Raw genomic sequence first — 57671 nt, forward strand, 5'->3', positions numbered from 1 at the left:
GAGCTGGCGCCGGCGCGTTTGCCGGAACACGACACGGTCTATGCCATGACCGTACACAAAAGTCAGGGCTCGGAGTTCGACGAGGTTTGGCTGGTGTTGCCCGACAACGGCGCCAATTTACCGGATCGCGCCCTGGTTTATACCGCCGTGACGCGTGCTCGCCAGACCTTTCAGTTGGTCGGTTCGCGTGATTTATTGCATGCCGCCATTGGCAAGACACTGATTCGTCATTCCGGGTTGGGGCGACGAATGCGATCAACATGGTCAATGCGCGATAAATCATCTTAATATGTTGTGTTTTCTTCCCTGAAACAGCTGGAGCGACAATGCAATTGCAGCGAGTCCTCGACTACCTGGCGCGCGTAACGCGGGCGGATCTCGCGACATTCAGCCCGTTGTACTTCGGCGCTACGCGCCTGGGGTGGGTCAATGCCGAGTGGCGCCAGCGGCTTTTGGCGGCCGACGATCGCTTGTTCGCGGCCGATGGCCCGCGCCTCTACTGCCAAGGCGGCAGCGATTACCAGACACTCAGCGCACAACTGGCGGCTGCCGCGCGACGTTGGCACGCCGCCGGTTGGCTCAATGGTTGGCGCGATGAAAATTTCCAGGCGAGCTTGGCCGATGGGACGCCGTTGTTCGAGTTGGAGCGCGCGGCGTTCCGACCGCTGGGGTTGACCAGCCACGCCGTGCATCTGAACGGCCTAAGCCGCATGCCGGATGGCGAGGTGCGCATGTGGCTTGGCCGCCGCAGCCCGCACAAAGCCGTCGATCCGAACCGTATGGACAACATGGTCGGCGGCGGTGTCGCGGCCGGCGAGACGATCGAGGTGGCGCGAGAGCGCGAGGGCTGGGAAGAGGCCGGCCTCAGTGCCGAGCTGCTACGCGACGTCCGGCAAGTCGCCCTGTTGTTGGCGGAGCGGCCGGTACAACGCGGGCTGCACCGCGAATGGCTGCATGTGTTCGACATCTGGCTGCCGCCGGACGTGGTGCCCAATAATCAAGATGGCGAGGTGGCCGAGCACTGTTGCGTGCCCCTGGCCGAGGTCGAGTCGTTGCTGGTGGCGGAACGCTTCATGATCGATGCCGCGCTGGCGGCGGCCGACTGCTTGGCCAGACTGGGCTATTGGGGCGACGACAGCCGGCTGGTCCATGAGGCGCTGCAGCCTGCGTCGAGCGGCATGTTGATCGACTGAGCGCCGTCGGGGGGGGCTGACACAATTCAGTTCAAGCAAATCGTCGCAGTGTTGCTATGGTTGGGGAGAGGTTCGGTCGGCGATCTACGCGTTTCCCCGGAATTGCGGAAACCTTTTTGACAGATTACTTTGTTAAGCTAAACGCATAATTTCTGTCTTTTCACAGCATTGCCTTGAGGTTTCCGCAGTGTATCGTTTGAAATTGATATCCAATACGTTCGGCATCGATGACAAAAGCCCGATCTATCCCACGGTGGAGTCTGCTCGCAACGCAGCGCAAGTGATGCTCAGGCTGTATCGCGGCAAGGTGAAAGTCGAGATCTATCAGGTGATCGATCTGCGAACGCATCAGAAGCGCGTGATCGAGTCCATCGGTTCCCCGGAGTAACCCTGTTTCCCGCGGCTTTGGCAGGCATTCCCTATCTATGCCATTTTTTGCTGTCCTGGGCGGGTTTCTTTTCGAATTTAAATCGATCGTTGTCGGCATCTTGCTGATCGGACTGGCGCATCCGATGTGGCTCATAAGCCTCGTCAAGGCCCGAATGGCACCGAGTATGTCCCCTTTCTGCTGGCACTCTTCACACCGGCGTTGGCCCGAAAACCGACTACGGTTCTCTATGACAGGCAGGGTCGTTGCCCCTCGACTAGAATCGGGAGTGCGAGTTTTCTGATTTTTCTATTGTTCCATCGTGGCGGCGCTTATATTGCGAATTTGAGCAAAAGTGCAAAGAATCGCCTATGTCCCGACGATTGCGTGAAGCGAGCAGGGGCGCTTTGCGATACGCGGTCAGACGAACAGGGTGCATCGGAGATCTTGGAGAGGGGGGGCGGGCGGAAAACCTTGCCCTGTAAGGCTTGGGTAGGACTGGCGCACCCGACAGGGATCGAACCTGTGACCTTCGGCTTCGGAAACCGACACTCTATCCAACTGAGCTACGGGTGCGCTGAATTTGAAGCAGGGCGGATAATAACGCAAAGCGAGGCCACAAGTCCAGTAGGGGTTTTGCCTTGCGGAAATGCTTCTCGTATAATCGGCAATTATTAAATGTCATTATTTTTTCAGGCGAGGCGCGAATGAGCAATGAAAACGGAATGGCACCGGGGCAGATCGTCAAAGTCCTGGTCGGCATCGTGGTATTCCTTGTCGTGGCAATCACTCTGCTGGCTAAGCTTGCCACCAGCGGCTTCAATATCGATGCCGAGGTCATGACCAACGAATCCGTTTCCGCACGCCTGAAACCGGCTGGCGAATCGGTGGCCAGCGATGGTCAACCGGGCAGCCGCAGCGGCGAGCAGGTGTTCCAGGCCGTTTGTATCAGCTGTCATGGCGCCGGTCTGCTCGGCTCGCCGAAGTTCGGCGACGCGGCGGCCTGGGGACCGCGTATCGCCAAGGGGTACGACACGCTGCTGCAACATGCTTTGGGTGGTTTCAATGCCATGCCGGCCAAGGGCGGCAACACCACGCTGACCGATAGCGAAGTGGCACGTGCGGTGGCTTATATGGCCAACAAGGCCGGCGCCAAGTTTGCCGAACCGAAATCCGATGCCAGTGGGGCGAGCGCCGCAGGTAGCGCACCCGCCAGTGCCGCGGTCGATCCGGAAGTGACCGGCAAGAAGATCTACGAGTCGGTTTGCGTCGCCTGCCACCAGGCTGGCGTATCCGGCGCACCGAAGTTCGGCGACAAGGCGGCTTGGGCCGTGCGTCTGAAGCCGGGGCTGGATGAAGTGCAGAAGATCGCCACCAAGGGCCTGAACGCCATGCCGCCGAAGGGTGGTTTTTCCGGCAGCGATGCCGAGTTCCGTTCGGCCATCGAATATATGGCGAACCATTCGAAGTGAGCGATTTAGCGCCTGGTAGCGACGACCTGTCTTAAAGGACAGGTGCTGTGATAGCAGGCTTTGCGGCATCATTGGGACGTCTGACTGGCCTGGATGACGCGCAAAGACCGCTGTTTCGCTCCCTGGTTTTGTGCCGAGTCCGGCATGGGTGATTCCCTATGAATTTACCCTACCCAGAGATGTTCCTCATTCTTGTATTGGCGCCCTTCACGGGCGCCATTTTTTTGCCGGCACCGTGGCTGGCGGCAAGAAAATGCCGCTAGAAAACGCCTGCGGCTTCGATTCTATGGTTCGTATTGCCATCTGGCCAGTATTCCGTCCGAGTTTCCTGACTTAAATTAAGTATGTTCTAATTTTTTAATAATTGAGCGTTGCGTAGGATTATGCTGTCGGCGTCGATTCCACCAGGGAGTTTGCAAGTCATGATGTTGAAGAAAATTGCATTGGCGGTTCTGGGGCTGTCTTGTGCCTCCGCTTTCGCGTGCACCACCATCGTCGTCGGCAAGAGCGTCTCGGCCGACGGTTCGGTTCTGGTTGGCCGCAACGTGGATGCCGGCGCGGGTAACCACCCGATCCATTTCATCAAGCACGACGCCGTGGCCAAGGGCTTCTTGTTCAAGTCGGTACAGTCGCAGTTCACTTATCAGCTGCCGGATCATCTGATGAGCTATACCGGTTTGCCCGATTTCGACGGTAAGAGCCAGTCTTACGAAGAAGCCGGTTTCAACTCGGCTGGTGTGACGATGTCCGCTACCGAAACCATCCAGAGCAGCGATGCCGCCCTGAAGGCCGATCCGTATCTGGACAAGACCGGTATCACCGAAAGCGAAGTCACCTCCATCCTCCTGCCGCAAATCAAGTCGGCGCGTCAGGGGGTCGAATTGCTGGGTAAGATCATCGATACCCAGGGTTCTGGCGAAGGCTTCGGCATCGTGTTTGCGGATAAGAACGAAGCTTGGTATTTGGAAAACGGTGCCGGCCACCAATGGGTCGCCGTGCGCATTCCGGACAATATGTATTTTGTCTCGGCCAACCAAGGTCGTCTGCGCGAAGTGGATCTGAACGACACGGCTAACGTCATGGCATCCAAGGGTCTGGTCGACTATGCCGTGAAGAACGGTCTGGCTCAGCCGCGTACCGACGGCAAGTTCGATTTCTTCTCGGCTTATACCGAAAACGGCCCGAGCAACGTCTACTACAACTACTATCGTGTGTGGACCGTGCAGGGTATGTACAACCCGAGCCTGAAGAACGACAGCTACAAGGACGGCAAGGCGCCGGTCTTCCTGAAGCCCGAGCATGCGCTGACGGTGACCGATGTCGAAACCGCCCTGCAGAATCATTACCAAGGGACGGAAAACGAGCCGTACTTCACGCAAAACCCGAAGGCCAAGTATCGCCCGATCTCGGTGTTCCGCGCGCAAGAGTCGCATGTGCTGGCACTGCGTGCCACGCTGCCGGCGCCGATCGCCAACGTCGAGTACTTGGAGTTGGGGATGACCGCGCTGGGGATTTACGTGCCGTTCTATCAAGGCGCCAAGATTCCGGCGTCCTATCAGGACAACACCGACAAGGCCGACAGTACTTCGGCTTGGTGGAAGTTCCATAAGCTGCAGACCTTGGTGATGCAGGACTTCCCGAAATATGCGCCGGCGGTCAAGGATGGCTACGCCAAGCTCAATGCCGATATCCAGGCACAGCAAGCAGCGTTCGAGAAAGAGTATGTGAAGGTCTATGCTCAAAGCCCGAAGAAGGCCGAGAAGTTGTTGGACGCCTTTACCGCGCACACGGTTAGCCAAGTGGATGCGCTGACCGAGCAGATGACCAACGATGTGTTCACTCAAATGGCCATCGAAACCAACAAGAAGTATCTGTTCCACGGTTCCTGATCGACCGGGTTTGTTGGTAAGTGAAAAGGCCGCTCTATACCGAGCGGCCTTTTTTAATTTATGTCGATCCGTCTTTGCCGGTTTTGGCGCCTAGCATGGCGCTGAGGTTGGCCAGTCGCGCTTTACCCTCCGTGCGGCTGACCAGCGGTTCGGCACCCGGCCGGCCGAAGTGCTTGACGTCCTGTTGGTCGATTTCTGAGATGAAGCGCGACGGGTCGACGAACAGCCACTCGCCGGCGCGGCGGCGCTTGACGCAATAGCTGAGCGTCAGGCTGCGCTGGGCGCGGGTGATGCCGACATACATCAGCCGGCGCTCCTCTTCGATCATGCCGTTGTCCACCGACTCCTGGTGCGGCAGGATACCTTCCTCCACGCCGACCAGGAATACATGCGGATACTCCAGTCCCTTGGAGGCATGCAGTGTCGACATCTTCACCGCGTCGACCTCGCTCTCGTCCCGGCCTTCCAGCATGGTGATCAGCGCGATGGTCTGGGTCAGGTCGATCAAGGTCTTGCCGTCTTGTTCGCCTTTCTTGCCAAGCCAGGCGACCAGTTCCAGTACGTTTTTCCACTTGGTTTCCGCCGGGCGCGGCTCTTCGCTATCGTATAACCAGGCCTCGTAACCGATGGTCTGCAGCATCTCCAGCGTGAGCGCCCCCGCCGGCTCCCGGGTGGCCCGGTACTGCAAGTGGTTGATCAGGCGACAAAAATCCAGTAGCGGTTCGAGCTGAGCCGGTTGAACCTGGTGTTGAAAACCTTCTTCGTGCGCCGCGGCGAACAGGCTTTTCTGACGCTGTCCGGCGTAGGCGCCGAGTTTTTCCAGTGTGCCGGCGCCCACACCGCGCCGTGGCGTGGTCAGAGCGCGGATCAGTGCCGGATCGTCATCCGGATTGCTGATCAGGCGCATATAGGCAATGACGTCCTTGATTTCCGGTTTGTCGAAGAAAGACTGCCCGCCGGACATCTGGTAAGGGATGCGCTGGTTGCGCAGCGCCTGTTCGAAGATGCGCGCCTGGTAGTTGCCGCGATACAGAATGGCGTAGTCCTTGAAGTCGGTTCGGTGTTCGAACTTGTGCGCCAAGAGGCGCTGCACCACGATTTCGGCCTCGTGTTCCTCATCCTTGCATTGCACTACGTGGATTGGCTCGCCCAGCCCCAGTTCGCTCCACAGCTGCTTTTCGAACAATTTTGGATTGTTGGCGATCACACTGTTGGCGGCGCGCAGAATACGCGCGGTCGAGCGGTAGTTCTGCTCCAGCTTGATGATCTTGAGTTTGGGAAAATCGTGCTGCAGTAGGCGCAGGTTTTCCATGTTGGCGCCGCGCCAGGCGTAGATCGACTGATCGTCGTCGCCGACCGCGGTGAACATGCCGCGCACGCCGGTCAATAGCTTGACCATCTGGTATTGGCAGGTATTGGTATCCTGGTACTCGTCGATCAGCAAGTAGCGCAGCTTATTCTGCCAGCGCTCGAGAACCTCCGGATGACTGCGCAACAGCTGTACCGGCAGGCGGATCAGATCGTCGAAGTCCATGGCCTGATAGGCACTCAGCGTGTCCTGGTAGGCTTGATAGGTGCGGGCGCACACGGCGTCGAATTCGGTCTCGGCCGCGTCCAGTACTTCCTGCGGATTTTTGAAGTCGTTCTTCCACAGCGAGATCTGCGTTTGTACCTTGCGAACCTCTTCCTTATGCGTCGTCAGCAGAATGTCGGAAATGATCTTGCCGGCGTCGAAGGCGTCGAGGATCGAGAACTGCGGTTTGTAACCGAGGTGCGGTGCCTCCTGGCGCAGCATGTGCATGCCGAGCGAGTGGAAGGTGGAGACGGTGAGCCCGCGGATCTCGCCCGGATTCATCAGCTTGCCGATGCGTTCGAGCATCTCGCGCGCCGCCTTGTTGGTAAAGGTGATGGCGGCGATATTGCGTGCGCTGATGCCGGCGTGGCGGATCAGATGCGCTATCTTGAACGTGATGACGCGGGTTTTGCCGCTGCCGGCGCCGGCCAGCACCAGCAGGGGGCCGTCCAAGTGATGAATCGCATCGCGTTGCGGCGTGTTCAGTTGAGTCAGGGACATGATTACTCGGGTCGGGGCGGGCCATGGGCCGGATGGTTTGCCTGCGGGGCCGGCGTGCGGTTTGTCGCGTTCTAAATAAATCGGTAATGCAGAGCGTCCATTGTAGCATGCGGTATCATGTCACTTCGTGCGGATCGCGGCGACGCGTCCGACAGAGAAAGGAATCTGACCATGGCCAGCTACGCAATCGGTGACATCCAGGGCTGCTACGCCCCCTTCCAACAGCTTCTGCGCAACATCGAATTCAACCCCGGTAAAGATACGTTATGGTTGACCGGCGACCTGGTCAATCGCGGCCCCGAGTCGCTTGAAGTGCTGCGCTGGGTGTATGCCCACCAGGATTGTGTGCAGATCGTACTGGGCAATCACGACTTGCATTTGCTGGCGGTGGCCGAAGGGTTCGGCAAGGTGCATGCCAGCGATACCTTGCTGGATGTTTTGCACGCCGCCGACGGCAAGGTGCTGCTCGACTGGCTGCGTTGTCAGCCGCTGATGATCGCCGGCGGCGGCTATGCGATGGTCCATGCCGGCCTGATGCCGGAGTGGACCATCGACCGGGCGCTAGGCTTGGCGGAGGAGGTGGAGAACGAGTTGGCCGGCCCGGGGTATCGGGACTTCCTGGCGCGCCTGTACGGCAACAAGCCCACGCGTTGGAGCGAAGAGCTGCGCGGCGTTGAACGGCTTCGCCTGATCGTCAACGCCATGACGCGCATGCGTCTTTTGACGCGCGACGGCGAGATGGACCTGTCTTTCAAGGGGGAGTTGGCCGATGCGCCGCCAAACCTGGTTCCATGGTTCACCCTGGAGCGGCGCCGCAGCCAGGGCACGCCGATCATCTGCGGCCACTGGTCGGCGCTTGGGTTGTTCGTCACCGACGAGATCCTGGCGATCGATACCGGGTGCCTGTGGGGCGGGAGCCTTACGGCGCTTCGACTTGAGGATCGGCAGTTGTTTTCGCTTGAGTGTCCGGCGTATCAGGCGATTGCTTGAGATTGACTGCAATGTCGTGACGCGCGGCCTCGGAGAGCTCGAAGCGGGTGAGCAGCGGTTCGCGGCCGCTGACGAGCGGCTGGCCGTAATGTATTTCGACGATGATCTTGCGTAGCTTCAATAGCCGCGTGAGGCTTTGCCAGAAGGTCGTTTCGCCGGCGTAGGACGGTGCGGCGGTCAGGTTGCCGTGCTCGTCCAGGTAGCGCAGGGTGATCGGCAGCACCGTGCTGTTCGCCAGTATCGCCGATTCGAATAGCGACGATTTAAACGGCAGCAGATGGTGTCCGGTGGTGGTCGTCCCTTCCGGAAATACGCACAGGCAGTCGCCCTGTTTCAACGATTCGGCCATGATCTGGTTGACCCGGCCGGCATCGCGCCGGTTGCCGCGGTCGATGAACAGGGTGCCGCCGCGAGCGATCATCCAGCCGACTACCGGCCAGCTGCGAATTTCCTTCTTGGCGACGAAGCGCGGCGGCGTGAAGGCTGCCAGCGCGATGATGTCGAGCCAGGAAACGTGGTTGGAAACCAGCAAGGTATTGCCGGGAAAGACCTCCGGCAGTTGACCGGTGACCCGTGCTTCCAGCGCCAGCGACGACAAGAACTGCTTGCACCAGCGGCTGATCGCGGCGATCTGTTGTTCGCGCGACAGGCGCGGATAGCGGAAAGTCAGAATGGTGAAACCGATCAAGAAACGCCAGCACATGCAAAAGAGGCGCAGCAAGCGGGTCGGGGCGGCGGTGAGGGGCAGATGGGTCTTCAAGGCGGTATGGTCTGCAATTTTCGACGAACGATCCGTCACTCTAGCATGGTTGGCATTGTGGGCAATAGTAAGAACTTCTTTGCCCTTGGCGGATATGACATATGGGCGTTGCACAGCGCGGGCAGGGCTGTTCGGCCCGATCATAGACTTGGTAGCTCTGTTGGAAGTAGCCGGGTTTTCCTTCTGCGCCGACAAAATCGCGCAGTGTGCTGCCGCCGGCGGCAATGGCACGTTCGAGCGTTTCCTTGATGATGCGCGCCAGCAGATCGCATTCGGCGCGCGACAGCGCACCCGCCTCGCGGGCCGGATGAATGCCGGCGCCGAACAGCGCTTCGTTGGCGTAGATGTTGCCGACGCCGACCACGACGTGGTTATTCATCAGCATCAACTTGATGGCGCTACGCTTGCCGCGGGTGGCCGCGAACAGTGCCGCGCCGTCGAAGGCGGCATCGAGCGGCTCCGGGCCGAGATCCTTCAGTAAGGGATGGAATTCGAGCGGCCCGATGTACCACAGAATGGCGCCGAAACGGCGCGGGTCGCGATAACGCAGTAGCCGGCTGTCGAGCACGAAGTCGAGGTGGTCGTGCTTGCCGGCAGGCTCCGTCGGCTCGACGATGCGCAAGCTGCCCGACATGCCCAGATGGATCAGTAGGCAACCAATGTCGAAATGGAGTATCAGATACTTGGCGCGGCGCTCGATGGTGCGCACGGTCAGCCCGCGCAGCGTGTCGGCAAGATGTGGCGGCACCGGCCAGCGCAGCCGCCCTTCGCGCACCACCACATCGCGGATGGTCTGGCTTCGCAACCAAGGCTCGACACCTCGGCGAGTGGTTTCGACTTCCGGTAACTCTGGCATAGCGCGAATCGTTCCTAAAATAGGTCTAATAATGAAAGAATCATCGTAACGCATGTTATTCTACCCATTCGCCCGATCTTAATTCCATGCTGATGAACTCGTTAAAACGCACCCTGCCATTGCTCGTGCTTGCAATGCTCTCCGCTTGTGCTGCGACACAGTCGCCAGCGCCGGTTCGCGCTCCCGTTGCCGCGTCCGATGCCGCAAACGCCTCGCCGGCCGCCGACGATGCGCGTTATCCGAAAATCGCGCTGACGCCGGAGTTGCTGTTCGGCGTGCTGGCCAGTGAGATCGCCGCGCAGCGCGGTGCGATCGGCTCCGCGGCGGTGACCGAACTGACGCTGGCGAAGCAGACGCGCGATCCGCGTCTGGCGGAAAGGGCGGCACAGTTCGCCCTGGTCGCCGGCAATCTGGCCTCCGCCGAAGATGCTTTAAATTTGTGGCTGACAATCGATCCCGACTCGGTTCGCGCGCGCGAGCAATTGGGCGCGGTGGCCCTGCGTACCGGCAAACTGCAAGAAAGTCAGCGCCTGATCGGCGAATTGCTGGCCAAGGAGCCGGAGATGGCCGTGCCGGTCTTTGTCCAGTTGGCGAGGTCGGCAGCGGAGTCGGCTGACAAGACGGGCTTTTACGCGATGGTCGATAGCTTGGCCGCGTCCTACCCCGACTTGCCTGAGGCCCGTTTCGCGCTCTTGGCCGCCGCCGCCGAAGTCGACCGCCAGGATGTGATCGATCGGCAGTTCGATCGCCTGGCCGTGCTGGCGCCCAAATGGGACTTGCCGGTGGCTTGGCAGGCCGAACGGTTGCGCAAGGCGCAGCCCGAAGCGGCTATCGCTTTCCTGAAAAAGGAGTTGGCACGTCGTCCCGATGCTTCGCTGGAGCTGAAGATGGCGTACCCGCGCCTGTTGGTGGCGCAGAAACATTTCCCCGAGGCGCGTCAGGCCTTCGAAGCCTTGTTGGCGAAGGCGCCGCGCCAGCCCGAGCTGCTGTACGCCACTGGCTTGTTGTCCTTCCAGTTGGGCGATTTGCCGGCGGCGCGCCGCGATCTGGAGACTGCGCTGGCCGAGCACTATCCCGACACCGATTTCCTCGAATACTCGCTGGGGCAGATCGCCGAGGCGCAAGACGATCTTAAAACCGCCGCCAACTGGTATCGGCAAATTGGCGAGGGCAATCAATACACGCCGGCACAAGTGCGGCTTGCCTTCATCGAGGCGCGTGGCGGCGAGGCGGAGTCCGCCATCGCCCGGCTTAGCCGGCTGGGTAGTACACCGGAAGAGAAGGTGCAACTGACTCTGGCCCAGGCCGAGATCGCTCGCGGCGCCAAACGCGACGATCTGGCCTATGCCCTGCTGACCCGGGCGCTGCACACTCAGCCGAAACAGCCGGATCTGTTGTACGAGCGCGCGCTGGTCGCCGATATGCGCAAGGACACGGCGGGCGCAGAGCGCGATTTGCGCCAGGTGCTCAAGCTGGAGCCGGACAATCAAGAGGCGCTCAATGCCCTCGGTTATATCCTGACTGTCCGTACCACGCGCTACCAGGAGGCATTCGGCCTGATCGAGCGCGCCCTGAAGATCGAGCCCGATAATGCGATGATCATCGATAGTATGGGTTGGGTGCTGTTCAAGCTGGGACACGGCGAGGAGTCGATCAAATATCTGCAGCGGGCTTATGCGCTGTTGCCCGATCAGGAAGTGGCGGCACATTACGGTGAGGTGCTGTGGTCGTTGGGACGGCAGGGCGAGGCCCGAGCGCTGTGGGAGAAGGCGCGCCAGGCGACGCAGGAGCATCCTGAATTGGACGAGACCATGCATCGACTGATGGTGCCGTGATGCGTCGAGCGTTGCTGCTTGGCTTCGGCTTGTTGCTAGCCGGTTGCGCTAGCCAAGAGACGTTACTGCGTCCCGCCGCGCCGCAGACCGCCAGTGTCGATGCGCCGTTCTCCGCCTCGGGCAGGTTGTCGGTGAATATGGCTGGACGGGGCAATACCGCCAATTTCGAATGGACGCACACCGCGGCCAGCGATGAGCTGTCGATCAATACGCCGGTCGGTACGACCGTGGCGCGTCTGTCGCGCGACGCGAGCGGAGTGACGCTGGATGCCGACGGTAAAATCTGGCAAGCCCCCGACGTGGAGAGCTTGACTAGGGCTCGGCTGGGGTGGCCGTTGCCGCTGGATAATCTGATCTGGTGGATTCGCGGCCGGGCGGCCCCCGGGGTACCCGCCGAATACGATGCCGACGGTAGCCTGCTGCAGCAAGGGTGGCGTATCCGTTTTCTCGGCGAAACCGGTAGTCAGAGTCCTTATCCCAAACGTGTCGATCTGGCGCGAGACGATCTGACGATCCGTCTGGTGACCTATCGCTGGCAATAATTTTCCGATCGTGCTCGACATGGCTTCCATCGATTATCAATTTTTCCCGGCCCCGGCCAAGCTCAATCTGATGCTCAAGGTGGTCGGTCGCCGCCCCGACGGCTACCACCTGTTGGAAACCGTGTTCCGCTTTGTCGACTTCGGCGATACCGTGGCCATCGCGCCACGCGACGATGGGCGCGTTGTGCTGCACGATCCGATCCCCGGTATCGAACCGGCGCATGACTTGACCGTGCGCGCGGCGCGCCTGCTGCAGCAGGAAACCGCTTGTCCGCTAGGCGCGGATCTGTGCGTGACCAAGCGAATTCCCATGGGCGGCGGGTTGGGGGGCGGCAGTTCCGACGCCGCCACCGTGCTCTTGGCGCTCAATCGCTTGTGGGAAACCGGTCTGTCGCGGGAGCGGCTGATGATACTGGCAGGGCGGCTTGGCGCCGATGTGCCGGTATTCGTTTTCGGACGTAACGCTTTCGCGCGCGGGATCGGCGACGAATTGGAAGCCGTGGCGCTGCCGCAAAAATGGTACGTGGTGTTGCGCCCCGAGGCCCATGTTCCGACCGCTGAAATTTTTTCATCGCCGCTGTTGACAAGGGATTCCGAGCCTAGCATAATGCCAATCCTCGAAACGACGCAGCAAGTAGGAAACGACCTGCAGAGCGTTGTGTGCAAGCTGTATCCGGCGGTAAAAGAAGCGCTGGACGAACTGGGAAAGTTCGGTTCGTCGTTAATGACTGGCTCTGGAAGTTGTGTTTTCCTGGAGTGCGACAGTGAAGACGAGGCAGCAAGAATTTTTCGGGTTGTGTCGGCAAGGTATGACGGCTTCGTGGCCAAGGGGTTGGATCGCCACCCGTTATACGACGCAAACTGAACAGATTACTGGGGAGTCGCCAAGTGGTAAGGCACCGGATTTTGATTCCGGCATTCGTAGGTTCGATCCCTACCTCCCCAGCCACAGTTTCTCTATGGTAGAGAACCAGAATAAAAGCGTGTAAGTTTCCTTACACGCTTTTTCTTTATTCCAGTTGGGGCGACGACATGGCGGCATACGACAGTTTGATGGTTTTCACCGGTACGGCAAATCCGGAACTCGCACAAAATGTGGTCAAGCACCTGGATATCTCGCTCGGACGGGCAGATGTCGGCCGTTTCAGCGACGGCGAGGTCGCGCTGGAGTTGCTGGAGAATGTGCGTGGCCGCGACGTGTTCATCCTGCAGTCCACCTGTGCCCCAACCAACGACAATCTGATGGAAATTCTGGCGATGGCCGATGCGTTGCGCCGCGCTTCCGCCGGCCGTATCACCGCCGCCATCCCGTATTTCGGTTATGCCCGCCAGGATCGCCGCCCGCGTTCCGCCCGCGTGCCGATTTCCGCTAAGCTGGTCGCCAATATGCTGACCTCGGCCGGGATCGACCGCATTTTGACCGTCGATCTGCACGCCGACCAGATCCAGGGCTTCTTCGATATGCCGGTGGACAACGTGTACGCCACGCCTGTGCTGTTGAAGGACATGCGCGCCCAGCGCATCGAGGACTTGATCGTGGTTAGCCCCGACGTCGGCGGCGTAGTACGCGCCCGCGCCATGGCCAAGGCGCTCAATACCGACCTGGCCATCATCGACAAGCGCCGCCCCAAGGCCAACGTGGCGGAAGTGATGAACATCATTGGCGACGTATCCGGCCGCACCTGCCTGATCGTCGACGACATGATCGATACCGCCAATACCCTGTGCAAAGCGGCCTCCGCGCTGAAGGAGCGCGGCGCCGAACGCGTACTGGCGTATGCCACCCATCCGGTGTTCTCCGGCCAGGCGGTCGACCGCCTGATCCATTCGGACATCGACCAGGTGGTGATTACCGATACCATTCCGCTGACCGCCCAGGCGCGTCAGTGCGAAAAGATCCGCGTGGTCTCCATTGCCGGCCTGCTGGCCGAGACGCTGCGCAGGATCAACAACGAAGAGTCGGTTTCCTACCTCTTCAACGAAGAACTGGTTTCGTCGGGCGCCTGCCTGCCGTAACACGGTCGGCCCTTTGGCCACCGAAGATTTCCGGGTAACCGGAAAACATGTCTGTCACTGGTCGCGGTGGCGGACATGCCTTTAACTTGAATGGAGTACTGCAATGTCTTACGAATTGATCGCTGCTAAGCGTGAAGAGATGGGTACGGGTGCGAGCCGCCGCCTGCGTCACGCTGGCAAGCTGCCGGGCGTGGTTTATGGTGGTGAAACGACCGCCGAGTCCGTTGTGCTCGAGCACAACCCGGTTTACTACGCACTGAAGGAAGAAGCCTTCCACAGCGGCATCCTGACCCTGGTCATCGATGGCAAGAAGGAAGCTGTTCTGCTGCGTGACTTCCAAATGCACCCGTACAAGCAGCAAGTCCTGCACATCGACTTCCAGCGCGTCGACCTGACCGCCCCGATGCATGTGCGCGTGCCGCTGCACTTCGTCAACGCCGATGCTTCGCCGGCCGTGAAGGTACAAGGCGCCAAGATCACCCACGTGCTGAACGACGTGGACGTTCGCGCTCTGCCGAACCAGATCCCGCACTTCATCGAAGTCGACCTGTCCGCGATCGAAGCCGGTGCTTCGGTTCACCTGAGCGACTTGAAGGTTCCGGCTGGCGTGGAAATCACCCAACTGGCTCGTGGCGACAACTCCACCGTTGCCCAGGCCGTCGTGCCGCGTGGCGTGGCTGAAGCCGCTGCCGCCGCCGAAGAAGGCCAGGCTGCCGCCGAGTAATTTTCGGCAACGGTCCAAGCCCGCTGCGCGCCCTTGCTGGCCGCCGCGGGCTTTTTACTGTGCAGGGAATGAGTCGTCGAACGAAGACACCGCCATGACAGCGATCAAACTGGTTGTCGGTCTGGGGAACCCCGGGCCCGAATATCAACGAACCCGCCATAACGCCGGCTTTTGGCTGGTGGACGAGTTGGCGTGGGATTACAAGCAGTCGTTTCGCCCCGAGGGCAAGTTCTTCGGCGAAACCGCGCGCGCGAGCCTGGCGGGCGGCGCCGATCTATGGCTGTTGAAGCCCTCGACCTTCATGAATCTTTCGGGCCAGGCGGTCGTTGCGCTGGCCCGGTTCTATAAAATTCTGCCCAATGAAATCCTGGTGGTGCATGATGAGCTCGACCTGCCGCCGGGGAGCGCCCGCTTTAAGCAAGGCGGCGGCCATGGCGGGCACAACGGCCTGCGCGACATCATCGCCAAACTCGGCACACAGGATTTCTGGCGCCTACGTCTGGGCATCGGCCACCCGGGCGATCGCAACGAAGTCGTCAACTTCGTGTTGAAGAAGCCTAGAAGCGAAGAGCAGGGCGCGATCGATCAGGCGATCGTGGCCGCGCTCGGCGTATTGCCGCAGGCCATTGCCGGCGACATGGCCGGCGCGATGAAGACGCTGCATACCGCAGCCAAATGAATCCCGCGGGCGGCGTGACCGATACGGACTGCCCGGTAACCAAAGGAATGCACTCATGAGCCTCAAGTGCGGCATCGTCGGTTTGCCCAACGTCGGTAAATCCACCCTGTTCAACGCTTTGACCAAGGCCGGCATCGAAGCCGCCAACTATCCGTTCTGCACCATCGAGCCCAACGTCGGCATCGTGGAAGTACCGGATACGCGCATGGATCAGCTGGCGGCCATCGTCAACCCGCAACGTATGCAGCCGGCCATCGTCGAATTCGTCGACATCGCCGGCCTGGTGGCCGGCGCCTCGCGCGGCGAAGGTTTGGGCAACCAATTCCTGGCCAACATCCGCGAGACCGACGCCATCGTCAACGTGGTGCGCTGCTTCGACGACGAAAACGTCGTGCACGTGGCCGGCCGCGTCGATCCGATCTCCGATATCGAAACCATCGGTACCGAACTGGCGCTGGCCGACCTGGCCACCGTGGAGAAGGCCATCCAGCGCGACGGCAAGAAAGCCAAGTCGGGCGACAAGGAGGCCATCAAGGCCGTCGCCGTGCTGGAAAAACTGCGCGGCCACCTCGACCAGGGCAAACCGGCCCGTAGCCTGGGGCTCGACAGCGAAGAGATCGAACTGATCAAGCCTTACTGCCTGTTGACCATCAAGCCCGCCATGTATGTCGCCAACGTGGCCGACGACGGTTTCAGCAATAATCCGCACCTCGATGCACTGCAAAAGCTGGCCGATGCCGAAGGCGCGCCGGTGGTGGCTTTGTGCGCGGCCATCGAATCCGAGATTGCCGACCTGGACGACGCCGACAAGGTCGAGTTCCTGGCCGACATGGGGCTGGAAGAGCCGGGCTTGAACCGCTTGATCCGCGCCGGCTATAAATTGCTGGGGCTGCAGACCTACTTCACCGCCGGGGTGAAGGAAGTGCGTGCCTGGACTGTCGCCGTCGGTGCTACCGCACCGCAAGCCGCCGGTGTCATTCACACCGACTTCGAGCGCGGCTTTATCCGCGCCCAGGTGATCAGCTTCGACGACTTCGTGGCGCTCGGCGGCGAGGCCAAGGCTAAGGAAGCCGGCAAAATGCGCGTCGAAGGCAAGGACTACATCGTCAAGGACGGCGATGTGATGCACTTCCTGTTCAACGTCTAAGCTTTTCCGATTGCCTAGAGGCCCTCTTCGGAGGGCCTTTTCTATGTCTATCCGTCGCCCTCCCTGCTTTCATCGAACCGCTAGCCAGTACACCGGTAGCGCGATCAGCTCTCTTGCCATCGAGTAGAGATCGCGCGCCTCGAAGTAGTTGGCATGCGCTGTGCGGACTGTTTCGATACCGGCGCGGTGCAGTGCGTAGCGGCTGCGGGTGATGTGGAAGAACTGCGTGATGACCAGCGCACTCTTGAAGCCTTGCGCCTTCATGATGGCTGCGCTATTCCGGGCGGTGGCCTCGGTGGTGTCTCCATGCTCGTCTAAAAGGATGACGGTGCGTGGAACCGACTGCCGGTCGGTCAGGTACGATGCCATGACGAGCGATTCACTGAAACCTTCTTCTCCCGTGCCGCCGCTGACGATAATGCGCTTGAACATGCCCTGCCGGTATAGCTCGGCGGCCTTGTCGAGCCGTGCACGCAGGCGATCGGAAGGCGTGCCATCCGGCATCACCTTTGAGCCGAGAACCACACCGACATCGCTCTCTTGAACATCGTCATGCAAGCCGTCAATCGCGATGCCGCCGATGCCAATCAGCGAGAGAGCGATGACGAGGAAGATGAGTCGTTTCATGGGTTTATTTGCGGTAGCCTGCTTGAGGCTATTTTAGCAGCCCATCAGAGGGGGTGAAGCGAGCGCAGCGGCTCTTGATGTTTTTGTCCGCTGCCGCCTCGGATCGTCATACCGGCCTTCCACGCCGGCTGGCCGACAGCGTTTCGCCGAACATCTTTTTATAAGCTTGCCCCAAATGGCTTAAATGCCAGAAACCATGCCTGGCGGCCAGATCCTGGATATCGAGCGCCGAGAGTGCCGGCGTGCGCAGGTCGCGCCGTAATGCCTGCAGCCGCACGGCGTGGATGAAGGTCAGCGGCGAGACGCCCAGTATCTCGCCTATGCAGTTTTGCAGCGTGCGCCGCGTTAGGAAAAGCCGTGCCGCCAAGGCGTCGACTGTGACGGCGGGTCGCAATGGATCGACGATCAACGCGCGTGCTTGGGCGACCAGTGGCGCATGGCGTCGGCCGCGCGGCGGCACATCCGGTCGCTGCCGGGCTGGGCGCAGCAGCGTCAATAGGGTCTGCAGCAAGCCTTCAGCCACCGTGTCGAGTAAATCGGCGCGCCACGGGTCTTGACGCAAGCTCAGTAGAAGCTGGCGCAGGGCATGGCTCAGTTGCCAGTAGGCTGACTCCGTCAAGGGCAAGACGCCGGGACGCAGGCAGCCGGCCGGCAGCGCCGCCCCGAAACGCCGCGCCGCGAACTCGGCCAACCAAGCCTGGTCGAGTACCAGGCCGAAGATGCCGTAACAATCGGGCGTGCGAAGCGTGAAATCGTGGTTGGCCGGGCAGATCAGCAGATGGTGTGCGATCGCGCCATGGCCGTTGAAGCTCGGCCCGGCGCTGCCCGGCGACGACGATAGCCCGAACCAGATGGCGCCAGGCCAGGGCTGGCATTGTTGCCAGGTGGCATGGCTGGTGTATTCATGAAATATCTGCAGGTGGTCGTGGCGAACCTCGTCGAGCCGGCCGCGAAACGCGCCCTCGCTCAATTGCAGATAATCCTGCTGCCAAGCGCTGATGCTGTGCGCCTGCTCGTCCACGTCGCTGACCTGCCACTCCCGGTAGCGCGCCTGTCCCTGTGCCGTCGCCATATCATCCTCATGCGGCGTATCGCCCTGCCAAATGCTCATGCACATTGCATGCCAAGCGGCATGCGCGGTTTTGGCGGCGGTCTGTGAGAACGGTGCACCAAGATGATTCAGCGGTACCGCGCGAGTGCGTTATTGCGGTGCAAAACATTTTCCGGTTTTCGATAACGTTAGGGCTTGGCTACCGCCTATGCTGCCGACATGAATCACAGCACAAGGGAGCAAACCATGAGTACGACAGGTAAGGAACTCGCTCAACGTCTCGGCCCCTGGCAACTATGGGGCATCGCAGTCGGCTTGGTCATTTCCGGCGAATATTTCGGCTGGAGCTACGGCTGGGCCAGCGCCGGCACGTTAGGCTTCATGGTGACCGCGCTATTGGTCGCTGTCATGTATACCGCGTTCATTTTCAGCTTCACCGAGCTGACCACATTGATTCCGCATGCCGGTGGGCCATTCGCCTACGCGCGCCGCGCCTTCGGCCCGCTGGGCGGCTTCATCGCCGGCCTGGCGACGCTGTGCGAGTTTGTCTTCGCGCCACCCGCCATCGCACTGGCGATCGGCGCTTATCTGAATGTGCAATTTCCCGGGCTGTCCGCCAAATGGGTGGCGGTCGGCTGCTATGGGGTATTCATGACGCTCAATGTGGTCGGTGTCGGCATCGCCGCCACGTTCGAGTTATTCGTCACGGTCTTGGCGATCGTCGAGCTGCTGGTATTCATGGGCGTGGTGGCGCCGGGTTTCCAGTGGCAGCATTTCGCCCAGGCCGGTTGGGCGGGGCAAGACCGTTTTCAACTCGGCTCGGTTTCCGGTATGTTCGCGGCGATCCCTTTTGCTATCTGGTTTTTCCTCGCCATCGAGGGGGCGGCCATGGCGGCGGAAGAAGCCAAGGATCCGCGGCGGACGATCCCGGTCGCCTATATCGCGGGCATTCTGACGCTGGTTGCGTTGGCGCTGGGGGTGATGGTGTTTGCCGGCGGGGTGGGCGATTGGCGCTCGCTGGCCAATATCAACGATCCGCTGCCCCAGGCGATGAAGCGCATCGTCGGCGGCAACAGCGGCTGGTTGCACATGTTGGTCTGGCTTGGCCTGTTCGGTCTGATCGCCTCGTTTCACGGCATTATCATGGGCTACTCCCGCCAGATATTTGCGCTGGCGCGCGCAGGTTTCCTGCCGCCATTCCTGGCGGCGGTGCATCCGCGCTTCAAGACGCCGCATCGCGCCATTCTCGCCGGTGGCGTCGTCGGTATCGCCGCGATTTTCAGCGATAACCTGATCGTGATCGCCGGCCAGCCGCTGACCGCCAATATCGTCACGCTGTCGGTGTTCGGCGCCATCGTGATGTATATCGTGTCCATGCTGGCCCTGTTTAAACTGCGTCGCGCCGAGCCACTGCTGGCACGGCCGTTCAGCGCGCCGGGTTATCCGCTGGTGCCTGCTTTGGCACTGGCTTTGTCCTCGGTCTGTCTGGCGGCGATGGTGTACTACAATCAGCTTCTGGCCGCGATCTTTGCCGCCATGCTGGCCGCCGGCTTCATCTACTACCGCCTGACCTCGCATCACCGCGCCGCGGCAGAGAGCGATGTCATGCTGGAAGGGCAATTGATCCCCCTCGATACCAAGTGATCCACCCCGGAGGACGGGCGTCGTTCGGCGCCCGCTTGCACCATGGCCTACACCTCGATGCTGGGAACGCGCCGTTACCGCTTTCCCGATCTTAAAACCCTGATGGCGCGCGCCACGCCGGCACGCGCCGGCGACCGGCTGGCGGGTCTGGCGGCCGATAGCGCCGAAGAGCGCGTGGTCGCACGCATGCGGCTTGCCGAGGTGCCGCTGACCGAGTTCCTCGGTCAGGCGTTGATCCCCTACGAGGCCGACGAGGTCACCCGGCTGATCGTCGATACGCACGACCGAGCGGCGTTTGCGCCGATCGCGCATTTGACGGTCGGCGATTTCCGCGAGTGGTTGCTGTCGGACGAGACCGATAGTGCGATGCTGGCGCGTGTGGCGCGCGGTGTGACGCCGGAAATGGCGGCGGCGGTGAGTAAGCTGATGCGCAATCAGGATCTGATCCTGGTCGCCGCTAAATGCCATGTGGTCACGCGCTTTCGCAATACCATCGGACTACCGGGGCATTTGGCCGTGCGGCTGCAGCCCAACCACCCGACCGACGACGCACTTGGCATCGCCGCCTCAATGCTCGACGGCTTGCTTTACGGCGCCGGCGACGCGGTGATCGGCGTCAATCCGGCGAGCGACAGCCTGGCGGTGATCCACGATTTGTTGCGGCTCATGGACGATGTGCGCGCCCGCTTCGACATCCCGACCCAGACCTGTGTGCTGACGCACGTGACCAACACGTTGGCGCTGATCGAGCGTGGCGCGCCGGTCGATCTGGTGTTTCAGTCGATCGCCGGCACCGAGGCGGCCAATCGCGGTTTCGGTATCGACCTGGGGATGCTGGCAGAGGCGCGCGAGGCGGCACAAGCCTTGCGGCGCGGAACGGTCGGCGACAATGTGATGTATTTCGAAACCGGCCAGGGCAGCGCGTTATCGGCCAACGCGCATCACGGCGTCGATCAACAGACCTGCGAAGCGCGCGCCTATGCGGTGGCACGGCATTTTCAGCCACTGCTGGTCAATACCGTGGTCGGTTTCATCGGCCCGGAATATCTGTATGACGGCAAGGAGATCATCCGCGCCGGGCTGGAAGACCACTTTTGCGGCAAGTTGCTGGGGCTGCCGATGGGCTGCGACATTTGCTACACCAATCATGCCGAGGCCGATCAGGACGATATGGACAATTTGCTGACCTTGCTTGCCACGGCCGGCATCAATTTCATCATCGGCGTGCCCGGCGCCGACGATGTCATGCTCAACTACCAGAGCACTTCTTTTCATGACGCGCTCTATGTGCGGCAATTGTTGGGATTGAAGCGCGCGCCGGAGTTCGAGGCCTGGCTCGAGGCCATGCAGATCACTCGCGCCGACGGCCGTTTGTTGCCGCAAACCGCCTCGGCATCCTTGCTCGACCTGACGAGGGGGCGGCTATGAGTATGGACGATCGACAACGGCAATGGCTGCAGAGCGATCCATGGGCGCATTTGGCCAGTACGACGCCGGCGCGCATTGCGCTGGGACGTTGCGGCGTGAGCGTGCCAACCGGGGAAACACTGCGTTTCGCACTGGCGCATGCCCAGGCGCGCGACGCCGTGCATGCGCCGATGGCGGTCGATGACATTGCCCAGGCGTTGCGGGCACAGGGGTTCGATTCGATCCGGGTGCAAAGCCAGGCGGTTTCGCGCGATGTCTATCTGCAACGGCCCGATCTGGGGCGACGGCTGGATGCCGACAGCTTGGCACGGCTGCAGGCATCTGCGAGCGAGCCGGACGAGCTGGTCTTCGCGGTCGGCGATGGTCTGTCGGCGCTGGCGGTCGACCGCCATGCCGTACCGTTATTGGCACTGGCCCGCCCGCTGCTCGAGGCGCAAGGCTGGCGCATCGGCCCGGTGGTGTTGGCAAGCTTGGCTCGCGTCGCGCTCGGCGACGAAATCGGTGCGGCGCTGAAGGCGCGCGCCGTGGTGGTGCTGATCGGCGAGCGGCCCGGCCTATCGTCGCCGGACAGCATGGGCTTGTATCTGACCTATGCTCCACGGCCGGGGCGGCGCGATGCCGAGCGCAACTGTATTTCCAACGTGCGGCCAGCCGGGCTGGCCTTGCCGTTGGCGGCACGCAAATTGGCATGGATGCTCGATCGCGCGCGCGAATTAGGGTGCAGCGGCGTGGCGCTCAAAGACGAGAGCGACGCGATCTTGCCGGCGTCGCCCGGGATGCTAGCAGACATTTAGCTGACGGTGTGCTTGCGCCAAAGCGCCAGCAATGCGTCCAGGTCGGGTAGCCGATTGTTCGGCGAGAAGTTTGTGGGCTCGAAGATAAAACCGTGCATCGCCACCGACGCCTTGTTGAAGCCCTGGCGAGTCAGATCCGCCGGGGCTTGTTCATACGCCGTGGCCCAAGCCTTGAAAGCGCTGACCACCGCCTCGCGTCCCGCCTTGTTCGGCAAGCCAGCGAGCAAACGGCACTGTATCCGATAGACTTCCTCGGCGGATTTGCCGATCACCTGCGTATCCCACAGCTTGAGCGGGGAGACGACCGTTTTGATCATGTCCGAGGTCTGCTTCAGATCGAGTGCCTGCTTCGGTTTTGCCTGTGCTTGATCCCGATACATCGCGACGATAGCGGCTGAGCTCGCCGGCGTTCTGAATAGCCCGTCGCGCGCCTGGTCGGTCGCGTGCGGCAGTTGTTCGGCAAAGCCACGCATCTGCTGGGCAACGCGTTGCGCCACGTGCGGCTGTTGCGTTAGCGTGGCGAGGAAGGCGACGCGCGCTTGTTGTGCGGCGGTATTGGTTGGCAGCGGCGGTGTGGCGCCGAGCGGTGGCGGGGGCGGTGGGGCCTTGCGAACGGGGACGGCCAACTTCGGCGGTTGATCTGCCGCGGGCACGGCAAGCCGCTGTTTTTGCCTCGGCGGGCGTTGCGGGATCGCGTAGATGGCGGTGCCGAACTGGGTCCGCGGGGGAACCAGCGGCTTATCGCCTTGCAGGGGATGTTGGTTTGGAACGTGTCCCGTCAGCAGCTTGCTCAACGACGGCCGTGGCGGCGGTGTCGGACGGTCGCCGATCAATGATGCCGCGGGCGTTGACGGTGCGATGATGGCGATTTGGCGGCCAGCGTGGTTCACGGGTCTGGGGGGGGCGCCGGCAAGGGTGCGCGCTGCATGCACCACCGGCTGTGCGGTGTAGAGTCTTCCGATCATCGTCGATTTCCTTAGGGTGTTTGTCGGTAGGGGGGAGCGGGAGAGTCGTGGCGGCGGAGGGGCGTGGCAGGCTCCAGCAATCGTTCCGCACTGGCGACGAGCATGTCGAATGCCGCCACAACGGTAGGTAGATCGTTGCCTTGGACTGGCAGACGCAACCAGCAGACCAGATGGTCGTTAGTATCGAGCGCCGCCACCGGCAGCCAAGGCGATGCGGCGAGCTGATTGCCGCGTAACGCCCAGGCCAACTGCGTCGTTGGGTCGTCTATCACGGCAATGCCCAGATCTGCCTGTATAAACCAATGGTCATCGTCGATGCAGCCTAGGTGAACGGTGAAACGCTGGTCTATCGCCAGGCTGATGACGTCCTGGTCGGAGGCGGGCACCGGCATATCGAAGCCGAGGTGGTGCAATAGCTCGCTGGCGCGGCGATGAAACTCAGACAGGTCTCTCATGATTCCATTACCTTGGGTGTCCGTATTCGGGCACTTGAGTTGAGGAAACGCGGAGTATGGTGAGGGCTGACGCGAGTTGCTTTAGGAATTGTCCCAGCTTTGTGGCATTTTTGACTTGCAGCCGGGTGGGCGGTGGGCAATAAAAAAACCGGCCAGGCGGCCGGTTCTTCAGGAGTTACACCAACTCGGGCTGGTGTGCGTACATGCGTTCGATGACTTCTCGGCATCGTTCGGCGATCACCTTGCGCCGCAACTTGAGCGTCGGCGCCAGCTCGCCTTGATCGACGCACCAAGGACGGTCGAGCAGCGTGAATTTGCGAATGTGTTCCCAACTGCCGAAGAAGTGATTGAAGCGCTTGATTTCGCGGTCGATCAGTTCGTGTACCTTCGGGTGCAGCGTCATCTCGCAGTCGGAGGTATAACCGATGCCCTGATCCGCGCACCATTCGCGGATCTTGTCGAATAGCGGCACGATCAAGGCGCTGGGGAATTTCTCGCCGTCGCCCACCACCATCACTTGATCGATGTAGGCCGATTCCTTGAGCTTGTTCTCGATCACCTGAGGCGCGATGTACTTGCCGTTGGAGGTCTTGAACATTTCTTTCTTGCGGTCGGTGATGCGGATGTAGCCTTGTTCCATCACACCGATGTCGCCGGTATGCAGCCAGCCGCTGCGCAGCACTTCGGATGTCAGCTCGGGTTCTTTGTAGTAACCGGCCATGACGTTGTCGCCGCGCACCAGGATTTCGCCATCGTCGGCGAAACGCACTTCGACGCCCGGCATCGGTACACCGACGGTGCCGATGCGCACGCCTTCGGCCGAGAACGGGTTGGCCGCGATGACCGGCGACGACTCGGTCATGCCGTAGCCTTCGCTGACGACGACGCCGCAAGCCCAGAACAGGCGTGCCAGACGGGGTTGCAGCGCGGCCGAACCGACATTGATCCAGCGTAGCTCGCCGCCCATCGCCTGGTACCACTTGTTGAATACCAGTTGGCGGGCGATGGCATAGCGCGCGCGGTCGTACAGCGAATAGCGTGTGCCGGGCTCAAAATGCTCGGCCAGGTGCAATGCCCAGATATACAGCTTGCGGGTGAAGCCTTCGAGAGTGCGCGCCTTGCCCGCCAGTTTCTCGTAGACCTTCTCCAACACGCGCGGTACGGCGCTGAAGGTGTGCGGACGGACTTCGGAGAGCGTGGCGGATAGATGCTCCACCGTGCTGAAATACACGGCGGTGCCGGTGTGCAGGTAGTAGTGCACGCAGGCACGTTCGAAAATGTGCGACAGCGGCAGGAAGCTGACTGCACGGCAGCTGCCGCGTGGCAGGCCGGTATGACTGGCGGTGGACACCACCGTCGAGACCACGTTGCGGTGCGAGAGCATGACGCCCTTCGAGCGACCGGTGGTGCCGGAGGTGTAGATGATGGTGAAGACCTGATCGGGTGTGATGGCGTCGCGGATCCGGGTCAGTTCGGCCTCGTCGCCGGTCTCGCCTGCCTTGAGCAGTTCGCGCCAGGTGGGCAGGTCGGCAATCTTGCTCAAACCGTAAATCGGGCAAGGAGCCGGTGCCATGGCGGCCGCGAGCTTGTCGCGCTGGGCGGCATTGCCGGCAAAGGCGAGTTTGACCTCGGCGTGCGCGAGGATATATCGTGCATCTTCGAGCGTACAGGTCGGATACAGCGGAACGCTGATGGCGCCAATCTGCTGCAGTGCCAGGTCGACCAGCGCCCATTCCAGGCAGTTCTCGGCGGCAATGGCCACGCGGTCGCCTTGGGCGATACCCTGGCCGATCAGACCGAGGCTGAGCAGGTCGACGGTTTTTACCGCCTCTGCCGTCGACAGCACTGTCCAGGACTTGCCGTTCTTGCCGCCCAGGCAATCTTTGCGGGGGAATTGGTCGAGCTGCTGGCGCAGAAAGTCAAAAGCGCGGGTTTGCGTCATTCCGGCATTCTTGATTTTGGAAACGCCGCACCATAACGCGAAAGTGCTTCAGTGTAAAGAAATCTTCACGATTAAATTGCCTGAAATCAACACCCTGCCGGCATGAAATGCCTATGGTATTTTGTTTTTTTAAAATCAATGCATTATGCAAGTTAGAGAAATAAACGGTTTGTCTAGCAGCCAAACAGGCTCGAAGTCGGACCACCATCAAGGGATATGTGCATGAAATTCGCCACCAAGGCTATTCACGTCGGCTACGACAGCAGCAAGCACGGACACGCGGTGATGCCGCCTATCTACCAGACTTCGGTCTTTGCCCACGACACACTGGATGCCAACCAGCCATTTACCTATGCCCGCACCGGCACGCCGACCCGCGCCGCGCTGGAGGACAACCTGGCGGCGCTGGAAAACGCCGCGCACGGCCTGGCGTTCGGCAGCGGCATGGCGGCCATCGATGCCGTGATGCGTGCGGTGCTCAAGCCCGGCGACGAAGTCATCGCCCAACAAGACGTCTATGGTGGCGCCTATCGGCTGTTGACCAAGGTGATGGCGCCCGCCGGCATCAAAGTGCATTTCGTCGACTTGAGCGACTCGCGCGCCTTAGCCGCGCACCTGAACCCTGCGGTCAAGCTGCTGTGGCTGGAAACGCCCAGCAACCCGCTGTTGAATCTGGTGGATATCGTCGCGCTCAGTGCCGTGGCGCGGCAGAATCATACCTTGGTGGCGGTCGACAACACCTTTGCCACCCCCTATTTGCAAAACCCGCTTGATCAAGGTGCCGACATCGTCGTGCATTCGGCCACCAAGTACTTGGCGGGCCATTCGGACGTGTTGCTCGGCCTGGTGGCGGTCAACGATCCCGAATTGTTCCAGGCGATCCGCTTCATCCAAAGCGCTTCGGGCGGCGTGCCGGGGCCGCAGGATTGTTTCCTCTGCCTGCGTGGCATCAAGACGCTGGCCCTGCGTATGGAGCGGCATTGCGATAATGCGGAGAAAGTCGCGGCTTGGCTGTCGAGCCAGCCTGGCATCGAAAGGGTGTTCTACCCCGGATTGCCGGAACATCCGGGGCATGCGCTGGCGGCGCGGCAAATGAAACGCTTCGGCGGCGTCGTGACCGTCTATTTAAAGGAAGACTCTCGCGCCGCCGCCGCGCGGGTGGCCGAGCGGCTGCAATTGTTCGCACTGGCCGAATCGCTGGGCGGGGTCGAGTCGCTCGTCAACCACTCGGCCAGTATGTCGCACGGTGCGATGCCGGCCGAGCTCAAGCGGCAGTTGGGGGTGCGCGAGGGGCAGTTGCGCTTGTCGATCGGCATCGAGGACATCGACGACATCCTGGCGGACCTGGCGCAGGCGCTGGCAGAATAGGCCCGCCGCCGTAGGTGCATTGCCGACGGCGCATGCACCTACGATATCTATGGGAGCCAAGCAATGACGATTCTGGTGACGGGCGGTGCCGGGTTTATCGGCGGCAATTTCGTGCTCGACTGGCTGGCGCAGTCCGACGAGCCGGTGGTCAATCTCGACAAGTTGACCTACGCCGGCAATCTGCAAACCCTGGCATCGTTGTGCGACGACCCGCGTCATCGCTTCGTGCAGGGCGATATCGGCGACCGTGCCTGCGTCGATGCCTTGTTGGCCGCACATCGGCCGCGTGCGGTGGTCAACTTCGCCGCCGAGTCGCATGTCGATCGGTCGATTCATGGGCCGGGCGAGTTCATTCAAACCAATGTCGTCGGCACCTTTCAACTGTTGGAAGCCGTGCGCGGTTATTGGCAGGCATTGCCCGATACGGAAAAAGCGGCATTCCGTTTCCTGCACGTCTCGACCGACGAGGTGTACGGCACGCTGACAGAGAACGACTCGCCCTTTGCCGAGACCAACCGCTACGAGCCCAACAGCCCCTATTCGGCCAGTAAAGCGGCCTCGGATCATTTGGTGCGCGCTTGGCACCATACCTATGGTCTGCCGGTACTGACCACCAATTGCAGCAACAACTACGGACCGTACCATTTCCCGGAAAAACTGATTCCGCTGGTGATCCGCAACGCGCTGGCCGGCCAGCCGCTGCCGATCTACGGCGACGGCCGGCAAGTGCGCGACTGGCTCTATGTCGGCGACCACTGCGGCGCGATCCGCCGCGTACTGGAAGCCGGCCGCCCTGGCGAAACCTATAACGTCGGCGGTTGGAACGAAAAGCCCAATCTTGAGGTGGTTGAAACCATCTGCGCCATCCTGGACGAATTGCAACCGCGTGCAGATGGGCAACGCTATGCCAGTCAGATTGCTTTCGTCACCGACCGACCCGGGCACGATCGCCGCTATGCCATCGATGCGCGTAAATTGGAACGCGAATTGGGCTGGAAACCGCAGGAGACCTTCGACAGCGGTATCCGCAAGACGATCGCCTGGTATTTGGCCAACCAGGAGTGGGTGCGTAATGTCGAAAGCGGTCACTACCGCGACTGGGTGGCCAAACAATACGGTACGCCAGCATGAGCCGCATCCTGCTAACCGGCGTCAACGGCCAGGTGGGCTATGAATTGGCCATTGCTCTGGCCCCGCTTGGCGATTTACACACGGCGACACGCGCCGAGTTCGATTTATCCGACCCGACGGCCATGCTGGCGGCGCTCGCGCGCTTGCGACCGGATGTGATCGTCAACCCGGCGGCGTACACGGCCGTCGATCGCGCAGAAAGCGACCAAGCGACGGCCATGCAGATCAATGCCGAAGCGCCTGGCGTGTTGGCGCGCTGGGCCGTCGAACACGGGGCCTTGTTGGTGCATTACTCGACCGACTACGTGTTCGACGGACTTCAGACCGAGCCTTACCGGGAAACCGATCCGATCGATCCGCAATCGGTCTACGGCCGCAGCAAATGGCTGGGTGAAGAGAGCGTGCGACAGGCGGGCGGGCGGCACCTGATTTTCCGTACCAGCTGGGTATTCGGCCGGCATGGCGCCAATTTCCTCAAGACCATGCTGCGTTTGGCTGGCGAGCGCGATACGCTGCGCGTGGTGGCCGACCAGTTCGGCGCGCCGACCTCGGCCGCATTGATCGCCGCGGCGACCGCGGATATCGTGCGCCAATATTTGGCCAACCCCGAGACTACGCCGCTTGGTACCTATCACTTGACTGCGCGCGGTCGTACCAACTGGTGCGATTACGCCCGTTACATTATCGCCGGCGCCCGGGCTCGCGGCATGGCGCTGAAAGTGCGGGACATCGAAGCAATCGGCACCGCCGACTACCCGCTGCCGGCGCCTCGCCCGGCCAATTCAAGCCTGGATTGCCGCAAACTCAAACAAGATTTCGGCTTCGCGCTACCGCCGTGGCAACAGGGTGTCGACCAGGTCTTGGATCAGTTGCTCGGCGTATAGCGTCGGCGGATTGCCGGTGGCGAATCCGCCTTACGGTAGGTCTTTGTCTTGTTCGTGTCGGCGCTGGTGGCGTTGCCACATCAGGCCCAACGCCCTCAGCGCGATACCGCAGCCGGAGATGGCCAACACCAATACCAGCGGCACGGCCACCAAGTAGGGGAAGAACCCCACCAGTAGCGCCAACGCCAACAGGAACAGACCGATAGACAGGAACGAGGCGGCCTCGCTGCTTTCCACCGGGCGAGTGCCGCGTACCACCGCACCGAGTGCGTCGCTGATACGCGCTGCCTGCCGTGCCGCCGCCGAAGCATGCCGTGCCGCCGCGCTCGGGTGAATCAATTGTTGGACCGATTGGGCCAAGTCGATGTCGCGCGGCTCGGACAGCGCCGGCCGCCGACGCGTGCCTTTGAGTACGATTTCCGTTGCCTGCCCCAGATCCTGGATGAACTTCACTTCCATTGCCGTGGCGATCTCCGCATCCTCGATCGCCACATCCAGTTCTCGATTGGTCAACCAGCTCGACAGGTTGAGATTGCTTGAACCGATACGCGCCCAGCGGCCGTCCGCCACGGCGCTTTTTGCGTGCACCATTTGCCCGTTCCACTCGAACACCCGTACCCCGGCTTCCAACAGCGGACGGTACAGTGTGCGCGATACGGTGGCGATCCAGCCGATGTCGCTGGAGCGCGGCACCAATAGGCGTACATCGACCCCATCTTGCGCCGCCTGCTTCAACGCCGATAGGTATAGGCTGGTACCCATGAAGTAGGCGTCGGTCAGCCACAGGCTCTTGCGGGCGAAACTGGCGATGAGCAGGTCGAGCCGCATCATGTGGGCCGTGGTTGGCGTGGTGGCGATCAGGCGTACCGTTACCGGGGATTGCGGAGACGGCTCGCTCTCGGTCGATCGTGGCGGCAACCTGAGCGCTTCGCCGCAACTGGCCCAGCTGTCGCAAAAAGCGGCCACGGCCTCTTCGACCACCGGTCCGATCAGCCGCACGCCGGTATCGCGCCAGGGCGACAAATGCTTGGCCGGATCGCCCTCCCAGCGCGAACTGATGCATAGCCCCGAGACGAACGCTTGTCGGCGGTCGACGACGAACAGTTTGCGATGATTGCGCCCCAAAAGCGCCAGTCCGCGTAGCGGATTGATCGGGTTGTAGGCCCGTACCTCGGCACCCGCTTGGCGCAGCGGCTTGAAAAAGCCCCACAGGTGCTCGCGCCAGCAACCGAGCGCATCGTACAACAGACAAACCCGTACGCCCGCCCGCGCCTTGTCGATCAGCGCGGCACGCATGCGCCGGCCGAACGCGTCGTCGCTAAATAGGTACATTTCGATAAGGATGGACTCGGTGGCGCCGTCGACCGCGGATAGCCAGGCGGGGAAATTCTGCTCGCTGTCGAATAACAATTCGACCTGATTGCCACCGGTCAGAGGGGCCCCGGCCGAGCGGGCGAATGCCTGGTCGGCCAGATAGCGAATCGAGCGTGCATCCGACTCGGCGCTTTGAAATTCTGTCATGATTTAGGCGAATTGTTAAACAATATTCAAAAGTCGGACAGTCCGACACCCCAAGGCGATGCTATCTGCATGACTATTCGGCGAATTCATCCCTTTACTTTAGCGGAAGTCATGACGAAATTGTGGCGAAAAATCCCGTTATCGCAGTGCAAAAAATGCGCCAATCCAGGCGTTAGCTAAATGATTTTAAATAATTAATGCACCGCACAAATAATGTGTTGCGACGTGCAAATGTTGCACTTAGAATCGTTGTCATTACATCTAGATAATAATAGGGCAACCACCATGGACAGACAGCGTTGGCTAGAGGGTACCTTATACCAACCGGATTTCGAGCAGGATAGTTGCGGCTTCGGCCTGATTACCCAACTGGATGACAAGCCGAGCCACTGGATCGTCAAGACGGCCATCGATTCGCTGGCCAAGCTGACGCACCGCGGCGCCGTGGCCGCCGACGGCAAGTCGGGCGACGGCTGCGGTCTGTTGTTCAAGAAACCCGACGGCTTCTTGCGCGAGGTCGCCGCCGCCGACGGCATCGCGCTCAAGGGCGTGTACGCCGCCGGTCTGGTGTTCCACCATCCCGAGCGCGAACCGGGGCTGGAAAGCATCGCCGCCTTGCGTGCCGCCATCGAGGCGCAGGCGCTGGAGTATGCCGGCTTGCGCCAGGTGCCGGTCGATGCCGGCGCCTGTGGCGAGTATGCCCTGCAGACGCTGCCGGCGATCGGCCAAGTGTTCGTCAATTGCCCGTTCGGGATGGATGAGGCCACCTTCCAGCGCCGCCTGTACATGGCGCGTCGCCAGGCCGAAAAAGCCAATCGGACGCGCGACAGCTATTTCTATATCCCGACGCTGTCGCCGCATACCTTGTCCTACAAGGGGCTGGTGACGCCGGAAAACCTGCCGCGCTTCTTCCGCGACCTGCAGGACGAACGCTTCGAGTCCAGCCTGGCGGTATTCCACCAGCGTTTCTCGACCAATACTTGGCCGCAGTGGAAGCTCGCCCAGCCGTTCCGCTACCTGGCGCACAACGGCGAAATCAACACCGTACAGGGCAATCGCAACTGGGCGCGCGCGCGCGAACGCATCATGGCCTCGCCGCATCTCGACCTGGAACAGGTGCGGCCGATCGTACAGACCGACGGCTCCGATTCGATGAGCCTGGACAATATGCTCGAAGGCCTGCTGATGGGCGGTATCGGCCTGTTCCGAGCGCTGCGCCTGTTGGTGCCGCCGGCCTGGCAGAACGGCGACAGCACCGACAAGGATCTGCGCGCCTTCTACGAATTCAATTCCATGCACATGGAGCCATGGGACGGCCCTGCGGGCATCGTGCTGACCGACGGCCGCTACGCCGCCTGTATTCTCGACCGCAACGGCCTGCGCCCGGCACGTTGGGTGCTGACGCGCGACAATATCCTGACCATCGCCTCGGAAGTGGGGGTTTGGGACTACAAGCCGGAAGATGTGGTGAAGAAGGGGCGCGTCAAGCCGGGGCAGTTGTTCGCCGCCGACTTGCAGACCGGCGAATTGCTGATGCCGGAAGAGATCGACGCCCAGCTTAAAAGCGCCAAGCCCTATCGCCAGTGGATCAAGGACAACGCCAAGTACCTGGAGCTGTCGATCGACGACGACTCCACGCTCGAGCCGATGCAGGGCGAAGAGCTGGCTACCTTCCAGAAACTGTATAACCTGACGCGCGAAGAGCGCGACCAGATTCTCAAGGTGCTGGCCGACGATGCCCAGGAGCCGGTGGGCTCGATGGGCGACGATACACCGATGGCGGTACTGTCGAGCCAGGCGCGATCGCCGTTCGACTACCTGCGCCAACAGTTCGCCCAAGTCACCAACCCGCCGATCGACCCGATCCGCGAGGCGGTGGTGATGTCGCTCAATTCGGTGTTCGGCCCCGAACGCAATATGTTCGACGAGAGCGCCGAACACGCCAAGCGCTTGGAAGTGCGTTCGCCGGTGCTGTCGCACGAGAAGTTCGTGCGTGTCACCACACGCCCCGAACCGTATCTCAAAGCCACCTCCTTCGATCTGTGCTACGACCCGGCCGAGCTGGATCTGAAGGGCGCCATCGAGCAACTGGCCCGCCACGTGACCGAGGCGGTGCGCGAGGGCACGGTGATCGTGGTGCTGACCGATCGCCACATCTCGCCGCAACGCCTGCCGATCCATGCCTTGTTCGCCACCGGCGCCGTGCATCACGCGCTGATCGACAGCGGCTTGCGCTGCAAAACCAACATCGTGGTGGAAACCGCCACGGTGCGCGACGCGCACCAGATGGCCTGTCTGGTCGGTTTCGGCGCCACGGCGGTCTATCCCTACCTGGCCTATCAGTCGATCATCGATCTGGTCAATCGCGGCGAAGTGGCGCTCAAGGTCAACGAGGCATTGCAGCACTACCGGCGCGGCATCAATAAGGGCCTGCTCAAGGTGCTGTCCAAGATGGGGATTTCCACCATCGCCTCTTACCGCGGCGCCCAGTTGTTCGAAGCCGTGGGGCTTAACGACGAAGTGGTCGCCCTGTGTATGAAGGGCACCGTCAGCCGCATCGGCGGCGCCGACTTCGCCGACTTTGCCCGCGACCAGGAAAAGCTCGCGCGCCAGGCATTCAACCCGCTACGCGACATCCGCCAGGGGGGCTTGCTGAAGTACGTGCATGGCGAGGAGTACCACGCCTACAACCCCGATGTGGTGATGACACTGCAAGAAGCGGTGCAGAACGACGATTATGCCGCCTACCTGCGCTACGCCGAGCTGGTCAACCAGCGCCCGGCGGCCATGTTCCGCGACCTGATGCAGCTCAAGCTGTCCGATCATCCGGTCAACGTGGACGACGTCGAGCCGGTCGAACGGCTACTTAAGCGCTTCGACTCGGCCGGCATGTCGCTCGGCGCCTTGTCGCCCGAGGCGCACGAGGCGCTGGCGATCGCCATGAACCGTCTGGGCGGCCGTTCCAACTCCGGCGAAGGTGGCGAAGACCCGGTGCGCTACGGCACCGAGAAAATGTCGCGCATCAAGCAGGTGGCATCCGGCCGTTTCGGCGTGACGCCGCACTACCTGGTCAACGCCGACGTGCTGCAGATCAAGGTTGCCCAGGGCGCCAAGCCGGGCGAGGGCGGCCAACTGCCGGGCGACAAGGTGTCGCCGCTGATCGCGCGCCTGCGCTGCTCCAAGCCCGGCATCAGCCTGATTTCGCCGCCGCCGCACCATGACATCTACTCGATCGAGGATCTGGCGCAACTGATCTTCGACCTCAAGCAGGTCAACCCACAGGCGCTGGTGTCGGTCAAGCTGGTGGCCGAGCCGGGAGTCGGCACGGTCGCGGCCGGCGTGGCCAAGGCCTACGCCGACCTGATCACCATCTCCGGTTACGATGGCGGCACCGGCGCCTCGCCGCTGACTTCGGTGAAGTATGCCGGCTCGCCGTGGGAACTGGGCCTGACCGAAGCGCAACAAGTGCTGCGCGCCAATGGCCTACGCGGCCGCGTGCGCGTGCAGACCGACGGCGGCCTCAAAACCGGCCTGGACGTGGTCAAGGCTGCCATCATGGGTGCCGAAAGCTTCGGCTTCGGTACCGGTCCGATGATCGCGCTCGGCTGTAAATACCTGCGTATCTGCCACCTGAACAACTGCGCCACCGGCGTGGCGACCCAGGAACTGAAGCTGCGCTCCAAGTACTTTACCGGCCTGCCGGAACGCGTGATGAACTACTTCCAGTTCGTGGCGCGCGAAACCCGCGAATGGATGGCGCGCCTGGGCGTGACCCGCATGGAGGATCTGATCGGCCGCTTCGATCTGCTGGAACTGCTGCCTGGCGAAACCGACAAGCAACAGAAGTTGCAGCTCTCCGCATTGTTGTCGCAAGGGCGGATCCCCGAGAGCGAGCCGCGCTACTGCGTGGCCGACTCGAACCCGTCGTTCGACAAGGGCGAGCTGGCCGAGCAAGTGCTGCGTGATGCCAGCCCGGCCATCGATCAACGCCAGATGCTGCGCCTCGAGTACCCGATCGAGAACGTCCATCGCTCGATGGGCGCGCGCCTCTCCGGCGAGATCGCCCGTAAACATGGCGCGGCCGGCCTGCCGGATGGCTGCCTGACCGTCAAGTTCGCTGGCTCGGCTGGCCAGAGCTTCGGCGTGTGGAACGCACAGGGCCTGCACCTGGAACTGGAGGGTGACGCCAACGACTACGTCGGCAAGGGCATGGCTGGCGGCCGGGTGGTGATCTACCCGCCGAAGACGGCCGCTTATGTCGCGCACGAATCGATCATCATCGGCAACACCTGTCTGTATGGCGCGACCGGCGGCCAACTGTACGCCGCCGGCATCGCCGGCGAACGCTTCGGCGTGCGCAACTCAGGCGCCTTGGCCGTGATCGAAGGCACCGGCGACCACTGCTGCGAATACATGACCGGCGGTTGCGTGATCGTGCTGGGCGAAGCCGGCTACAACTTCGGCGCGGGCATGACCGGCGGTTTCGCCTTCGTCTACGATGCGAGCGAGAAATTCGCCTACCGCTACAACAACGAACTGATCGATATCCACATGATCAACGGCGAGTCCATGGGCATGTATCGCGCCTTCCTGCTCGACAAGCTGGCGCGACATGTCGAACTGACCGGCTCCGAGCTGGGCCGCAAGATGCTGCAGGACTTCGATGACTACGTGGACGACTTCTGGTTGGTCAAGCCCAAGGCGGCCAAGCTCGACAGTTTGCTGAAAGATTGATGGGGTGAATCATGGGTGACGTATTTCAGTTTTTGAACCTCGCGCGCAACCCGGGCGAGAAAGTGGACGCAGGCGTCCGCAAGATCGTGTTCAAGGAAATCTACCAGCCATTGTCCAAGGACGATGCCGCCGAGCAAGCCGGGCGTTGTCTGTCCTGCGGCAACCCCTATTGCGAATGGGAGTGTCCGGTACACAACTACATTCCCAATTGGCTGGAATTGGTTAAGCAGGGGCGTTTGTTCGACGCCGCCGAACTTTCGCACAAGACCAACTCGCTGCCGGAAATCTGCGGACGCGTCTGTCCGCAAGACCGGCTGTGCGAGGGCGCCTGTACGCTTGACCAAGGCGGCTTCGGCGCCGTCAGTATCGGCGCGGTGGAAAAGTACATCACCGACGAGGCCTACAAGGCCGGCTGGCGTCCCGACATGAGCCGCGTGACTTTCGGCGGCAAGAAAGTGGCCGTTATCGGCGCCGGCCCGGCGGGCCTGGCTTGCGCCGATGTGCTGGTGCGCAATGGCGTGCGCCCGGTGGTGTTCGATCGCTATGAGGAAATCGGTGGTTTGCTCACCTTCGGCATTCCCGAGTTCAAGCTGGAGAAAGAGGTGGTCCGCCGCCGCCGCGAAATCATGGAAGGCATGGGCGTCGAGTTCTGCCTCAACACCGAAATCGGCTGCGATGTCCAGATCGAACAACTGCTTGCCGAATACGACGCGGTATTCATGGGCATGGGCGCCTACCAATACCTGAAAGGCGGCTTCGACGGCGAAGAGCTGCCGGGCGTACTGGAAGCGCTGCCCTATCTGATCAATAACGTGCGCCAGCACATGGGGACACTGCCGGCATCGGAAACGCCGATCAATATGAAGGCCAAGCGCGTGGTGGTGTTGGGCGGCGGCGACACGGCGATGGACTGCAACCGCACCGCCATCCGCCAGGGGGCCGAGAGCGTGATCTGCGCCTATCGCCGCGACGAGGCCAATATGCCCGGCTCGCGCCGCGAAGTCGCCAACGCCAAGGAAGAGGGCGTCGAATTCCTGTGGCAGCGCCAACCGCTGGGCATCGAGCGCGCTGCCGACGGGTCGTTACGAGTGCGATTGGCTGAGACTCGCCTAAGCGAACCGGATGCCAAGGGGCGGCGTAATGCCGAGATCGTGCCGGGGTCGGAAGAAACGCTCGAGTGCGATCACGTGATTATCGCTTTCGGCTTCCAGGCCGAGGCGGCTTCGTGGTTCCAGGGGCAGGGGATTACCGTGGATGGCCGTGGACGGACCGTGGTGTCTTCGCGTGGGGAGGTTCGCTATCAGACGTCGAACCCCAAGATCTTTGCCGGGGGGGATATGGTGCGCGGGGCGGATCTGGTCGTCAGGGCCGTGTTTGAAGGGCGGCAGGCGGCGGAGGGGATTTTGGGGTGGTTGGGGGAGGGCTGAGCTTCTCGGCACGACTTTGTCGTCCCCAAGGTACCGGCAGAGGAGGCCATCGGCGATGACGGCCTCTTCTGCGCGAGGTGTATCAGTGGCTTTTCGTTTGCTGGTGAGTACGGTGCCATTGAACTACGTGTTGTAGCCCTTGTTCCACAGTTTGTGGTGGTGCCCATTGCAGCTCTTGTCGGATCGGGGCGCTATCGACTGCTAAATCGTCGATAAGCCGGCTGACGACCGCGCTTTTGCCTGTCAAACGCCCCATCACTCTTAGCAGAGGCAAAGGAAAAGGAAGTAGCCGGGCTGGGCGCCCCATCATTTCGGAGAGCCGCCGGATAAGTTCTGCTGTCGAGAGATCCTCCCCATCGCTCACCAAAAAGGTTCGTCCCGCAGCTGCCGGGTGTGTTAGACATCGAAGTGTTGCATCTGCCATATTTTTCAAAGAAATCAGGCTGCGCCGATTGTGTACATTACGAAGCGGCAATGGCATGCCTTTTTCGATGGCGGTGATGAGGCGTAGGAAATTGGCACCGACCCCCGGGCCGTAGATCAATGGAGGTCGAAGAATGACCAATTTCATACCGGTTTTTGCCGAAAGTTCTTGCAAGCGTTGCTCGGTTTCCCATTTGGAGACTCCGTACGGGTCGGATGGGGCCGCGGGCATGTCCGCCCGAAATGGCAGGCCTCGCGGGGTGGCTTCGCCATTGACCTTGATCGAACTGATCATGATGAATGTCTGTACCCCGTAACCAGCTGCTTGCGTGGCCAGCCGCAAGGTGCCATGTACATTCGCCTCCTGGTATGCGCTTAAAGGATCGCTTGCAGACTCGCTCATGACATGAACCCTTGCCGCGCAATGGACAATAGCATTTACCGAGAGTGCTTTGTGCGGGAGTGGCCCCGTTTCGCGTAGGTCGCCCAGCACAACGGGTTCGACATCCGTAGGCAGTCCAGTTTGTCTATCTGGCGACCGAATCCCCGCAAGGAGATCAATGGTGGCCGTGTCGCGCAGGTGGGAGATCAGGCCTTGGCCGAGCATACCGTTTGCCCCGGTAACAAGAACTTTCATCAGATGCGCTCCAGTTGTGCTTGGTAAATTCGCAGATGTTTATCCACAACCTGCTCGATGGCAAACTCTTGCTCGGCAAATGCTCGTCCCGCTGATCCCATCTGGCGACATTGCTCCGGGTTGTCGAGTAGTAAGCGCATGGCATCTGCGAGCGCACAGACATTGCGTGGAGCGACAAGGAGGCCGCTGACATTTGCTAGGATGGCATCGCGACAGCCGGGCATATCTGTCGTTACCACCGCGCGGCCACAAGCAGCAGCCTCGATCAGAACTTTAGGCAGACCCTCGCCATAATACGACGGCAGAACAACCAGGTGCGCTTGAGCGATCACCTCCGGCATGTCATGTCGCTCTCCCCATATTTCAACAATGGCTTCATCCTGGATTTGTTGTAACTCCTGTTGGGAGAGGCTGTTGGGATTGCCGGGATCGATATTGCCCACAAGGCAGAATCTGAATGGATAACCTTGCTTTTTGAGCATGCGAGCAGCTTGAACAAACTCCATCACGCCTTTGTCCTTGATCAGGCGGCAAGCCATGAGGGCTGTTGGATGTCCCTCTGGTAGGGATTTGGGATAATACTCGGTGAGGCTGACGCCGGATCCACGGATCAATACCCCCTTTTCGGGGGGAAGCTTTGCTAGTGCGGTCAGACAATCGCGATCCTGGGTATTTTGAAAGATGACTGTCAGGTTGCGACTACCCAACGCCAACTTATACATGGTGCCGACTAAAAGTCGGCGCAACTTTGCTTTCCACCCCTTATCAATAAACACAAAGCCCAAACCAGATATGGCTGCGACAACAGCAGGCACCTTTGCCAAGCGGGCCGCGATACCTCCAAATAAAACAGGCTTGATGGTGACGAGGTGGATGATATCGGGGTTTACCGTCAGGCAAAGTCGCAGGATACGTCCGAAAGTTATGCATTCAGACAGCAGAGACGATCGTCCTCGATTGATTTGAATCGGGTGAATAATCAATCCATGCGACGCCAATTCGTTTTGTTTGTTAGTAATGGTGGTCGCAATATGCACTTCATAGCCAACTTGTTGGGCGGCCAAAGCAACGGGTAATCGATGGGAAAGAAAGAACCAATCGACGTTTACAACCAGCAGTAATCTGGGTTTGGAGGGCGGCTGACAATTCTGCATGGGGTTAGTTTTTTGGCCGGGTGACGATCTCGCACTCGGCAACCATAAAGTCTTCATCCGGCAAGTGCCGGTACTGTTTTGCCAAGTCGCATCGCTTAATAGGCATGCTAGGCCATCTGGTTTCTCTGACAAGTTCGACGTCGAAACCAGCCTCTACAAACATAGAAAGCATTTCGCGTGGACGAATCCGATTCGTATAAAATCCGCTGCCGCTGAACAAGTTCCCTTCCCATACCTGCTCGGAGAAACGCAGGCTATTCAAGCCTCCACCAAGGTGGTCTCGGAAATCGATACTATGCACCCCAATGCCATTCTCTGGCGTGATTCGTCGCAACTCCCGTAGAAAGGCGGGGAACTCGGCTTTCGGTACATGTTCCAGCACGACTTGGGACCAGATGAAATTGACGGAAGAGCCCGGAATCGACGCGAGCGAGGTAGTTCCTTCTGTCAGATAATGTACCTTGAGATGGGCCTGCAAAGCCGGCAACGCGTCGATGCCATCAAAATCTGGCGGGGTATGGCCCTGTTGAGCCAAGAGGGTGGCTGTCTGTTGCCACCCCTGCAAGGTGCTTTCTGCAAAATTGCCCGCATCTACCAAGTAAGCTTGGCTAGCTCCATATGCACGTGCCACCAGACCTGACAGTATGGAGTCCCCTGGCCCCAGTTCGAGGCTGATAAAGCCTCGTTCAAGTGCGTTGTATTGCTGAGCCCTGTCATAGTAGGCTTCGAAAGTTCTGATGGCTCGACCCGGCTGGTTCATCTCCCCATGGCGGAATAGACCGAGCTTGCGCCATGCATCGTAAGAAATCGGTAGGCGCGATAATGCGAGCTTGCCACCTAATTTCGCCCACCATGGCAATCGTGAAATCAAACCCATTGCTTTGCATTCTCCAGCCAAGTCTGGAACATCAACAATGTCCAGATTTGGCCTCCGGCATTGATGGTCCCCGTGCGATGCTGCTGCCAAGTCTGGCGCACCGTTTTCGATTCGAGATAGCCTTCGGCGTTTAAACGATCCGCCGCCAGGTAGTTGTCAGCCCAATCGTGTAGGGAATGGCGCAGCCAGTCGTCAACCGGCACGCTAAAGCCCATTTTTGGACGCTCCACCAGCGCCTTGGGTACATAGCGATAGAGAACTTGCCTGAGGATCCACTTGCTGTTTCCCTCTCGCAGCTTCATAGAGAAAGGAATACGCCAAGCCAAATCAATGACGCTGGGGTCGAGGAGAGGCACCCGGGCCTCAAGACTGACACGCATACTTGCTCGATCCACTTTGGTCAGGATGTCGTCGACAAGGTAGCTTTGTATATCCCACAGCATCTGCTGCTCGGCATCGGTCAGGGCCTGGTCACTCAAGCGTGACAGATTCATTTCCGGCGGCATATCCATTCGCCACGGAGTTTGCAGCAACAGCTCAGGGTTTGGCCATTGTGCGATAAGTCTAGCGTGTACTGCATCTAGCGACGCCGCGGGAAGAATCGTGGCCACTTTGTGGATTTTCTGCCCAGGAAGCGCAGGGATTACCCCTTTGGGTAGGATTCCTTTAAGGCGATGAAACAGGTTGTCCCAATTATCTGCCGATTTGCTCGCTAATAGCTGTGCCATCGCTTTGCGTAGTGGTGCTGGCAACTGTTTCAATCGGCGCCAGAACGATGACACGAACATGTACCGGTTGTAGCCCGCAAAGAGCTCATCCCCACCGTCTCCCGAGAGTGCAACGGTGACGTGCTGCCTTGCCAGGCGAGAAACCAGAAAGGTTGGGATCTGCGAAGGGTCCGCAAATGGCTCGTCGTACATCTCTGGCAATAGCGGAATCACCCCGCGGGCATCCTCGTCGGAGACGTACAACTCCGTATGCTCTGTGCCGAGATGTTTGGCAACGGCATGAGCATGCTCCGCTTCGTTATAGCCCCGCTCATGGAAGCCGATCGAAAACGTTTTGATCGGACGTGAGCTTTGGGCCTGCATCAGTGCGACCACGGTGCTGGAATCGATTCCTCCAGATAAAAAGGCTCCGAGAGGTACATCGGACACCATGTGACTGGCGACGGCATGGCTCAACGTTTTTTCCAGCTGGTCGATCGCGTCCTGAGTATCCGTTAGCATGGCGCTGGCGCCACGTGCGACGACATCTTCAATGTGCCAGTAGGCGATCGGTGCGGATAATTGGCCATTCTGGTACTTTGCGTAGCAGCCGGGCGGTAGTTTGTGAATACCCTCGAAAATGCTGAGTTCGCCGGGAACATAGCCTAAGCGCAAATATTCGCTGAGTCCTACTTGCGAGATCGAGGGTAATGTCCCTAGGTAGATGACCAGGGGCTTCAGTTCCGAGGCGAAGAGAAGCTGGTTGTTTGCTGTTGAGTAAAAAAATGGCTTGATACCGACTCTATCACGTGCAAGCCATAGTGACTGATCTTCTGTATCCCAGACGGCCAGCGCAAACATGCCGCTGAGTTTTGCCAGCGTATCCGGGATTCCCCAGCGCTCAAATGCGGCCAGCACAATTTCGGTGTCGGAGTGCCCATTGAAGTGGATGCCGAATTCTTCCAGCTTCTGCCGAAGAGCCTGAAAATTGTATATTTCACCATTGTAGGTCACGACAAAGCGACCAGACGGAGATGTCATCGGCTGGGCGCCTGCAGGCGACAGATCCAGAATGGAAAGGCGTCGATGTCCGAGCCCAACGCGGAGATCTGGCGAAAGCCAGAGTCCGGAAGCGTCCGGTCCACGGTGGGAGATGGCATCCGTCATTTTTCTCAGACGTTCTAAGTCAATCTCATGCCCAGGTGAAACGCAAATGCCGACGATCCCACACATCAAGAGACTCCTTTACTGTTGCGGGAAGCCATGCAATGTATGGCCTCGCTGAATCTGCGAGCGATCGCAGGCCATGCCAGCGTATCCCGGGCCTCGCGCACAGCACCTTCTGCACATTGCTGTAGTAGCGCGGGATCTTCGAGCAAGCGCTGGATGTCATTGGCAAGTGCTTCGGGGGACGCCTCTTTGCTAATCAAGCCTGATATCTCATGCTTGACCTGCTCAACCAACCCGCCTATGGGGGTGACCAGGACCGGGACGCCCGTGGCATACGACGTTGCTATAACGCCGGACTGACTGGCTTCTCTATACGGAAGAACGACAAGGTCCGCTTGGGAGAATATATCTCCTATTTCCTCTTCTGCAATCCAGCGATTATCCAGCTGAATGTTCGGGAGCTTGCTCAAAAGCTCTGTATAGGGAGATGAGTCGCCGGGACCCGCAATATGTAAATGAACATTAACTCCGCGACCAAGTAAAATTTCGTGAGCACGCAATAGAATGTCCAACCCTTTGTAAGGCAGAATGCGTCCAAAAAATAGCAGGCGGAAATCAGTGTTCGTCGCTTTCGGAGCGGAGTCATTATAAGGGAAAACGCCATGGGGAATAACCCATGTGCTCGTTTCTGGATAACGATACTCTGAAATAAGTGTGTTTTTTACATGCTGAGTGAGTGTCACAATGCCTTGCGCCTTGTTAACCTCTTTTCTTAACAGGTAGTGCCGAAGCAAGAAATTTTCTCCGGGGTGTGGAACGGCATCATGTAAAACAAATAAATAGGGTGTATGACGGCGTTTTCCTAGCAGCACCGGCACATTCCAAAGATGGCTCATCGTGCAGACAATGACATCAAAATTTTCCTTGGCGATATAGCGCCAAAAACGATGCCTGACGAATGGAAGGCGGCCCAAGGCCATGAATGCTGTCTTTAAATTAGAATAGGTATCGACATCCAGCCGAGGAATGGGGAGAGAGGCGAAGTCTTTATATATCTCGCATTGTCGAGACAGTGAAAGATGTAGCGATAAGCTATCATCTTTGGCAAGTTCTCTTGCCAGCTCAAGCGTATAACGCGGCCCACCTCCTCTACGCCCCCAGTGCCATAGCAGTACTTTTAATTTTTTCATATTTATGCGTGCAATATCTGCTTTACTTGTCTAGCCATACCATTTGAGTGTGGGCCTTGCTCCCTTTGTGTCATGACGTAAACGGCAATGGCAATGGCGGAGAATTGCCACAACCATATGACTCGATTTTGGTCAAAAAACAAGGCTTGTGTACCGGCTGATACGTATGTTAGTAGCAAAAAGGAGGGCAAAGAGTCGGTTATATTCGAAGAAGCCCGCGCGCGCCAGAGTGACAGTCCAATGGTACACAGCCAGCCTAGCCAAGTCATTAGCCCGAGAATGCCCTGTTCCGCCAATGTCGTCAAAAAGACACTATGAGCACGGTTGACCTGGTGGTCCACCGTGCTGATGTTTGGCAACAAGCCCACTCCGACGCCTGTGAATGGGTTTTGCTTCCAGACTTTTACCGCATTGAGCAGAAGCCCTAATCTTACTGGGCTTGTCAGCCCCTTCTGGCTCTTCGTGGTGAGTTGTTCCACCTCATCGGGGATGCTTGGGGTCGACAGTGCTCTGTCATGTATAGCGGTCGGGGCAACAGAAAGAGAGGACAGGCTGCCGTGACCAGCGGGTGGGGAGACAGGGAGAGAGAACACACTGCCGCGGTTAGTTGATGGAATGCTTGGAGCCGAAAAGGCCCTATCTGAATTATTGAATGGAAGGAATTGCGCAGGCACACAAATACCCGCCTGCGCTTCTCCGCAAGTGCAGGCGGGTAACCACCATACCAGGAGCGTCAACGGTAGGCAGAGGGTGAACATTGCGGTGAAAATGCGAGTTTTTGGCCTGAGTCGCGTGATGATCAGCCAACCTATGTAGATCGCCACCAATCCAATGAGGCCGGAGCGAGAGCCAGTGGCTTGTACGAGAAGTATTTGCATGAGCGCCAATGCCTGGTACCCAGTTTTTTTCCATTTATGTTCGCTAAATTTTATTGAAAAATATAGTGATATCGGTAAGGTGTATATGAGGAAGTTGGAAAAATAATTAGGATTGTCGAATGAGGCAATCAAATAACCGTTAGAGGTCAACATAGTTTGGGCTCCATAACCTCCTACGCAGATAGCCGATGCCCAAATGCCCGCCACAGCAAGCGCAATGGCTGTGATGAGAGAAGCTAAAGTGGATTGCAAAATGGTTTCCAGCTTTTCTCTATTTTTTATTTCATGGGATAGTAATACCATGAATGTCATGACAAGTATGTAGCCAAATATCTCGGCAACGCCATATTTTATGCCGTAGCGCAGAGTTTTCCCTTGGAGAGGTGAATTGATCAGGGAAATACTGGCGGCAACGAGGATGGCTAAAAGCCAAATGTAATTATTTTTCCAAAGCGAGCGCCATTCTCTTGATTGAAAAGACCTCAGAAAATACCCTGTAATGGTGCACGCTGCTTCGAGGTCGCCAAACCCTTGTGTGAAACTATGTGGAATGGTTGGCGCAATAAAGAGTGGTGTTGTCGCTATTGTAATAAGTAAACCATATTTGTAATTCCAAAGTGCAAGCAACGCTAGGGGGAGAAAACCGATAGTCACTGTTGCTAGCGCATGGAATGATGAGGCGCCATGGTGCCAGCGAATCCATATCCATAAGACATACCATATCCCAGCCCATAGGCAAATATTTAATATTGCATATGACGAAATTTCAAAGTCATCATCTATTTTAAAAAAAGATGAATTCAAGATTTTTTGAAAATTAGCAGAAATCAAGGATGACATCCTAGGCGATTTTATTTCTCAACGGTTATCGATTTTGCCATTTTAAATAAGCATAGCAGCACCACAATAGAACTGAGTGATCGTGAATAGCTGCTTGATGTTGATTAAGATAATTGTCAATCACTTTAAAATCAAGATGAGTTGATTCTCGAGCCATCTCTCTAAGTTTCTCTGCCAATAGTCCGTTTGCAAACCACTGGCGGATAGGCATTAAAAAACCCTGCTTTCGTCTAGTAAAAATAGTCTCCGGCAAAAAATCTCGAAATGCGGCGCGCAATATGCGTTTGCGCTCGCTACCTTTGATCAGGTATACCTCTGGGAGACTAAGTGCAAACTCAACCAGTTCAGTGTCTAAATAGGGGAGTCGAACCTCTTTTCCATGTTGCATACTCGCAAAGTCGACTTTTTTTAACATATCATTATGAAGGTTGAAACCTAGGTCGGCGATTAAAAGATCCGCCAATGTTTCGAACTGTTTTTCGCCAAGCAAGGCTTGTGATGTGAGCCTGCTGGTGAAACCGAGATTAGCGATATCGGTATCGGTCGCATAGCTTCGCCACGACAGATATTCGTCGTGTGCACTGACGGCCATATGGCTCCGGAAAAGGGCAGCGGCCCGAAGCAACGGGTTGTGCACAGCGTGTGGGTTCGATGGTGTAGGAAACATAAGCAGTAGCCGTTTCAACCATGTAGGTAAGCGCTGGCTAGCTCGCATGGCGGCATAGACGCCGTACCCGGCGAATAACTCATCGGCTGCATCGCCGCCAAGCACAACTTTTTCCTCTACATGAGAACATAGGAATGCTGTTGGGATCAAGGATGCATCGGCGTATGGTTCGCCAAGTTTTCCCAGGGTCGTATCGGTAAAGTCGAGCAGTGCGCGCTCGGTAGTATCGATTACGATGTGTTCTAGATTAGGAAAGCGTTGTGCTACGAGGCGAGCATAGGAAGATTCGTCGAAGGCAGGATCCTGTGGGAATCCTATCGAGTAGGCTCTGACTGCTCCTGCCCCCACGGTGGTGGCAAGTCCTGAAATGACCGAGGAGTCAATCCCGCCACTCAAAAAGGTGGCAACGGGAACATCGGCGGCGAGCATCCGTTGCGAGACTGATCTGCTTAGGAGGGTACGTAGCTCCTCTGTAGCCTCGGTAAAGCTGTGGTTTGAGGTTGATTGCCGCGGCTCATAATAAACGCCTTCTGTCCTGTCCCAGGTTTTTGCGTTGAACTGAATCCAGGAACCAGGCCGCACTTGGTGAAGGTTTTTATAGGGCGAGCGAGGAGCCGGGATAAACGTCAGTTGAAAAAAGAGCTTGATCGCGTCCTCATCGAGAGTGAGCCGATCTTTGCCTACTAGCCGTTCGATAGCCGGAATTTCTGATGCGAATGCAATTTCGCGCTCATCATGATAAATGTAGACAGGTTTTTCGCCGAAACGATCTCTCGTGATGAAGAGCTGGCTTTTTTCTGCATCCCAGATTGCAAAAGCAAACATGCCTTCAAGGCGAGCTAGACAGGCAAGGCCTTTGGCTCGAAAAAGCCGTATAACTACCTCAGTATCCGAGCTTGTCTGAAAAATGACGCCTTGGGCTTCTAATTCCTTGCGAATTTCGCGGAAATTATATATTTCTCCATTAAAGCAAATAGTTAGATTGCCAATCGTCATTGGCTGATTGGCTCTGGCATCCAGGTCAATAATGCTCAGTCTTCGATGACCAAAATACACTGGCGGCTCAATGTAAATTCCTTGCGCGTCAGGGCCGCGGTGAGCAATGGTGCCTAGTGCCGATTCAACTCTTTCCACTGCAATTGGCGCCTGACGCACAATCCCGCCTAGTATTCCACACATGGTTTAGTCCATTCCGATATTTGATAATTCTCGATAGAGCATCGAGTAGCGATGGCAATTGGCTGAAATGGAGTAATGCGACTCTGCGCGATGGCGTGCTGCCGCTCCCATCCGTTGTTGCAGCTCAACGTTACCCGCAAGGTCAAGGATTTTTTTCGCCACTATGCCTGAATCTCTTGGTGTGATGTACGCCGTGAGGCCTTCGATGTGGCATTCTGATACCCCTGGTGCATCGATGACGACGCTGGGTAGGCCACAAGCCATGGCTTCGAGGACAGCATTGCTCAAACCTTCGGACCTGGAGGCACTGACGAAGATGTCCGAGTCGGCGAGCAACTGCGCAACGGATGCGCTATGGCCTGTGAAAGAAACGTTCGCCGTGATGCCCAATGCTTGCGCGTGTGCGCGTAGTGAGGGCTCGGAGGGACCTTCGCCAATAAGTTGTAGTAGACAATCGGGGTGAACCTGTTTTATCCCCGCAATTGTGTCCAAAAGTAATTCCTGGCCTTTCGCCGGAATCAAACGTCCTATGCAAGCAATCCGAAGAATTTTGTCTACTCTAGAGCGATCAATCTCCTTTTGAGTAAATTGATCAATATTGATGCCATTTTCAATTACACGTATTTTTTTAGCTGGGGCCAGCATTCTCAACGAATCGGCCGAGGCGTGCGAAACAGCGGCGACAATTTTAAATGGGCGATACAACACAGAAAACAAAGGATGCTGGCCTTGTTTGGATTTGGTACCACGATGCATGTAGACAAAAGATCGGCTGCGAAAGAGACAAGCCGCCGGCCAGACGACCAATGCAGCTTGAACGCCATGAGCCACAACGATCTGACTACCAGAGCGCAGCAGGTTGAGAATGAAGAGGATCTGCAGTATTGGCAATAACGCCAAGAGTGTTGCAAATTCCTGAATCATGCGGGGAAATGTCCGAGATCTTAAAGCTAAAAGCGTTTTTGTCTTAATAGTGCTATTTTCGTTAAAATATCGTTTGCATTGTTCATCTTTGTAAATGAAAAAGAAGCAATGTTCGAATTGCTTGTCATCATAAGAAGAAAATAATTGGGCCAATTGCCGCTCGCCGCCGTGAACGCCATACGTTCTCATGATATGGGCAACAGAGATTGTCATCTTAGCTCTTCATAAATTTCATAAAATTCGTCGTTTTTTTGAATATAAACCACTTGAGGTGCTTAAGAAAAAAATCACCTAAACTTCCTAAATAACTTCGGCCATAGCGCCTGGAGACAATTAAAGACTCTTTGAAAGCTAGGTCTGGCCGCTGATAGCTAATTCCGCCTGCATGCATGATAGATACCGGTGCGGGGATGAAGTCTACGTGAAATTTTTGTGCAAGGCGAAGTAGCATGTCATAGTCGGCAGCGATGCGAAGAGATGTATCAAAAAAACCGACTGCCTGATAGCATTCTAATGGTGCAAAAAGTGCCATCTGTGGCACGCGAGATCCCTGGAGCTCTCGTTTCCAATTAAATGGTTTCCCCTGTTTTTGGGTTTTTCCATCAACCTCGACGTATAGCATCTGACCATAGCTTATGGTGCTTGATTTTAACTGTGGAATGAAAAATGAAAGCACTTTTTCGTTGAAGTATCGATCATCTGCATTTAAAAAATGAATAAACTCACCAGTGGCAAGCGATAAGCCTTTGTTCATGGCGTCGTACAGTCCATTATCCGGTTCGCTGATAAGATGGGTAATATTGGATTTGTAGCGTTCGATAATATTTAATGTGTTATCTGTAGATTGGCCGTCAATAATAATATATTCAATATTTTTTATGTTTTGAGAAATGACACTCTCAATGCATTTTTCGATACTGTTTTCAGCATTTCTGACCACCGTAATAACAGTAATGCATGGTCTTCCCGTGTGCATCTTATTTTCTTTCGCAATCGTAAAGCGATTGATACAGCGAAATGTAGTGATTCGCTTGCGCTTCAAGCGAGAACTTCTCGACGGCCAAGCACCTTGAGTGCTCGTTGAACGGGAGCCCCTGGGATTCTTGTTGTAGAACCCACCGTACGCCGTTAGCAAGCATTTCGCCGGAGAGTTGCGCAGCTAAAAAGCCGTTGTGCCGGTGGATAACGATGTCGGGCAGGCCCCCAACATTGAAGGCGATCAGAGGGAGACCGCATGCGGCTGACTCCAACGCGACATTGGGTAAATTATCTTCTAGCGACGGGATGATCACTGCATCGGCCATACAGTAGGTCTCAGCAAGCACTGTGTCATCAGCGATGTACCCCGCATAGATAGTATTCGGTGGTAACAATCGTTTTGCAGCTTCTGAAACATTTCCGACAACCAATGGTGTTACAGCCATATTTTCAGGAGAGCGATGCAGGATGTCGAGTGCGGAGAGTAACTCCTTGAATCCTTTTCTTTCGTCTGCATCGGGTGCTATGGACGTAAATAGAACGATTTTTTCTTCTTGCGGTATGCCTCTTTGTGCGCGAAGTGCCGCTTTGCCTCGAGGATAAAAGGTGTGTACATCAACACCAGTCGGGATGACCTCAATTCTTCTGTTTCTAAAAAGTCGGCTTTCCCTGGCTAGACTGGCTATCCAATGACTAGGGGCTGCAATGGTGATATTCAAATCATGCCAAAGTGATTGTTTTTTTTCAAGCAAGCGAAAAGAAATATCGGTAGGAGCTGGTTGTTTTATTTGTGGACAATTTCCGCATTCTTGCGTAAAGCCTTTGCAGGCGCTAGGATAATGGCAGCCGCCGGTAAAAGGCCATGTATCAGACAATCGCCATACAATAGGTTTGTCCAATTGACGCAAAAAAGATGGCTTAATAAAGCCACCATTAATCCAATATAAAGCGACAATATCCGCTTCTTGAACTGCAGAATGTGACGATGGATTAAAGCTGCCGCACAATGCTGGAGAAAAATATTGTGCAGCTTCTTTCATGTAATGCCGTGCAAGCTTGGCCTCACCAAAGGCATTTAGTTTGTTCCAAAAGTCAAAGTGAAACGGTTTCTTGGTCATGATCGTCGGATCCATGCTACGCTTTGAACCGACCAGCATCGTACTATCGATGCCCATGGCACATAACGATTGATGTATACGACGAGCTGCGCGACCAGCACCAGCGCCTTCGTCAGTTTGACTCAGGTGAACAACTTTCATGACTTATCAGTCTTTCTGCAGGCAGCCTAACTTGAAAGGTGCTGTGGCCTAGGAACCTACCTGCGGCGGGACAGCAGCAAGCAATAATTAGCCTGGGGGAATTCCACAGAGATCCATTTTCCCTGAATCCAACCAAGCTTTAATTGCACGAATATCCGAGGCTCGGAACAACTCGTGCTCAGCCTGCTGTGATATTTGCACCTCTAGTTCGGCTGTCCGCGTTTTGCTATACGAGAATGGAATCGATTCTATTTGTAGAGGTCTGTTAATAAATACACCGTACGCATAGCGCTGGGCAAGTTCGATTTGCTGCAAGGAGGGGGGGGAGAGTTTGTCGATGTCGCTGAGGAGCTGAAGATATTCTTCTCGTGATTCGATGTCGTGCGTAAATCCAAGACGATCATAGCGACCAGTTCCTGCCGTAATGACATTCAAACCGAAGGTAGCTGCTTCGATGCCAACGGTTCCTCGAACCGTCAGACATACATCGCCGATGGTAAAAACGGAAAGAGTAGAAATATCGGTATCCGCCGGCAGTACGCGTATGTGCTGCGGTACCGGGCCAAACCTTGCCAGAACCTCCAGTTCAGCAAACATCTTACTGGAGCCATCGCGGATATTTTTCACGACGTTTGCCGGATGAACTTTGATAACCCAGTTGACGTGATCTAGTCTCCAGGCTGCTTTAACCGTTTCTGCAAACCATTCCTCATAGTCATGGAAAACATCGTTTCCCCAAAAAAAAGTGGCATCCCAAAAAATATGGGGAAAAAGTAGTACAGTCTTCTTCTGATTATTAAATCCCAGGCGCTGTTTCAACTTGGCACGATCGAGAAGCGCCGTGTTATGTTGTGTTGCAACTTCTCCATACCATTGCCCAGTTTTGTAGCAATGTTCAATTTCATTTTGAACCGCAGTAAATTTCTGTTGGTCCCATGGCATTGCTTGCAACGCCTGCCATGTTTCCTGAGCAAGTGATGCAGGGTGAACATTTGAATTTTCCTGCCCATATCGCTTCAATAATAGTGCGTTGTCCTTGTGAGCTGCGTTGAATGTGATCGGTTGAATGCCGCTCTGAATACAAGCTTCAAACAGTGGTCCTTCAGGTGTATAGCCGCGGTCGACGAAAACAACGAGTTTTGGCGACCATTGTGCAAGGAGTGCTTTGCTCGCGGATGCGTGATTTAAGCAACGTTGTAGTGCAACTTGCATGTGCAGGTTGATAGTTTGATCCTGGATATCTATGTGGCCGGAACGCAGTTGGCGCATCAGTGTGGAGACGGCATACTTACCCACCATCAGACCGTTCCACGTCAAATTCAATACATCATCCTGTGTCATACAATTTGCTAACGCTGCAAGCAGCCGAGGTATATCTGGGTTGTCGGCATAGTCATCCCAAAATGCAAAACGCTTTATACCGCATGCCTCATAAAGCATGCGTTCATCATTGGCGTCTCGAGAGGGCAAAATGATAATTGGAGACAGCCCATGTGCTATCACGCCTGCAATAACCGGCAGTTGCTGTACGACGTAGCGGGTTCCTCCCATTGCGATAAACAGGGCGTTGCCTTCCGTTTGAGAGATCTGTCCCTCAATTTGCTGCCGAACCGATTGCAGTCGGCTAGAAAGGGAGTTTAGATCTGCAAGATTCCTCTTTCGCTGCGCTCGTAGGTTGGGAGAAATGCGTGATCGGGCGGCTCGGGCGATTTTACCCAAGCCAAGTTTCTTAATAATGTGAACAGCGTTTTCTTTGATTAACGGATTCACAATGCACTTTCTGTCTGTTCTGCAGATATGAAGCTCACTATACTGCTAGCTAAATTAATTTCTTCTCATAATTGCATCAGCAAGCTTTAAATCTTCTGGTGTATTGATATCAAAACCTTCAATGGCAGATATAGGGATGCCCAGCACTTTACATCCGAGAATGGAGCCTGTGCTCTCCAGCGCTGTCGTTCTCGTCAGATATAACGCACTATTTTCTTCAAAAAGTGGTTGACGGTCTTGTTGGCGCCTAGGGGCATCAGGGAATAGGCGCCTAAATTGACCATCGGCATCATATAGCCAAAAATCCCCTCTATTTTCCGTCACGGACATGATGCAGTCGATATCTTGCGCTACGCAATCCAATGCTTCGACAAAACGGCGAATGATTTCGGCTGTTCGAAACGGCGAGGTTGGCGGCAGCGTCATGATCCAATCCGGGAAGTACCCCTCCTCCCGAACGGTGTGTAAGGCATGTAGCAGAGCAGACTCGGTCGAGGCGTTGTCTACACAGATTTCCTTGGGACGATGAAGCGCTCGAACCCCTGCTCGGGCCACAGTAGCAGCGATGTCATCGTCATCTGTGGAGACGATGACATTGTCAGCCAGATTTGTTTCCTTTATGGCCTCCAGGGTGTAGGCCAGTAACGGCTTTCCAGCCAATAAGGCGATATTTTTTTTGGGAATGCGTTTTGATCCCCCCCTAGCGGGGATAATGATGAGAATATCCATTATTTGGGTGCGATGATCACTTGATTCAATACGTCGTTTAATGTAATAACGCCTGTTAAATGGAAGGCCTGATCCAATATCGGAATGAGACTAATTCCATGCGTCTTAGCCAGTTCAAGTGCTTCAACATAGTTCGGCTCTCGGAGAAATTTGAAACTAAGGCTGACCCATCCCTCAAGCGGTGAATGCAAGTCAGCGCCATGCAGGAGTGCCCGCATGACGTCCCCTTCAGAGATAACGCCGATTACTTTGTCTCTGGATACCACAATCGCACAACGACTGCGGTTCTCCTTAATGACCTGTACGGCATCGATCAGGCGGGCCTCACTGGGAACAACAAGGGTAGCTAGAGCCTTATCCATGCAATGGTTCCTAATAAGTAAGTTTCTTGATGAGAAGCTGGTCGTCAATGGCAGTAGTGCGAAGTACATCCAAAATCCGCGCTGCCGATCGCCCATCGCCGTAGGGGTTTGCCATACCGTTTAGCTTTGCGCGAAATTCTGGAGAGATCGCGTGTTTGATCGCTTGCTCTATCGCGTCACTGTTAAACGGCACATCGATGACATTGATGCCTCGTACACGATCCGCCTGGCGCCTTCCAATATTTACTGCAGGTGTTTCATACGTCGGAGCCTCCAAAAGTCCTGAACTAGAGTTACCGACGATTGCCTTGCAGTGCTTCAATAATCCAAGGTATGTCGACCGAGTCAAATTATCAAATATATAAGTATCGATGCCTCTCGCCAGTAATAGCTCGCGCCTAACGGCATGCGAACCAGCATCGTTGTTGGGCAGTATCCATATCTTCCGCATATCGAATTTTTGCAGAGCGGCTATCAACTGAGTCACTTGGTCCGCCGCAAGATCCATCTCTTCTGTGACGGGATGCTGTACGACTAGAAGATATGGTGCATCGAGGTGTATACCCAGCTCATGTAGCAAAGCTTTGCGTTCTGGTAGGACACAGGCTACAAGTTCATCTAATTGTGGAGCACCAACGTTATGAATGCGAAAAGGCTCTTCCCCCAGCTTGCATAGCCGATCTGCTGCGTCTTGGTTTGCCGCTAGATGAAGATGAACAAATTTGCCAATAGCATGTCTTGCTACGCCATCGATATTACCAGATCGCTCTCCCGCTTGGATGTGGGCAACGGGCGTATATGTGTACGCAGCCGCGATTGCCCCCATCAGTTGCTCCCCTCTATCGCCGGCCAAGATAACCCAATCGGGTTTTTCGCGGTGGATGGTATCGATGAAAGAAGTCAGAAAGACACCAAGCGACTTTACCATGGTGAAATGGTTGTGCCCTTCTAACGACATGAAGAGCTCATCGGACACCACATAGCCATCATCGACGATCTCATCGACGAGCCGGCCATGCTGCGACAGCAAAAGCATGTTGGTCGCACAGATGTTGTAGTCGATATTCTGAGTGCGGCACAGATCGATAATCGGTCGAATGTAGCCCCACTCGCCACGAGAACCATTTAGAAATAGGAGTTTCAAGCCAAACCCTTCCCACTCATTTATATCATTCGTCCAGGTCAGCCCAGGAAATCAGGGTGTTCGCCGGAATGTCTTTGATTACCTTTTTCCCAATGACATTATCCATCTGATGCGCGGGGATACCGGTTCCAGGGCGTTTGGACCAAATGTCATCTTGCTGAATGACTTCACCTGCAGCGATAGGACGTAGCGATACGATGCTGCGGAAGGCCCACGTCCTGATGGACTTTTCTTTCGATTGAACGCGTTTCTCTGTACCTAGGCTTACTTCGATTTTTCGTACCCCTTCGACGAGTTTTGCCAACTCGTCGAACTCGATGGAGACGGATTGATCCGGGCCCGGTTGACTCTTATCCAAGATCACGTGCTTTTCCAATACGCGAGCGCCAAGAGCCGTTGCAGCGAAGCAAGTGTAAAGATCAGGGGTATGATCGGAGTGACCGATAACAGCCTTGGGATAGCGCTTTATCATCTCGGTGATGACCCCCAGGTTGAGGTCTTCATATACCGGTGGGTATTCACTGAGGCAGTTCATCAATACCAGCGGTACGTCGCGGTTAGCCAGTGCATTGTAGGTTCTATCGATTTCCTCAAGTGTGCACATGCCGGTGGAGACAATCATCGGCTTACTCATTTGTCCGATGCGGACAAGCGATGGGATATCGGTCATTTCACCAGATCCGATCTTGAATGCGGGAACGAGAGAATTAATCTCTTGTGCAGCCTTTAAGGAAAAGGGGGTGCACATGTATAAGATGCCTACTTCGTCGCAGTAGCTTTTTAGCTCGCGATGTTGCTCTAGAGTCAGTGCGTATTTCTTAAGAAATTCGTAAAGAGGTTCTTGAAAGTTATCCGACATGGGAGTGTCAGGAAGCATTTCCTCATCAGGAAGATGGTGCTGAAATTTGATCGCATCGGCCCCTGCGCGTTTGGCTTCACGGATCATTTCTTTGGCTGTGGCGATATTGCCAAGGTGGTTGTCACATCCCTCGGCAATAATAAATACCGGATTATGATAGCCAATTAGGCTGTTTTGTATCTTAATATGCATGTGATGACCTCAGTGCTGTAGAGGGTAGGTCCCATGGTCAATGACGTGATGACTGCACATCAAGTGTGACGTGGCTTCATCCTATAATAAAAATTTGCGAAATTTCTACGCATCATCCAAATAATCATGATGTATGCGGAGATTAGCAATAATGCTCTTGTTGAAAATGAATATTCTTTTTGAATAAAAAAAATGTTGGCAAATGCCGAAAAAATCCCTCCGCCATACACCCAATAATCAGAAAATGGTAATTTTGTTATTCTCTTTGTTGCAATATATTGTCCAATTTTATGTAGAAAGACTTGGATATACATAGAAATAATTGCGCCCCAAACCCCAAAATGAGGGACCAGTAGAAAAAGAGACAGAAATGCGATGCCAATGGATGCCGTATTCAAGTTTGCGTATAGATTGCCCAATCCGCGGCCAAGCAGAAGCATGGCATGTGTTTTGGCCGCAGTTTGCAGCAACAGTACGATGAGCAAGGCGACCGTATAGGACGCAGCATCGGTAAATTTGCCATGTGTGAGAAACGCTATCACGTCTCTTCCAATAAAAGCAAAGCCGATACAGACGCAGGCAACAAAAATCTGAACTATGTCCCACACTTCTTGTGTGACTGCAAAAGTAGGTTGAGGCAGCTTTGCCTCTTCCAAGGCTGTTGGCAAGACTCCTCGAGACAGCGCATTGAGCAGCGTCATGGTTGCATTTTTGTAATACTGAGCATGACTGTACAGACCCAATGCCGCAAAGCCCGCAAATCCAGCCAAATAGGAGCGTTCAAAGGCCAGCTTTCCATTTTCTGCGATGGATGCACTTACCGCGGATGTAGAACCAGCACATGCTTTGGGTAGCCACATTTTTAATGAAGAGAGGCTGGTAGGACGCAAAAATAGAACGATGGCAGAAAACGTCCCTAGTGCAGCGGCTGCGATAAATCCATAAAAAAGAGCGTTATCATTTTCGCCGAGAGAAAATATACAAAATGAAACGACGGCAATGTTGATGAGTGCTTGCGCGAACGTTAGGATCGCATAGGTCTTTGCCTTGCCCTCAATCCCCAGGATTTCTACACTTGCTGTCCACATGGCGTTCAGAACGCCCGCAAGCAGTGCCAGGAGCAGCGACTTTCGTCCAAGATAGTCTTTGCCAAATAAATTGGATGCTTGAGTGTAGAGAGGGTAGATGAACACAAGGCAAAGCAAACCCACTAACAAAGACGCAGTTAGTACGGCTGATAAATAGTGAGTTCGGTCTCTCCCCTCCAAAATCGATAACTGGTGTGGCAAGCTCAATGTCGATGTGGCCCCTGCTACACCCGAAATCAATCCCGCAATAGTCGCTCCAAGTGCAAATGCACCAAAATGAGAAGGGCCTAGCCGAGTGGTGTAAAGTGGAAGAGCGGCTAGGCTGATCAGCGGTACTCCTATTGAGGAAAGAAAGTACCAAGTCGTTCGGTTTGCAACTGACATAATTATAGGTGGTTACTTAAATTTTCCCATATTTGCTATTTGAATAGCCGATAGATCATCTAGCCAGCATTGTAATAGCTCAAGCTCTTCTTCGCCGACAAAATCAGCTTCAATCAACATCTCATAACAAGTTCGAAGATTACGTCCGATCGCATGTTTTCCCTTTTCTAACTTTAGTACAGAAAGGTTTTCAACTATCAGTTTGTTGCCAAGATAACCCGAAATTTCATCTGAAAAATCACGCATCAAGTTATGCTCATTGCGTTCTTGCCATACTGTCGCGTCATGGAAGAGAATATCCCAGCCACACTCCCAGGCGATGCGTTGAGCGACTAACGAGCGCCATATATCGGTCATGCGGAAGCTGCATTTTGCCGGCAAATATAGAAGTGGAAATGCATCTGACCACCATGTTGTATTTTGGCTGTTAAAGGGACACCAAGTGCCATCGGCTAATGCAACGCTCCTCCCTTTCGCAAAGTTTTGTGGTAGTGGGAACAGCAAGCGATAAATGGCATCGACGTCCGGGTTCTCATCTGCGAGCCCCTGTTGGATCGGACAATCACGTTTACCAATTTCCAGAGCTTGATACTCTGCAGCATTGTCCCGGACATGGTCGAGGGGGAACCCTCTTGGCCAGATAAGGGCATCGCTAAAATAACGATATGTATTGGTCCACCCTCCATTCTTCAAAAATGGTGTATTTTGTATTCGGGTACGACTGTTCCAAAATTCTGCTGTCGGAAGATTGTCATCATCTGTCTCGACAATGAGCTCTGCTCCTTGTTGTGCTGCAATAAGATAGCCAATATTCTTGCGCGCATAATGTCCGACTGGACATTGTTTTGCATAAGAAAAATTTGTATCAAGTTGAGATTGAAGCGAATAAAAATGGGCGCCATCACAATTAAATTCGCTAGGGCTTTTTTTGTCGCCGATAACTATAAAATTCCAGCCATGATTTTTTGCGCCATTGGATAAATCTTGAATGGCTCTATTGGGGGAGTTGATGGTGGTGACAATTAATGCAGTGTTAAGCATGGTTTCTCTATTTTGCAAGGAGGTTAAGCAGCGATGCTGAAGCATTAATTGCAGAGTAGTGTTCCTCAAAAAATGCCCTCGCTTTTTTTCTTAAAGCTACCAAATTTTCTCGGCTAGGCATTCTTGCAATTAAACTTGCATAGTCGGCAGCCGAATCAGCTTGCCAGACAGCAGGGCATGCCCGAAGTTCGGGCATGTTGTAAAAAACAGAGGGATGAACAATGCAGATATTTCCGGCCCCAAGTGCTGCACATACGCGGGTTCTAACACCAACAGGATAATTCATGGGTAATATGAATATATCTCCTTTTTGTAGTTCTTCTTCAAAAGAATCTACCCTCCCCAAAACGCTGATCTCTCTATATTGCCTGGCTTTGAGTAGGAAGCTTTCCGGGCATTTTCCAATCAAACGTAGCTCAACATTATTTTTTCCGAATTTTTCCCGGAGAGCTGGAATAATTCCATCGAATATAATGGTAATCGACTGCTTGGATGCAGTGCCAGCTAATGTGCCTCCAAAGTAGATAATGGGTTTTTCATTGTCCTGTACTTTGTCATAAAACTCTGTGACAGGCAAAAATGGCCTTAAATCAAGGACGCGGCGTGTAAGATGTCTACTCCACATTTTAGCATGACCAGATCCAAACATTGCTACTTGTTCATTAACGGATAGGCCTCTGAAATATAATATTTCTGTTATGCCC

At 56.8% G+C, this 57671-nt stretch carries 48 protein-coding genes and 2 tRNA genes (2 of these 50 running past the window's edge); 22 read left to right on the plus strand and 28 right to left on the minus strand.

The features are described 5' to 3' along the window. The 3 genes from recD to DFP86_RS13110 all read left to right on the plus strand — a co-directional run. Nucleotides 1-288, plus strand: the 3' portion of a protein-coding gene (gene recD, locus DFP86_RS13100) for an exodeoxyribonuclease V subunit alpha (protein ID WP_243729392.1). Its footprint begins 1434 nt before the window's first position; only the last 288 of its 1722 coding nucleotides appear in the window; its start codon lies beyond the left edge, outside the window; it ends in the stop codon at nt 286-288. 38 nt (nt 289-326) lie between these two features. Next, nucleotides 327-1193 (plus strand): NUDIX hydrolase, encoded by an 867-nt coding sequence (locus tag DFP86_RS13105; protein WP_133681938.1) that lies wholly within the window; start codon nt 327-329, stop codon nt 1191-1193. 196 nt (nt 1194-1389) lie between these two features. Continuing rightward, the gene (locus tag DFP86_RS13110; RefSeq protein ID WP_133681940.1) at nt 1390-1581 is read left to right on the plus strand and encodes a hypothetical protein; all 192 of its coding nucleotides are present in this window, start codon (nt 1390-1392) and stop codon (nt 1579-1581) included. 478 nt (nt 1582-2059) lie between these two features. Here DFP86_RS13110 and DFP86_RS13115 read toward each other — a convergent pair. After that, nucleotides 2060-2136 (minus strand) — tRNA-Arg (locus tag DFP86_RS13115). A gap of 131 nt (nt 2137-2267) precedes the next feature. Between DFP86_RS13115 and DFP86_RS13120 the strand changes: the two genes are divergently transcribed. Together DFP86_RS13120 and DFP86_RS13125 are read left to right on the plus strand one after the other, a co-directional pair. Further along, nucleotides 2268-3032: a c-type cytochrome gene (locus DFP86_RS13120; RefSeq protein WP_133681942.1), complete on the plus strand. Its 765-nt coding sequence runs from the start codon at nt 2268-2270 to the stop codon at nt 3030-3032. 422 nt (nt 3033-3454) lie between these two features. Then, nucleotides 3455-4921 (plus strand): C69 family dipeptidase, encoded by a 1467-nt coding sequence (locus DFP86_RS13125; RefSeq protein ID WP_208108330.1) that lies wholly within the window; start codon nt 3455-3457, stop codon nt 4919-4921. Nucleotides 4922-4979: 58 nt separating this feature from the next. On the opposite strand, the gene DFP86_RS13130 is transcribed toward DFP86_RS13125, so the two are convergent. Then, complete coding sequence (locus DFP86_RS13130) at nt 4980-6995, minus strand: UvrD-helicase domain-containing protein (RefSeq protein ID WP_133681944.1); 2016 nt, start codon at nt 6993-6995, stop codon at nt 4980-4982. Nucleotides 6996-7166: 171 nt separating this feature from the next. Between DFP86_RS13130 and DFP86_RS13135 the strand changes: the two genes are divergently transcribed. Then, nucleotides 7167-7985 carry a symmetrical bis(5'-nucleosyl)-tetraphosphatase gene (locus tag DFP86_RS13135; RefSeq protein ID WP_133681946.1) on the plus strand — a complete coding sequence of 273 codons (819 nt, stop codon included), beginning with the start codon at nt 7167-7169 and terminating at the stop codon, nt 7983-7985. On the opposite strand, the gene DFP86_RS13140 is transcribed toward DFP86_RS13135, so the two are convergent. Continuing rightward, nucleotides 7915-8745 carry a lysophospholipid acyltransferase family protein gene (locus tag DFP86_RS13140; protein WP_208108331.1) on the minus strand — a complete coding sequence of 277 codons (831 nt, stop codon included), beginning with the start codon at nt 8743-8745 and terminating at the stop codon, nt 7915-7917. The genes DFP86_RS13135 and DFP86_RS13140 overlap by 71 nt on opposite strands. Before the next feature lie 40 nt (nt 8746-8785). Further along, a complete protein-coding gene (gene mutM, locus DFP86_RS13145) occupies nt 8786-9601 on the minus strand; it encodes a bifunctional DNA-formamidopyrimidine glycosylase/DNA-(apurinic or apyrimidinic site) lyase (protein WP_133681948.1) in 816 nt (271 codons plus the stop codon). Nucleotides 9602-9693: 92 nt separating this feature from the next. Here mutM and DFP86_RS13150 point away from each other — a divergent pair, with 92 nt between their 5' ends. The 8 genes from DFP86_RS13150 (at nt 9694) to ychF (ending at nt 16544) form a co-directional block, all read left to right on the plus strand. Next, entirely contained in the window at nt 9694-11436 is a 1743-nt protein-coding gene (locus DFP86_RS13150; RefSeq protein ID WP_166642265.1) for a tetratricopeptide repeat protein, read from the plus strand. Continuing rightward, nucleotides 11436-11978, plus strand: a complete 543-nt coding sequence (locus DFP86_RS13155; RefSeq protein ID WP_133681952.1) for an outer membrane lipoprotein LolB — start codon at nt 11436-11438, stop codon at nt 11976-11978. Before DFP86_RS13150 ends, DFP86_RS13155 begins: the two co-directional genes overlap by 1 nt. A 19-nt stretch (nt 11979-11997) precedes the next feature. Beyond that, entirely contained in the window at nt 11998-12843 is an 846-nt protein-coding gene (gene ispE / locus DFP86_RS13160) for a 4-(cytidine 5'-diphospho)-2-C-methyl-D-erythritol kinase (protein WP_133681954.1), read from the plus strand. Nucleotides 12844-12852: 9 nt separating this feature from the next. Then, nucleotides 12853-12927 (plus strand) — tRNA-Gln (locus DFP86_RS13165). An 83-nt stretch (nt 12928-13010) separates the two neighbouring features. Further along, nucleotides 13011-13994 carry a ribose-phosphate pyrophosphokinase gene (locus tag DFP86_RS13170; RefSeq protein WP_133681956.1) on the plus strand — a complete coding sequence of 328 codons (984 nt, stop codon included), beginning with the start codon at nt 13011-13013 and terminating at the stop codon, nt 13992-13994. Between the two features lie 103 nt (nt 13995-14097). After that, entirely contained in the window at nt 14098-14718 is a 621-nt protein-coding gene (locus DFP86_RS13175; RefSeq protein ID WP_133681958.1) for a 50S ribosomal protein L25/general stress protein Ctc, read from the plus strand. A 94-nt stretch (nt 14719-14812) separates the two neighbouring features. Beyond that, nucleotides 14813-15397, plus strand: coding sequence for an aminoacyl-tRNA hydrolase (gene pth, locus DFP86_RS13180; protein ID WP_133681960.1), 585 nt, complete (start codon nt 14813-14815; stop codon nt 15395-15397). Between the two features lie 55 nt (nt 15398-15452). Further along, nucleotides 15453-16544 (plus strand): redox-regulated ATPase YchF, encoded by a 1092-nt coding sequence (gene ychF, locus DFP86_RS13185; protein WP_133681962.1) that lies wholly within the window; start codon nt 15453-15455, stop codon nt 16542-16544. Nucleotides 16545-16613: 69 nt separating this feature from the next. Here the strand turns inward: ychF and DFP86_RS13190 are convergent, their stop codons facing one another. Together DFP86_RS13190 and DFP86_RS13195 are read right to left on the minus strand one after the other, a co-directional pair. Next, entirely contained in the window at nt 16614-17171 is a 558-nt protein-coding gene (locus DFP86_RS13190; protein WP_133681964.1) for a YdcF family protein, read from the minus strand. A gap of 106 nt (nt 17172-17277) precedes the next feature. Then, a complete protein-coding gene (locus tag DFP86_RS13195) occupies nt 17278-18282 on the minus strand; it encodes a helix-turn-helix domain-containing protein (protein WP_166642266.1) in 1005 nt (334 codons plus the stop codon). A 186-nt stretch (nt 18283-18468) separates the two neighbouring features. Between DFP86_RS13195 and eat the strand changes: the two genes are divergently transcribed. The 3 genes from eat to eutC are packed head-to-tail and all read left to right on the plus strand — an operon-like array spanning nt 18469 to nt 22088. After that, nucleotides 18469-19866, plus strand: a complete 1398-nt coding sequence (gene eat / locus DFP86_RS13200) for an ethanolamine permease (protein ID WP_133681968.1) — start codon at nt 18469-18471, stop codon at nt 19864-19866. 42 nt (nt 19867-19908) lie between these two features. After that, entirely contained in the window at nt 19909-21294 is a 1386-nt protein-coding gene (locus tag DFP86_RS13205; protein WP_133681970.1) for an ethanolamine ammonia-lyase subunit EutB, read from the plus strand. Continuing rightward, nucleotides 21291-22088 carry an ethanolamine ammonia-lyase subunit EutC gene (eutC, locus tag DFP86_RS13210; RefSeq protein ID WP_243729393.1) on the plus strand — a complete coding sequence of 266 codons (798 nt, stop codon included), beginning with the start codon at nt 21291-21293 and terminating at the stop codon, nt 22086-22088. The genes DFP86_RS13205 and eutC overlap by 4 nt, the downstream gene beginning before the upstream one ends. On the opposite strand, the gene DFP86_RS13215 is transcribed toward eutC, so the two are convergent. The 3 genes from DFP86_RS13215 to DFP86_RS13225 form a co-directional block, all read right to left on the minus strand. Further along, on the minus strand, nt 22085-23053 hold the full coding sequence (locus DFP86_RS13215) for a hypothetical protein (RefSeq protein WP_133681972.1): 969 nt from the start codon (nt 23051-23053) through the stop codon (nt 22085-22087). The genes eutC and DFP86_RS13215 overlap by 4 nt on opposite strands. An 11-nt stretch (nt 23054-23064) precedes the next feature. After that, nucleotides 23065-23508 carry a CesT family type III secretion system chaperone gene (locus tag DFP86_RS13220; RefSeq protein ID WP_133681974.1) on the minus strand — a complete coding sequence of 148 codons (444 nt, stop codon included), beginning with the start codon at nt 23506-23508 and terminating at the stop codon, nt 23065-23067. Between the two features lie 175 nt (nt 23509-23683). Then, nucleotides 23684-25450 carry an AMP-dependent synthetase/ligase gene (locus DFP86_RS13225; protein WP_133681976.1) on the minus strand — a complete coding sequence of 589 codons (1767 nt, stop codon included), beginning with the start codon at nt 25448-25450 and terminating at the stop codon, nt 23684-23686. 222 nt (nt 25451-25672) lie between these two features. Between DFP86_RS13225 and DFP86_RS13230 the strand changes: the two genes are divergently transcribed. From DFP86_RS13230 to rfbD, 3 genes are read left to right on the plus strand one after another with little or no spacing between them, the layout of a single operon-like run. Then, on the plus strand, nt 25673-26818 hold the full coding sequence (locus DFP86_RS13230) for a trans-sulfuration enzyme family protein (RefSeq protein ID WP_133681978.1): 1146 nt from the start codon (nt 25673-25675) through the stop codon (nt 26816-26818). Nucleotides 26819-26863: 45 nt separating this feature from the next. Next, nucleotides 26864-27949 (plus strand): dTDP-glucose 4,6-dehydratase, encoded by a 1086-nt coding sequence (rfbB, locus tag DFP86_RS13235; RefSeq protein WP_424991632.1) that lies wholly within the window; start codon nt 26864-26866, stop codon nt 27947-27949. Continuing rightward, entirely contained in the window at nt 27946-28833 is an 888-nt protein-coding gene (gene rfbD / locus DFP86_RS13240) for a dTDP-4-dehydrorhamnose reductase (RefSeq protein ID WP_133681982.1), read from the plus strand. The genes rfbB and rfbD overlap by 4 nt, the downstream gene beginning before the upstream one ends. 30 nt (nt 28834-28863) lie before the next feature. On the opposite strand, the gene DFP86_RS13245 is transcribed toward rfbD, so the two are convergent. Beyond that, nucleotides 28864-30354, minus strand: a complete 1491-nt coding sequence (locus DFP86_RS13245; protein WP_133681984.1) for a phospholipase D-like domain-containing protein — start codon at nt 30352-30354, stop codon at nt 28864-28866. 285 nt (nt 30355-30639) lie between these two features. On the opposite strand from DFP86_RS13245, the gene gltB reads away from it, so the two are divergent. Both gltB and DFP86_RS13255 read left to right on the plus strand, forming a co-directional pair. Next, nucleotides 30640-35088, plus strand: coding sequence for a glutamate synthase large subunit (gltB, locus tag DFP86_RS13250; RefSeq protein WP_133681985.1), 4449 nt, complete (start codon nt 30640-30642; stop codon nt 35086-35088). An 11-nt stretch (nt 35089-35099) separates the two neighbouring features. Then, a complete protein-coding gene (locus tag DFP86_RS13255; RefSeq protein WP_133681986.1) occupies nt 35100-36515 on the plus strand; it encodes an FAD-dependent oxidoreductase in 1416 nt (471 codons plus the stop codon). An 82-nt stretch (nt 36516-36597) separates the two neighbouring features. Here the strand turns inward: DFP86_RS13255 and DFP86_RS13260 are convergent, their stop codons facing one another. The 18 genes from DFP86_RS13260 to DFP86_RS13345 form a co-directional block, all read right to left on the minus strand. Beyond that, the gene (locus DFP86_RS13260) at nt 36598-37575 is read right to left on the minus strand and encodes an NAD-dependent epimerase/dehydratase family protein (protein WP_133681987.1); all 978 of its coding nucleotides are present in this window, start codon (nt 37573-37575) and stop codon (nt 36598-36600) included. Next, nucleotides 37575-38729: a glycosyltransferase family 4 protein gene (locus DFP86_RS13265; protein ID WP_133681988.1), complete on the minus strand. Its 1155-nt coding sequence runs from the start codon at nt 38727-38729 to the stop codon at nt 37575-37577. Before DFP86_RS13265 ends, DFP86_RS13260 begins: the two co-directional genes overlap by 1 nt. Before the next feature lie 4 nt (nt 38730-38733). Beyond that, nucleotides 38734-39606 carry a class I SAM-dependent methyltransferase gene (locus tag DFP86_RS13270; RefSeq protein ID WP_133681989.1) on the minus strand — a complete coding sequence of 291 codons (873 nt, stop codon included), beginning with the start codon at nt 39604-39606 and terminating at the stop codon, nt 38734-38736. Further along, nucleotides 39597-41546: an asparagine synthase (glutamine-hydrolyzing) gene (gene asnB / locus DFP86_RS13275; protein ID WP_133681991.1), complete on the minus strand. Its 1950-nt coding sequence runs from the start codon at nt 41544-41546 to the stop codon at nt 39597-39599. Before asnB (DFP86_RS13275) ends, DFP86_RS13270 begins: the two co-directional genes overlap by 10 nt. Further along, entirely contained in the window at nt 41546-42673 is a 1128-nt protein-coding gene (locus DFP86_RS13280) for a glycosyltransferase family 4 protein (protein ID WP_133681993.1), read from the minus strand. Before DFP86_RS13280 ends, asnB (DFP86_RS13275) begins: the two co-directional genes overlap by 1 nt. 2 nt (nt 42674-42675) lie before the next feature. Continuing rightward, the gene (locus tag DFP86_RS13285; protein ID WP_166642269.1) at nt 42676-44382 is read right to left on the minus strand and encodes an O-antigen ligase family protein; all 1707 of its coding nucleotides are present in this window, start codon (nt 44380-44382) and stop codon (nt 42676-42678) included. Between the two features lie 34 nt (nt 44383-44416). Beyond that, nucleotides 44417-46237, minus strand: coding sequence for an asparagine synthase (glutamine-hydrolyzing) (gene asnB, locus DFP86_RS13290; RefSeq protein WP_133681997.1), 1821 nt, complete (start codon nt 46235-46237; stop codon nt 44417-44419). Between the two features lie 3 nt (nt 46238-46240). Next, nucleotides 46241-47374, minus strand: coding sequence for a glycosyltransferase (locus DFP86_RS13295; protein WP_133681999.1), 1134 nt, complete (start codon nt 47372-47374; stop codon nt 46241-46243). Between the two features lies 1 nt (nt 47375). After that, nucleotides 47376-48137: a glycosyltransferase family 2 protein gene (locus DFP86_RS13300; RefSeq protein WP_166642270.1), complete on the minus strand. Its 762-nt coding sequence runs from the start codon at nt 48135-48137 to the stop codon at nt 47376-47378. A gap of 1 nt (nt 48138) precedes the next feature. Beyond that, entirely contained in the window at nt 48139-49398 is a 1260-nt protein-coding gene (locus DFP86_RS13305; RefSeq protein WP_133682003.1) for a glycosyltransferase, read from the minus strand. 87 nt (nt 49399-49485) lie between these two features. Beyond that, nucleotides 49486-51168 carry a hypothetical protein gene (locus tag DFP86_RS13310; RefSeq protein ID WP_133682005.1) on the minus strand — a complete coding sequence of 561 codons (1683 nt, stop codon included), beginning with the start codon at nt 51166-51168 and terminating at the stop codon, nt 49486-49488. 54 nt (nt 51169-51222) lie between these two features. Further along, nucleotides 51223-51897: an acylneuraminate cytidylyltransferase family protein gene (locus tag DFP86_RS13315; protein WP_133682007.1), complete on the minus strand. Its 675-nt coding sequence runs from the start codon at nt 51895-51897 to the stop codon at nt 51223-51225. Then, nucleotides 51897-52259, minus strand: a complete 363-nt coding sequence (locus tag DFP86_RS13320) for a CBS domain-containing protein (RefSeq protein WP_166642271.1) — start codon at nt 52257-52259, stop codon at nt 51897-51899. The genes DFP86_RS13315 and DFP86_RS13320 overlap by 1 nt, the downstream gene beginning before the upstream one ends. Before the next feature lie 10 nt (nt 52260-52269). Beyond that, a complete protein-coding gene (neuC, locus tag DFP86_RS13325; RefSeq protein WP_133682011.1) occupies nt 52270-53403 on the minus strand; it encodes a UDP-N-acetylglucosamine 2-epimerase in 1134 nt (377 codons plus the stop codon). Nucleotides 53404-53428: 25 nt separating this feature from the next. After that, nucleotides 53429-54454: an N-acetylneuraminate synthase family protein gene (locus DFP86_RS13330; RefSeq protein ID WP_133682013.1), complete on the minus strand. Its 1026-nt coding sequence runs from the start codon at nt 54452-54454 to the stop codon at nt 53429-53431. Nucleotides 54455-54513: 59 nt separating this feature from the next. Next, nucleotides 54514-55926, minus strand: coding sequence for a lipopolysaccharide biosynthesis protein (locus DFP86_RS13335; protein ID WP_133682015.1), 1413 nt, complete (start codon nt 55924-55926; stop codon nt 54514-54516). 12 nt (nt 55927-55938) lie between these two features. Further along, nucleotides 55939-56967 carry an STELLO glycosyltransferase family protein gene (locus DFP86_RS13340; protein WP_133682017.1) on the minus strand — a complete coding sequence of 343 codons (1029 nt, stop codon included), beginning with the start codon at nt 56965-56967 and terminating at the stop codon, nt 55939-55941. A gap of 7 nt (nt 56968-56974) precedes the next feature. Continuing rightward, nucleotides 56975-57671, minus strand: the 3' portion of a protein-coding gene (locus DFP86_RS13345) for a glycosyltransferase (RefSeq protein ID WP_133682019.1). 473 nt of this gene lie beyond the right edge of the window; only the last 697 of its 1170 coding nucleotides appear in the window; its start codon lies beyond the right edge, outside the window; the stop codon is at nt 56975-56977.

The organism is Paludibacterium purpuratum (assembly GCF_004363805.1).
GTDB classification, from domain to species: domain Bacteria; phylum Pseudomonadota; class Gammaproteobacteria; order Burkholderiales; family Chromobacteriaceae; genus Paludibacterium; species Paludibacterium purpuratum.

Excerpts from the sequence above, each read along its gene's own strand:
- DFP86_RS13105 (WP_133681938.1), top strand. The coding sequence starts at position 327 with ATGCAATTGCAGCGAGTCCTCGACTACCTGGCGCGCGTAACGCGGGCG.
- DFP86_RS13120 (WP_133681942.1), top strand. The coding sequence starts at position 2,268 with ATGAGCAATGAAAACGGAATGGCACCGGGGCAGATCGTCAAAGTCCTG.
- DFP86_RS13125 (WP_208108330.1), top strand. The coding sequence starts at position 3,455 with ATGATGTTGAAGAAAATTGCATTGGCGGTTCTGGGGCTGTCTTGTGCC.
- DFP86_RS13130 (WP_133681944.1), bottom strand. The coding sequence starts at position 6,995 with ATGTCCCTGACTCAACTGAACACGCCGCAACGCGATGCGATTCATCAC.
- DFP86_RS13135 (WP_133681946.1), top strand. The coding sequence starts at position 7,167 with ATGGCCAGCTACGCAATCGGTGACATCCAGGGCTGCTACGCCCCCTTC.
- mutM (WP_133681948.1), bottom strand. The coding sequence starts at position 9,601 with ATGCCAGAGTTACCGGAAGTCGAAACCACTCGCCGAGGTGTCGAGCCT.
- DFP86_RS13150 (WP_166642265.1), top strand. The coding sequence starts at position 9,694 with ATGAACTCGTTAAAACGCACCCTGCCATTGCTCGTGCTTGCAATGCTC.
- DFP86_RS13155 (WP_133681952.1), top strand. The coding sequence starts at position 11,436 with ATGCGTCGAGCGTTGCTGCTTGGCTTCGGCTTGTTGCTAGCCGGTTGC.
- ispE (WP_133681954.1), top strand. The coding sequence starts at position 11,998 with ATGGCTTCCATCGATTATCAATTTTTCCCGGCCCCGGCCAAGCTCAAT.
- DFP86_RS13170 (WP_133681956.1), top strand. The coding sequence starts at position 13,011 with ATGGCGGCATACGACAGTTTGATGGTTTTCACCGGTACGGCAAATCCG.
- DFP86_RS13175 (WP_133681958.1), top strand. The coding sequence starts at position 14,098 with ATGTCTTACGAATTGATCGCTGCTAAGCGTGAAGAGATGGGTACGGGT.
- pth (WP_133681960.1), top strand. The coding sequence starts at position 14,813 with ATGACAGCGATCAAACTGGTTGTCGGTCTGGGGAACCCCGGGCCCGAA.
- ychF (WP_133681962.1), top strand. The coding sequence starts at position 15,453 with ATGAGCCTCAAGTGCGGCATCGTCGGTTTGCCCAACGTCGGTAAATCC.
- DFP86_RS13190 (WP_133681964.1), bottom strand. The coding sequence starts at position 17,171 with ATGAAACGACTCATCTTCCTCGTCATCGCTCTCTCGCTGATTGGCATC.
- DFP86_RS13195 (WP_166642266.1), bottom strand. The coding sequence starts at position 18,282 with ATGAGCATTTGGCAGGGCGATACGCCGCATGAGGATGATATGGCGACG.
- eat (WP_133681968.1), top strand. The coding sequence starts at position 18,469 with ATGAGTACGACAGGTAAGGAACTCGCTCAACGTCTCGGCCCCTGGCAA.
- DFP86_RS13205 (WP_133681970.1), top strand. The coding sequence starts at position 19,909 with ATGGCCTACACCTCGATGCTGGGAACGCGCCGTTACCGCTTTCCCGAT.
- eutC (WP_243729393.1), top strand. The coding sequence starts at position 21,291 with ATGAGTATGGACGATCGACAACGGCAATGGCTGCAGAGCGATCCATGG.
- DFP86_RS13215 (WP_133681972.1), bottom strand. The coding sequence starts at position 23,053 with ATGATCGGAAGACTCTACACCGCACAGCCGGTGGTGCATGCAGCGCGC.
- DFP86_RS13220 (WP_133681974.1), bottom strand. The coding sequence starts at position 23,508 with ATGAGAGACCTGTCTGAGTTTCATCGCCGCGCCAGCGAGCTATTGCAC.
- DFP86_RS13225 (WP_133681976.1), bottom strand. The coding sequence starts at position 25,450 with ATGACGCAAACCCGCGCTTTTGACTTTCTGCGCCAGCAGCTCGACCAA.
- DFP86_RS13230 (WP_133681978.1), top strand. The coding sequence starts at position 25,673 with ATGAAATTCGCCACCAAGGCTATTCACGTCGGCTACGACAGCAGCAAG.
- rfbD (WP_133681982.1), top strand. The coding sequence starts at position 27,946 with ATGAGCCGCATCCTGCTAACCGGCGTCAACGGCCAGGTGGGCTATGAA.
- DFP86_RS13245 (WP_133681984.1), bottom strand. The coding sequence starts at position 30,354 with ATGACAGAATTTCAAAGCGCCGAGTCGGATGCACGCTCGATTCGCTAT.
- gltB (WP_133681985.1), top strand. The coding sequence starts at position 30,640 with ATGGACAGACAGCGTTGGCTAGAGGGTACCTTATACCAACCGGATTTC.
- DFP86_RS13255 (WP_133681986.1), top strand. The coding sequence starts at position 35,100 with ATGGGTGACGTATTTCAGTTTTTGAACCTCGCGCGCAACCCGGGCGAG.
- DFP86_RS13260 (WP_133681987.1), bottom strand. The coding sequence starts at position 37,575 with ATGAAAGTTCTTGTTACCGGGGCAAACGGTATGCTCGGCCAAGGCCTG.
- DFP86_RS13265 (WP_133681988.1), bottom strand. The coding sequence starts at position 38,729 with ATGCAGAATTGTCAGCCGCCCTCCAAACCCAGATTACTGCTGGTTGTA.
- DFP86_RS13270 (WP_133681989.1), bottom strand. The coding sequence starts at position 39,606 with ATGGGTTTGATTTCACGATTGCCATGGTGGGCGAAATTAGGTGGCAAG.
- asnB (WP_133681991.1), bottom strand. The coding sequence starts at position 41,546 with ATGTGTGGGATCGTCGGCATTTGCGTTTCACCTGGGCATGAGATTGAC.
- DFP86_RS13280 (WP_133681993.1), bottom strand. The coding sequence starts at position 42,673 with ATGAAAAAATTAAAAGTACTGCTATGGCACTGGGGGCGTAGAGGAGGT.
- asnB (WP_133681997.1), bottom strand. The coding sequence starts at position 46,237 with ATGTGTGGAATACTAGGCGGGATTGTGCGTCAGGCGCCAATTGCAGTG.
- DFP86_RS13295 (WP_133681999.1), bottom strand. The coding sequence starts at position 47,374 with ATGACAATCTCTGTTGCCCATATCATGAGAACGTATGGCGTTCACGGC.
- DFP86_RS13300 (WP_166642270.1), bottom strand. The coding sequence starts at position 48,137 with ATGCACACGGGAAGACCATGCATTACTGTTATTACGGTGGTCAGAAAT.
- DFP86_RS13305 (WP_133682003.1), bottom strand. The coding sequence starts at position 49,398 with ATGAAAGTTGTTCACCTGAGTCAAACTGACGAAGGCGCTGGTGCTGGT.
- DFP86_RS13315 (WP_133682007.1), bottom strand. The coding sequence starts at position 51,897 with ATGGATATTCTCATCATTATCCCCGCTAGGGGGGGATCAAAACGCATT.
- DFP86_RS13320 (WP_166642271.1), bottom strand. The coding sequence starts at position 52,259 with ATGGATAAGGCTCTAGCTACCCTTGTTGTTCCCAGTGAGGCCCGCCTG.
- DFP86_RS13330 (WP_133682013.1), bottom strand. The coding sequence starts at position 54,454 with ATGCATATTAAGATACAAAACAGCCTAATTGGCTATCATAATCCGGTA.
- DFP86_RS13335 (WP_133682015.1), bottom strand. The coding sequence starts at position 55,926 with ATGTCAGTTGCAAACCGAACGACTTGGTACTTTCTTTCCTCAATAGGA.
- DFP86_RS13340 (WP_133682017.1), bottom strand. The coding sequence starts at position 56,967 with ATGCTTAACACTGCATTAATTGTCACCACCATCAACTCCCCCAATAGA.